This window comes from Nocardioides sp. 616 (assembly GCF_002930065.1).
In the GTDB taxonomy this organism is placed as follows: Bacteria; Actinomycetota; Actinomycetes; order Propionibacteriales; family Nocardioidaceae; genus Nocardioides; species Nocardioides houyundeii.
On the sequence record NZ_POAG01000017.1, the window covers coordinates 90,189 to 147,505 of the forward strand.

The window sequence follows — 57,317 nt, forward strand, 5'->3', positions numbered from 1 at the left end:
TCACCTACAGTCCCACTCGCAATCGTGGTCAGTCCCCGGTGTGGGGGACCGGGCGCATGATGACGCCGAGACTGGGCTTGGGCTGGAAGGACGTCGCCTTCTCCGGAAGCAGCCGTCCTCCCTGCACGGTGCGGTTCACCAGCTCGAAGTCGGGGGCCGGCAGCAGCACGGCCACGTGCTGGCCGTGGAGCCCCTCGAGCGCGCTGTCCACGGAGTGGTGGTAGCTCAGGCGGGGTGATGAGGCGTCGCCCGAGGCACCGTGAGCGGCGGCCCGGGACCGAAGCCTCGGCAGCACGTCCCCGTGCAGGTGCTCCAGCGGGGAGAGCTGCTCGGAGTCCAGGCTCCACTCGATGCTCAACCACGACTCTCCGTCCGTGGCGACCGCCGAGCGGGGACCCAGCTTGGCCAAGGCCGACATCCGGTCCCCGTTCCAAGTGACGCGTCCCGTGGCGGCGGCGGCCTGAGCCACCGCGTCCAGTCGGACCTGATGCAGGACCCGGTGGATCGCTCCCAGGAACAGGGGGGTGTCCTCCTGGTCCACGACCATCGCGAGCCCGCGGTCCCACCCTGGGCGACGGGCCTCCTGCAGCTCCAGGTAGGCGGCGTACCGGTGATGGCCGTCGGCGATGAGCAGCGTGCTGTCCGCAAGACTGTGGGCGATGGTCTGGAGCTGGCGGGTGTCTCTGAGCGCCCAGATCCGGTGCTCCTGTCCGGCGCCGTCGCGGAACTCGTGGTCCGGCAGGCTGTCAGCGGTGTCCCGGATCAAGCTCCTGATCTCGGTCGGTCCTCGATGGACCAACAGGATCGGGGCCGGATCGAGTCCCATCTCATACATCCGGGAGGCCAGGTCGCCGGCCTGGGCGAAGTGGATGTCCTCGTGGGGCAGGACGGCACTCTCCTCCAGCGTCGTTGCCCGGGTGCTGAGGTCGAGAGCCCCCACGAGCCCGCGGATCGTGATGCCGTGCACCGTGTACTCGTGCAGGTAGAGGGCAGGGGCGTCGTCGAGCTCCATGAGGCCCTCGGACTGCCAGCTGGCCAGTCGCCGGGCCACCTCGCGATAGGGTCGCGCCAGGGCACGTGCCGCGGACGGGTCGGCCACCTTGGCCGGCGCGAGACGTAGCCCCCGGAACGGGTGCAGCCGCGCTGGCCGGGCGGGCGAGGGTGGGACGCTCTCCAGTTCCTGGGAGAGCTCCGTGTCCCCGTCGCGGGTGTGCATCGGAGCATCGTAGGCGGGCCCTCCCCGCTGGGACCAAAGGACGTGGACACATGCTGCAGCAGTCGACCGGCCCGCTGGCCGCACAGCACGACCTGTTCATGCTGGACCTCGACGGTGTGGTCTACATCGAGGGAGCCGCGGTGCCCGGCGTACCGGAGGAGATCCTCCGGTTGCGCGAGGCAGGGTGCCACGTCGCCTTCGTCACCAACAACGCTGCCAGACCTGCTGCCCAGGTGGCCGAACGCCTCACCGCGCTGGGTGTGGCCGCGAGCGCGGAGGACGTGGTCACCTCGGCGCAGGCCGCGGCCTCGCTCCTGCGCACGCGCTTCGGTCCCCGGGCCCGGGTGCTGATGCTGGGGGGACCCGGCCTGGAGGTGGCCCTGAGGGCTGCCGACCTCGAGCCGGTCCAGGACGTCGAGGACGGTGAGGTGGTGGCCCTGGTGACCGGCTACGGCCCGGACGTCCTGTGGCGGCACATCATGCGTTCGGCAGTCCGCATCCGTGACGGACTTCCCTGGATCGCCAGCAACACCGATGCCACCATCCCCACGGCGTACGGTCTGGCGCCGGGGCACGGCACCCTGGTGCGGACCCTGGCGGAGTTCGCCGGGGTGCAGCCGGTGGTCGCAGGCAAACCCGCCCGTCCGTTGCTGGACGAGACTGTGGCGAGGGTCGGCGGCGACCGGCCGATCATGGTCGGTGACCGGTTGGACACCGACATCGAGGGTGCGCGGGTCGCGGGATATCCCTCGCTCCTCGTGCTGACCGGTGTCACCGGGCTCAGCGAGCTCGTCTCGGCGCCCGAGTCGTCCCGGCCGACGTACATCTACCCGACTCTGCAGGGAGTCTTCGCGCCTCACCCGGTCCCGCGACACGTCTCGGACCGCGTGGAGCTCGGAGGCTGGCACGGGCACGTCGACGATGCCGGGGCGCTGGTCGTGGCGGGCTCCGGCAGCGAGGCGGACTGGTGGCGGGTGGCGGCGGTAGCGGCCTGGGACCACCTCGACGCGACAGGTGTGCCGGCCGGGATCGAGCAGCTCACTCCACCGGCCTGCGACGGCCGGACCGACAGGTAGCCTTGTCTGCCATGAGCGAGTACGCCGGAGAGCCCTTGTCGGACCGGGACGGTGAGCAGCAGCACCGGGCCGCCTCCGAGCGGACGGGCGTACCCGAGGTGGACGCCGTGCTCGACCAGGTGGAGGCGGTGGGTTCCCTGCCCGTTGCCGAGCAGGTGGCGGTGTTCGAGCGGGCGCACGAGGCGCTGCGGCGCGCCCTGGACTCCGAGACCAGCACTCCCCGGGGACTCTGAGTCCGTGCCGCCGCGCCGACTCAGGCTCGACCAGGAGCTGGTGCGCCGTGGGCTGGCGCGCTCCCGGGAGCACGCGAGCACGCTCATCGCTCAGGGACGCGTCAAGGTCTCCGGCGCTGTTGCCACCAAGGCCGCCACCGGAGTCACCACCGATGTCGCCCTGGTGGTCACCGAGGACCCCGACCAGCCGGAGTTCGCCTCCCGGGGCGGGCACAAGCTGGCAGGGGCGCTGGAGGCCTTCGCCCCGCACGGCGTCGACGCCGCGGGCAAGCGCTGCCTCGACGCCGGCGCGTCCACGGGCGGCTTCACCGACGTCCTGCTCCAGGCCGGTGCGCGCGAGGTGGTTGCGGTCGACGTCGGCTACGGGCAGCTCGTCTGGCGCCTGCGCCAGGACCCGCGGGTGATCGTGCACGACCGCACCAACGTGCGAGATCTCAGCCTGGACGTCGTCGGCGACCCGGTCGACCTGGTGGTCGGAGACCTGTCCTTCATCTCGCTGCGACTGGTGCTCGACGCGTTGATCTCCGTCACGGCGCCCGACGGCGAGCTGGTGCTGATGGTCAAGCCCCAGTTCGAGGTGGGCAAGGACCGTGTGGGCAAGGGTGGGGTGGTACGCGACCTCGCGCTGCGGACCGAGGCGGTCTCAGCGGTCGCGGCGGCAGCCCAGGCCCGCGGGTGGGGCACCGGCGCCGTCGTCACCAGCCCGCTGCCCGGCCCCTCGGGGAACGTGGAGTTCTTCCTCCTGCTCCGAGCGGGGGAGCCGGTGATCGGCGAGGACAGCATCCGCGCCGAAGTCGAACGCAGCGCAGGACTGGGGGTGGCGGGTGAGAGGCTTGCGCCGTGACTGAAGCCCCCGCTGCCGTGCGTCGCGTGCTCCTGCTGGCCCACACCGGGCGACAGGAGGCGCGAGACGTCGCCCTGTCGTTCGTCAAGGCGCTCACCGAGCAGGGTCTGGTCGTCCGCCTGCTGGCGGACGAGGCGGCCGACCTCGGCCTGGAGCCCCACCTCTTCGAGCCCGCCATCGAGGTCCTCGCCGACGCCCGCGGCGCGGGCGAGGGCTGCGAGGTCGCGGTGGTCCTCGGTGGGGACGGCACCATCCTGCGGGCCGCTGAGATCACCCACGGCAGCGGCACCCCGCTCCTCGGGGTCAACCTGGGGCACGTCGGCTTCCTCGCCGAGGCCGAGGTGGACGACGTCGACTCGACCATCGAAGCGGTGGTGCAGCGGCGCTACACCCTCGAGGACCGGCTCACCATCGACGTGCGGGTCTACCAGGACAAGGAGCTGGTGGCCAGCACCTTCGCCCTCAACGAGGCGAGCGTGGAGAAGGCCGCCCGCAAGCGCATGCTCGAGGTGGTGATCGAGGTCGACGGGCGTCCGCTGTCCCGCTGGGGCTGCGACGGCGTGGTCTGCTCCACCCCCACCGGATCGACCGCCTACAACTTCAGCGCCGGAGGCCCCATCGTGTGGCCGGGCGTCGAGGCGTTGCTGATGGTCCCGATCAGCGCCCACGCGCTGTTCGCGCGGCCCATGGTGGTGGCGCCCACCTCGGTGCTGGCGGTGGAGGTGCTGGCCGGGACCGAGGGAGCCGGGGTGCTCTGGTGCGACGGGCGCAGGACCGTCGACCTCGCACCGGGAGCCCGCATCGAGGTGCGTCGTGGCGCCCACCCGGTCCGCCTCGTGAGACTCCACCAGGCCCCCTTCACCGACCGACTCGTGGCCAAGTTCGACCTGCCCGTCGAAGGCTGGCGCGGAGCGGCGGAGAGGCGGCGCCGGGAGAACGGCGACGCCTCGATCGAGAACGGGTCGAGCTCCGCGGCGCAGGGCCAAGCCGATGTTTGAGGAGATCAGGATCAGCTCGCTGGGGGTCATCGAGGACTCCACCCTGGAGCTCGGGCCCGGCTTCACCGTGATCACCGGTGAGACCGGTGCCGGCAAGACCATGGTCGTGACCGCGCTGGGGCTGCTGCTGGGCGGTCGCTCCGACAGCGGCGCCGTGCGGCGGGGCGCCAACGCGGCACGGGTCGAGGGGGTGGTGGCGACCTCGGACCTGCCCGACTTCGCCGACCTGGTGATCGAGGCCGGTGGCGAGGTCGAGGACGGGCGGGTGGTGCTGGCGCGCAACATCTCCGCGGAGGGGCGCTCTCGCGCCTGGGTGGGCGGTGCCGGCGTGCCGGCGGCCCGTCTGGCGTCCCTGACCGAGCCGCTGGTCGCGGTGCACGGACAGTCGGACCAGCATCGGCTGCTTCGGCCCTCGGCCCAGAGGGAGGCGCTGGACCGTTTCGGCGGTCCCGTCCTCGCCGAGCTGCTGGAGGCCTACACGGCGCGGTACGCCGCCCTGACCGCGGTGGAGCGCGAGCTCGACGAGGTGGTCAACTCCGCTCGTGAGCGGGCCCGGGAGGCCGACCAGCTGCGCTTCGCCCTGGCGGAGATCGAGGCGGCCGATCCCTACCCCGGCGAGGATGTCGAGCTGGCTGCCGAGGAGTCTCGGCTGGGGTACGCCGACACCCTGCGGACCGCCGCCGAACGGGCCCGCGAGGCGCTGTCCAGTGACCAGGACGCCCCCGACGCCCTGGGCGCGGCGTCACAGGCACGTGCCTCCCTGGACGCCGTGCGCGAGCACGACCCGGAGGCGGGCGGGCTCGCCGACCGGCTGGGTGAGCTCAGCTACCTGCTCTCCGACCTTGCCGCCGACGTGGCGTCGTACGCCTCGAAGCTGGACATCGACCCACTGAGGCTGGCCGCGGTCAGCGAGCGGAGGGCAGCCCTGACGGGGCTGACCCGCAAGTACGGCGACACCATCGAGCAGGTGCTGGCCTGGTCGGGGGATTCGGCCCGGCGGCTGCTGGAGCTGGAGGACACCGACGATCGCGTGGTGGAGCTGCGCGAGCAGCGAGCGACGCTGCGGGCCGAGCTCGCCAGCACCGGCTCGGCGCTCTCCGCGGCTCGAGCCGAAGCCGCGGCCCGCCTGGCGGAGGAGGTGACCGCAGAGCTCACCCTGCTGGCGATGCCGCACGCGACGCTGGACGTCGTGGTGAGCCAGCACGAGGCCGCCCGGACCGGGGAGGACAGCGGCCCCCTGCCGGTCGACGGACGTTGGCTGCGCTACTCCGCCACCGGGCTGGACGAGGTGGAGCTGCTGCTGGCGGCCAACGCGGGGATGAGCCCCCGCCCGCTCGACAAGGGCGCCTCCGGAGGTGAGCTCTCCCGCGTGATGCTGGCCGTGGAGGTCGCCCTGGCGGGCACCAACTCGGTGCCGACGTTCGTCTTCGACGAGGTCGACTCCGGGGTGGGCGGCAAAGCGGCGATCGAGATCGGTCGACGGCTGGCAGAGCTGGCGCGCTCGGCCCAGGTGCTGGTGGTCACCCACCTGCCACAGGTGGCGGCCTTCGCGGACCGCCACATCGTCGTCGCCAAGGCCAGCGACGGGTCGGTCACCACCTCCGGTCTCACCACGCTGAGCGAGGACGAGCGGGAGCGCGAGCTGTCCCGGATGCTCGCCGGCCTCGACGACTCCGACACTGCGCTCGCGCACGCCCGTGAGCTCATGGAGAACGCCCGCCAGGCGACTCGCTGAAGGCAGGCATGTCCCGAAATTGGCCGGTCCCGGCTGACACCATGGACGAGCCATGAAGTTCGCCACGAAGTCACGTCCAGCCCCCGTTCTGCCCGGCGTCATCGGGACCGTCAGGGTGGATCGCCGTACCCGGGCGCTGCTGTCCCGGCTCCGCGAAGGCGACCTGGCGCTCATCGACCACGTCGACCTCGACCGGGGGACCGCCCAGACGCTGGTGGACTCGGGGGTGACAGCGGTGCTCAACGCCACCGCGATGATCTCCGGGCGCTATCCGAACCTCGGCCCGCAGGTGCTGGCCGACGCCGGAGTGCAGATGATCGACCAGCTCGGGCCCGAGGCCTTCTCGCTGATCCGGGACGGAGCCGCGGTCCGGGTGCTCGACGGACAGGTGCACCTGGCCGACGACGTCGTGGTCACCGGCCGAGAGGTCGGTGCGGAGCAGATCGCGGAGCAGCTCGAGGACGCTCGCGCCGGGCTGGGACACCAGCTGGCCAGCTTCACCCACAACAGCAGTGAGTTCCTCCGGCGCGAGCAGGACCTGCTGCTGCACGGCGAGGGGGTGCCTCGGCCCGCCACGGTGCTGGCGGACCGGCCCGTCGTCGTGGTGGTGCCCGGGTACGAGCACGCCGCCGAGCTGAAGAGCGTCCGCGCCTTCATCGCCGAGCAGCGTCCTGTGCTGATCGGTGTCGACCGCGGCGCCGACGCGCTCGCGGAAGCCGGGTTCACCGCCGACGTCGTGGTGCTCTCCGCCTCCTCCAGCGAGGACGAGATCCCCTCCCCGGCGGTCCTGCGGGCGGCCAAGGACGTGATCGTGCGGGTGGACCGCGGCGCCCCGCGCGTGGTCACCGAGCGGTTCGAGCGGCTCGGCATCCAGCCGCTGCGCCTGGAGACGTCCGCGACCACGGAGGACGCGGCCCTCATCGTGGCCGACGCCGGCCATGCGTCGGTGATCATCGGGGTGGGGATGCACGCCACCCTCGCCGAGTTCCTGGACCGTCAGCGTGCCGGGCTGGCCAGCACCTACCTGACCAGGCTCAAGGTGGGACCTCGGCTGGTCGACGCCACCGCGGTGCCCACGCTCTACTCGGGCCGGGTGCGACCGCGCCACCTGGCCGTCGTGCTCGTGGCCGGGCTGCTGGCCCTGGTCGCGGCGATCGGCACCACACCGGTGGGCCAGGAGTGGGGCGACAGCCTCCTCCACGGCTCCGGTGACCTCATCGACTACCTGCAGGGGAAGCTCTCGTGATCTCGTTCCGGACCCATGTCGTGACCCTCGTGTCGGTCTTCCTAGCCCTCGCCGTCGGCGTGGTGCTCGGTGGGGGACCGCTCGCGGAGGTGGGCCGCGACGGTGACACGGACGCGGAGGTGACGCAGCTGCGAGCCGCCGCCCAGCGCAGCGAGCAGAAGTCGGACTTCGGCGACAGGTTCGCCGAGACCGCCGCCACCAGCCTGTACGCCGGTCGGCTCGCGGAGCGGGAGGTGGCGGTCGTGACCCTGCCCGGGGCCGACGAGCAGGTCGTCTCCGCCCTCGTGGAGCAGGTGGCGGCCGCCGGCGGCTCGGTCGTCACCACCCAGGCCCTGGGGGACCCGATGGTCAGCTCGCAGCAGAAGTCGCTGGTCGACACCCTGGGCAGCCAGCTCGCGGCGCAGCTGCCGAAGGGGACCGTGGCCGCCGAGGCGACGACGTACGAGCGGATGGGACAGCTGCTGGGCTTCTCGCTGTCCACCAAGGCGCCCGAGGGTGCCGGCACGAGCTCCGAGACCCTCGCGGTGCTCGAGGGCATGCGCGGTGCCGACCTGCTCCCGGAGGTACCCGCCACGGAGCGCCGGGCCCCCCTCGTCCTGGTCGTGCTGGGCGACGAGGTCGACGGTGACGGGGGCGACGACATCCTCGCCGGCCTGGTCCGTGGCCTCGGTCAGGCGGCGCTCGGCGTCGTGGTCGCCGGGGAGAGCTCCGACGGCAAGGACCAGCTCGCTGTGCTCCGCGCCGACGCAGCGCTGGGGACCGCGGCCTCCGTGGACGGCGTCGAGACGCCCGCCGGCCAGGTGGCGACCGTGGTCGGTCTGGCCCGGTCCCTGACCACCCAGGGCGGAGCCTTCGGAGCGTCGGGTGCGGACGGAGCGCTTCCCCTCGGGTAGCATGGAACCCCGTGAGGAACCCGACGCCGACCAAGCATGTATTCGTAACCGGAGGCGTAGTCTCCTCCCTCGGCAAGGGGCTGACCGCCTCCAGCCTGGGCAGCCTGTTGAAGGCACGCGGGCTCCGCGTGACGATGCAGAAGCTCGACCCCTACCTCAATGTGGACCCGGGGACGATGAACCCGTTCCAGCACGGGGAGGTCTTCGTCACCAACGACGGCGCAGAGACCGACCTCGACATCGGTCACTACGAGCGCTTCCTGGACACCGACCTCTCCGCGATCGCCAACGTGACCACGGGTCAGGTCTACTCCAGCGTGATCGCCAAGGAGCGCCGTGGCGACTACCTGGGCGACACCGTGCAGGTCATCCCGCACATCACCAACGAGATCAAGGACCGGATCCTCGCCATGGGCGGGCCGGACATCGACCTGGTCATCACCGAGGTGGGCGGCACCGTCGGCGACATCGAGTCGCTGCCGTTCCTGGAGGCCGCACGTCAGGTGCGGCACGAGATCGGCCGGGAGAACGTCTTCTTCATCCACGTCTCACTGGTGCCCTACATCGGACCGTCGGGGGAGCTGAAGACGAAGCCGACCCAGCACTCGGTCGCCGCGCTGCGCTCCATCGGCATCCAGCCGGACGCCATCGTGTGTCGGGCGGACCGAGACCTCCCCAACGGCATCAAGCGCAAGATCGCGCTGATGTGCGACGTGGAGGACGAGGCCGTCATCACCTGCGCCGACGCGGCCTCGATCTACGACATCCCCAAGGTGCTGCACCGCGAGGGCCTCGACGCCTACGTGGTGCGCCGTCTCGACCTGCCCTTCCGGGACGTGGACTGGAGCCGCTGGGACGACCTGCTGCGCCGCGTGCACCACCCCAAGGAGGAGGTCACCGTCGCCCTGGTCGGCAAGTACATCGACCTGCCCGACGCCTACCTCTCCGTCGCCGAGGCGCTGCGCGCGGGCGGCTTCGCCCACGAGGCCAAGGTGCGGCTGCGCTGGATCGCCAGTGACGAGTGCGCCACCCCGGCGGGCGCCGCCAAGAACCTGCACGACGTCGACGCCATCTGCGTCCCCGGCGGCTTCGGGATCCGCGGTCTCGAGGGCAAGCTCGGCGCCCTCACCTACGCCCGTACCCAGGGCATCCCCACGCTGGGACTGTGCCTGGGCCTGCAGTGCATGGTGATCGAGTACGCGCGCAACGTCGCGGGGCTGGAGAAGGCGGGCTCCACCGAGTTCGACCCCCAGGTCCCCGAGCCCGTGATCGCCACCATGGAGGAGCAGAAGTCGTTCGTCGAGGGCGCCGGTGACCTGGGCGGCACCATGCGCCTGGGTTCCTACCCGGCCGTGCTGGCTCCCGGCTCGGTGGTGCGTGAGGTCTACGGCAGCGAACGCGTCGAGGAGCGGCACCGCCACCGCTACGAGGTGAACAACGCCTACGTCGAGCAGCTCACCGCCGCGGGTCTGGTCTTCTCCGGCACCAACCCCGACCTCGGCCTCGTCGAGTTCGTGGAGCTGCCCCGGGAGGTCCACCCCTACTACGTGGCCACCCAGGCCCACCCGGAGCTGAAGTCCCGGCCCACCCGGCCGCACCCGCTCTTCGCCGGACTGGTCAAGGCGGCCATCGCACGTCAGAAGGAGCTCGAGATCCCGATCGACGACGACGCAGCCGAGGACCGATGACAGATCAGCATGAGGAGGTCACGGACCTCCCCATGCGCTGGCCGGTCGTGGAGTCCCGTGAGGTCCACCGCGACGCCTGGGTGGTGGTGGTCCGCGAGGACGTCATCACCCGGCCGGACCACCCCGACGAGCGTTTCGCCCGGCTCTCGGTGGAGCACCCGGGTGCGGTGATCGTGATGGCGCTGGACGACGACGAGCGCGTATTCTGCCTGCGCCAGTACCGGCACACCTCCGGCTTCGAGTTCGTCGAGCTCCCGGCCGGCCTGCGTGACGCCGGTGACGAGCCGCCGCTGGAGACCGCCAAGCGCGAGCTGCGCGAGGAGGCGGAGCTCGCTGCGCAGTCCTGGGTGCAGCTGCTCAGCACCTTCCCGTCCGCCGGGATCACCGACGAGGTGCACGAGATCTTCCTGGCCCGTGACCTGAGCCCCTCGCCCCGGGGTGACTTCGAGCTGAAGCACGAGGAGGCGGAGATGCACCCGTTCTGGGTGCCCTTCGAGGATCTGCTGGACGCCGTGCTCGCCGGACGCGTGCGGCAGGGCCCCCTGGTCCAGGCTGTCCTGGCCTATGACGCGCTCAAGCGCCGGGATAGGTTGTGAGCGGCGACGCAACCAGCTCCGCTGCTCGCGAAGGGTGGGTCAGATGAGGATCGGCGTTCCCAAGGAAGTCAAGGACCACGAGTACCGGGTGGCTCTCACTCCTCTCGGTACGCACGAGCTCGTCCGACACGGCCACGAGGTCTTCGTCGAGTCCGGGGCAGGTCTGGGGTCCCTGGTCAGCGACGAGGACTACCTCGGCGCCGGGGCGCGCATCCTGGACACCGCCGAGGACGTCTGGGGCACCGCCGACCTGATACTGAAGGTCAAGGAGCCCGTGTCCAGCGAGTACCCGCTGCTGCGTGAGGGACAGGTGCTCTTCACCTACCTCCACCTGGCGGCCGATCCCGCGCTCACCCGCGAGCTGATCGAGCGTCGCGTCACGGCGGTCGCCTACGAGACCGTGCAGCTGGCCTCCGGCGCGCTCCCGCTGCTCTACCCGATGTCGGAGGTCGCGGGCTGTCTCGCGCCCCAGGTCGGTGCCCACGCCCTGATGCGTGGCGAGGGGGGACGCGGCGTGCTGATGGGCGGAGTGGGCGGCGTGGCGAACGCCAAGGTGGTCGTCCTGGGCGCCGGGGTCGCGGGACAGAACGCCGCCAACATCGCGCTGGGCATGGGCGCGGACGTGACCCTGCTCGACACCGACCTGGACAAGCTGCGGCTCTCGTTCTGGCGCTACGACAACCGGGTGCACGGACTCGCCTCGTCCGAGCTGTCCATCCAGCAGCAGGTGCTGGCGGCGGACCTGGTGATCGGCGCCGTGCTGGTCGCCGGAGCCGCAGCCCCCAAGCTGGTGAGCAACGAGCTGGTCGCCGCGATGAAGCCCGGGTCCGTGCTCGTGGACATCGCGGTGGACCAGGGCGGGTGCTTCGCCGACACCCACCCGACCACGCACAGCGACCCGACGTACCAGGTGCACGCCTCGACGTTCTACTGCGTGGCGAACATGCCCGGCGCGGTGCCGAACACCTCGACGTACGCGCTGACCAACGCGACCCTGCCCTACGCGGTGCGGCTGGCCGACCAGGGCTGGCAGCAGGCGTCCCGGGAGGACCCAGCGCTCGCGCTCGGCCTGAACACCCATGCCGGGCTCCTCACCAATGCCGCGGTCGGCCGGGCCCTGGGCCTGGACGCCGTGGCCCCCGAATCCGTGCTGGACTGAGCGAGCACAGGTGAGCACCTCCGAGCTGACGCGCGCCATCCGGACCTACCTCGACCACCTCTCGGTGGAGCGCGGACTGGCCGCCAACACGCTGTCGTCGTACCGCCGCGACCTGCGCCGGTACGCCGGACACCTCGACCAGGAGGGCATCGACCGGCTGGACGGCATCTCGGAGTCGACGGTCTCGGACTTCCTGGTCAGGCTGCGCGAGGGGGACGCCGAGCACCCCCCGCTGGGGGCTGCCTCCGCCGCGAGGACCGTGGTGGCCGTGAGGGGCTTCCACAAGTTCGCGGTGCGCGACGGGCTGACCACCATTGACCCCGCCGCCTCGGTGCGGCCCCCGACCCCGGCCAAGCGCCTGCCCAAGGCCCTGCCCCTCTCCGACGTGGAGGCGATCCTGGAGGCTTCCGGCGCCGCGGGCACGCCGCTGGCCGCCCGGGACCGGGCCCTGCTGGAGGTCCTCTACGGCACCGGGGCCCGCATCTCCGAGGCCGTCGGGCTGGACGTGGACGACCTCGACCTGCAGGACGGGACCGTGCTGCTGCGCGGCAAGGGCTCCAAGGAGCGACTGGTGCCGGTGGGGTCCTACGCCGTCGAGGCGGTCCAGACCTACCTCACCCGCGCGCGCCCGGGCCTGGTCGCCCAGGGCCGCGGCACCCCCGCGGTATTCCTCAACTCCCGGGGCGGGCGACTGTCGCGGCAGAGCGCCTGGGCGGTGCTCGCCAAGGCCGCCGACCGGGCCGGGGTGACCCGCGACGTCTCCCCGCACACGCTGCGTCACTCGTTCGCCACCCACCTGATCGACGGAGGCGCCGACGTGCGCGTGGTTCAGGAGCTGCTCGGTCACGCCTCGGTGACCACCACCCAGGTCTACACCCTGGTCACGGTGGACAACCTGCGCGAGGTCTTCGCCACCGCACACCCCAGGGCGCGAGCCTGATGGCCGGCGCATGGTGGGACGGCGTCACCGGTCCCGACGCCCTGTACGACGCCTTCACCGCCTGGGCGGCCGACAACGGCCTGGAGCTCTACCCGCACCAGGACGAGGCGGTGATGGAGCTGCTGGCGGGCAACAACGTGGTGCTGGCGACCCCGACGGGCTCGGGCAAGTCGCTGGTCGCCTTCGCCGCCCACGTGGCAGCGCTGGCGAGCGACCAGGTGTCGTTCTACACCGCCCCGATCAAGGCCCTGGTGAGCGAGAAGTTCTTCGCCCTGTGCGAGACCCTCGGCGCTGACAACGTGGGCATGCTGACCGGTGACGCCAGCGTCAACCCGGACGCGCCGGTGATCTGCTGCACCGCGGAGGTGCTGGCCAACATCGCCCTGCGCGAGGGGCGGCAGGCCGACGTGGGCCTGGTGGTGATGGACGAGTTCCACTACTACGGCGATCCCGAGCGGGGCTGGGCCTGGCAGGTGCCGCTGCTGGAGCTTCCCCAGGCGCAGTTCCTGCTGATGTCGGCGACGCTGGGCGACGTCACGCCGATCGCGAAGGACCTCACCGGCCGCAACGGTCGGGACACCGTGGTCATCGACGACGCCGAGCGTCCGGTGCCGCTGGACTTCAGCTGGGCGCTGACGCCGCTGGACGAGACGCTGGAGGAGCTGGTGAGCACCCACCAGTCCCCGGTCTACGTCGTGCACTTCACCCAGGCGGCGGCCGTCGAGCACGCCACGTCGCTGCTCAAGGGCGGCCTGGCCAAGCTCAAGGATGCCGAGCAGGTCGACGCGCTGCGCGAGCGGCTGGCGAGCTTCCGCTTCTCCGCGGGCTTCGGCAAGACCCTGGCCCAGCTGCTGCGGCAGGGCATCGGGGTGCACCACGCCGGGATGCTCCCGAAGTACCGCCGCCTGGTGGAGCAGCTGGCCCAGGCCGGTCTGCTCCGGGTGATCTGCGGGACCGACACCCTGGGCGTGGGGATCAACGTGCCGATCCGCACGGTGCTCTTCACCGGGCTGGCCAAGTTCGACGGCCAGCGGCAGCGGATCCTGCGCAGCCGGGAGTTCCTGCAGATCGCCGGGCGCGCGGGCCGGGCCGGCTACGACACCGCAGGGTTCGTCGTGGTGCAGGCTCCTGAGCACGTCATCGAGAACGAGCGCGCGAAGGCCAAGTCGGAGGCGAAGAACGCCGCGATGAGCGCCGAGAAGCAGGCGAAGCGCAAGAGCAAGCCGCAGCTGAAGAAGCCGCCCGAGGGCACCGTGGTCTGGACCGAGCAGACTTTTGACAAGCTCGTCGAGTCCCGTCCCGAGCCGCTGGTCTCGCGGATGAAGGTCGACAACGCGATGCTGCTCAACGTGGTGGCTCGCGAGGAGGACGCGTTCCCGGTGCTGCGGCGCCTGCTCACCGACAACCACGAGGACCGCCGGGCCCAGCTGCGCCTCTCGCGTCGTGCGCTCCGGCTGGCCCGCAGCCTGGTCAGGACCGGGGTGCTCACCCGGCTGGACGAGCCGGACGAGTTCGGTCGCCGCTACGTGATCACCGTCGACCTGCCGCTGGACTTCGCACTGAACCAGCCGCTGTCGCACTTCGCGCTGGCCGCACTCGACGTGCTGGACCCCGAGTCGCCGACGTACACCCTGGACATCGTCTCGGTGATCGAGGCCGTGCTGGAGGCGCCTCGCCAGGTGCTGTTCGCCCAGCAGCACGCCGCCCGGGGGGTGGCGATCAACGAGATGAAGGCCGACGGCATCGAGTACGACGAACGGATGCAGCTGCTGGAGCAGGTCACCTGGCCCCAGCCGCTCGCCGAGCTGCTCGAGGTGACCTTCGAGATGTACCGCCAGACCCACCCCTGGTTGCCCGAGGAGGCACTCTCGCCCAAGTCGGTGGTGCGGGAGATGTACGAGCAGGGGATGGGCTTCACCGACTTCGTGGGCCGCTACCAGCTCGCGCGGTCCGAGGGACTCGTGCTGCGCTACCTCACCGACGCCTACCGGACCTTGCGCCAGACCGTGCCCGAGGCGCACCGCACCCCCGAGCTGGACGACCTGCTGGAGTGGCTGGGGGAGACGGTGCGCCAGACCGACTCCTCCCTGCTCGACGAGTGGGAGGCCCTGGGCCACCCCGACCACGTGCCCACCGAGGTCTCGCACCACGAGCCGCCGCACCACCCGCGCCCGCTGTCCAAGCAGGAGCGTGCGCTGACGGTGATGGTGCGCAACGCCATGTTCGCCCGGGTGGTCGCGGTGGCCCGGGACGACCTGGACGCCTTGATGCGGCTGGAGCGCGACGCCGCGGACCGGGTGGACCCGCCACGACAGGTCGTGATGACCCGCTCGCGGTGGGACGAGGCGCTCGAGGAGTACTACGCCGAGCACGACACGGTGGGCATCGACGCCGACGCCCGCGGGCCGTCGTACCTGCAGGTGGGGCCGGAGCAGCAGGGCGAGCCGGTGGGCGCGGGCGAGGACGAGCGCGCCCGGGTACGCCGGGTGGTCCAGGTGCTGGCCGACCCCGAGGGACACCGGGACTGGGTCATCGAGGGCGTGGTGGACTGTGACGCCACCGACGAGGCCGGGGAACTGGTCCTGGCGGTCGCGTCGATGCGCCGGTTCGACGGATGACGCGGCTGCCGCAACCTCGTCCACACCGCGTCGTGTCCTGTGCGCGGTGACCGTGACCTCGTGCACAGGTCGCGGGGCACGGCTGGGGGTTTCGCCGAGTCGCCTTGTGGCTGGGGAAGACCGGGGCCTAGAGTCGCGCGGAGAAGGCGAGAAGTCGTCGAGTCGACAAACAGTGGGAGCTGCGCATGAATGGTGACGGATCCGTCGCTGGAACCTCCGGCAGCACCGCAGGACAGGTGCCACCCTTGGTCCACCGCCCGGCCCCCTCCCACAGCACCGCCAGCCAGAAGACCCTCCCGCACACGTCCCCCGGAGACGAGACCCGAGTGAGCGACCCCATCCCGTTCCCCATGCCGACCAGCGCCGCGCTGGTCCCGGAGGTGGCCAACGGTCCCACCGGCCGTCCGATGCCGACGTTCCCCGAGCCCGACCCGGTCACCGGGCCGCGGCGGGCGCGCGTGGTCTCGATGTGCAACCAGAAGGGTGGCGTCGGCAAGACCACCACCACGATCAACCTGGGAGCCTCCCTCGCCGAGTACGGCCGCAAGGTGCTGCTGGTGGACTTCGACCCCCAGGGCTCGCTCTCGGTCGGCCTGGGGCTCAACCCGCACGAGATGGAGTTCACCGTCTACAACCTGCTCATGGAGCGGGACGTCGAGCTGGACGACGTGGTGGTGCCCTCCGGAGTGCCGGGCATGGACCTGCTGCCCTCCAACATCGACCTCTCGGCCGCCGAGGTGCAGCTGGTGCACGAGGTCGCCCGCGAGCAGACCCTGCAGCGGGTGCTGGCGCCGGCGCTGGACCAGTACGACGTGATCCTCATCGACTGCCAGCCTTCGCTCGGCCTGCTCACCGTGAACGCCCTGACCGCCTCCGACGGCGTCATCGTGCCGCTGGAGTGCGAGTACTTCGCGCTGCGCGGCGTGGCGCTGCTCAAGACGACCATCGACAAGGTCCGTGAGCGGCTCAACCCCAAGCTGCACATCGACGGGGTGCTGGGCACCATGTTCGACGGTCGCACCCTGCACAGCCGCGAGGTGATGGACCGGCTGGTCTCGGCCTGGGGGGACACCGTCTTCCACACCGTGATCCGCCGCACGGTGAAGTTCTCCGACTCCACCGTGGCCGGTGAGCCGATCACCACCTACGCCTCGAGCTCCACCGGAGCCGACCACTACCGATCGCTCGCCCGGGAGGTGCTCGCCCGGTGGCGCGACGGGTGAGCCTGCCCGCTGCAGACGACCTCTTCCGTCCCACGGGTGAGGGCGACGAGGAGTCGACCGTCCGGGCCGTTGCGCCGCCCGAGGACAAGGGCGGCAAGCGTCGTACCAGCGGCCGGGTCCGGCACGACGAGAAGATGACGGTCTACGTCACCTCGGACGAGCTGATCGAGCTCGAGCACGCCCGCCTGTCGCTGCGCAGCAAGCACGGTCTGGCGGTGGACCGGGGTCGCATCGTGCGTGAGGCGGTCGCGCTGATCCTGGCCGACCTCGAGGCCCACGGCGAGGACAGCGCCCTGGTGCGACGGCTGAGCGAGGGATGACCCAGAGCGCCGCGGTCGATCCCGGAGCCGTTGCGGCTGCGGGGTTCGCGGTCAGGCTCGACAACTTCGAGGGGCCCTTCGACCTCCTGCTGTCGCTGATCGCCAAGCACAAGCTGGACATCACCGAGGTCTCCCTGTCCACGGTCACCGACGAGTTCATCGCCTTCGTCAAGGCCGGCGGACCGGTCTGGGACCTGGAGCAGACCACCTCGTTCCTGCTCGTCGCCTCGACCCTGCTGGACCTCAAGGCCGCGCGGCTGCTGCCCTCGGGCGACGTGGAGGACGAGGAGGACCTGGCGCTGCTGGAGGCTCGCGACCTGCTCTTCGCCCGGCTGCTCCAGTACCGCGCGTTCAAGCTGGTCGCCGGGGTGTTCGAGCGGCGGTTGGCCGACGAGTCCCGGCGCCACCCCCGGGCGGTGGGGTTGGAGGAGCGCTTCGCCACGCTGCTGCCGGAGGTGCTGATCGGGATCGGGCTGGACCAGTTCGCCCGGCTCGCCGCCAAGGCGATGGAGCCCCGGCCGGTCCTCGAGGTCTCCCTCGACCACATCCACACCACCACCGTCAGCGTGCGGGAGCAGGGCAACCTGGTCGTGGAGCGGCTGCGGCGTTCGGGCACGATGACCTTCCGGGCACTTTGCGGCGACTCCCCGGACACGTTGACCACCGTCGCCCGGTTCCTGTCGCTGCTCGAGCTGTTCCGCGAGGGGGTGGTCTCCTTCGACCAGGTCACACCGCTGGGGGAGCTGACCGTGCGCTGGACCGGCGCCGAGGACGGCACCGTCGAGATCCACGACGAGTTCGACGGGGCCCCACCTGAGGCCCCACCTGAGGCCTCGACCGAGGCTTCGACCACCGAGATGCCGCCGGAGGCAGATCCCTCCGCCGGAGAGCAGGAAGAGGACCGATGAGCCAGGAGCAGGTCACCGCGGGGCAGGAGCCCCCGGACCACGCTGCCCAGGACCCCACTCCCCAGGACCAGCCGGAGACGCTCGACGTCGCCGTGGCCGAGCTGCGGCCCGCGCTGGAGGCCATCTTGATGGTCTCCGACCAGCCCCTGGACCGCGTCTCGCTGGCCTCGGCCGTCGGGCACCCCGTCGAGGCCGTCTCCCAGGCTCTGGCGTCACTGGCCCAGGAGTACACCGACCAGGGGCGCGGCTTCGAGCTGCGCAACGTCGCCGGTGGCTGGCGGTTCTACACCCGCGAGGAGTACGCGGGAGTGGTCGAGGCGTTCGTGCTCGAGGGGCAGCAGGCGCGCCTGACCCAGGCGGCGCTGGAGACCCTCGCGGTGGTGGCCTACAAGCAGCCCGTCTCCCGGGCTCGGGTCTCGGCCATCCGGGGCGTCAGCGTGGACGGCGTCATGCGCACCCTGCTCGCGCGCGGCCTCGTGGAGGAGGCCGGCTCGGACGAGACCTCCGGGGCCCACCTGTACCGCACGACCAGCTACTTCCTGGAGCGCATCGGCATCACCAGCCTCCACGACCTCCCCGAGCTCGCGCCGTACCTGCCGGACATGGACGACATGGAGGAAGAGCTGGCGGCCGCCTCGGCGGGATCGCCCGGGTCCCCCAGCGGACCTGGGGCCACCAACCCGGCCCCGGAGCACCAGGCACCGGAGCACCAAGCGCCGGAGCACCACGCGCCGCACAGCGGTGACGGCACCGAGCCCGACGGGGGGACTGAGGTCTCGTGAGCGACCAGGAGAGGGGCGATGCCGGCCGCGAGGTCGAGACGGACGCGGACGGCCTGGTCCGGCTGCAGAAGCTGCTGGCACAGTCCGGAGTGGCGTCCCGCCGCAAGTGCGAGGAGCTGATGCTCGACGGCCAGGTCGAGGTCGACGGCGAGGTCGTCACCCGGCTCGGCACCAAGGTGGACCCGCGGACCGCGGTCATCCGCGTCGAGGGTCGTCGGCTGCCGCCGGTCTCGGCACACGTCTACCTGGTGCTCAACAAGCCGCGCGGGGTGGTGTCCACCATGTCGGACCCGGAAGGGCGCCGCAGCCTCGGCGACGTGGTCGCGCACCGCTCCGAGCGGCTCTTCCACGTCGGCCGGCTCGACACCGACACCTCCGGCCTGCTGCTGCTCACCAACGACGGCGACTTCGCCCACCGCATGGCCCACCCGTCGTACGAGGTGGACAAGACCTACGTCGCCGAGGTCCAGGGCGACGTCTCCCGCGCCACCCTCCAGCGCCTGCGCGACGGGGTGACGCTGGAGGACGGCCCGGTGACGGTCTCCCAGGTGAAGGTCGTGGAGGCCGGCCGTGGCGGAGCCAAGGGCCGCACCATCGTCGAGCTGGTGATCCACGAGGGTCGGAACCGGATCGTGCGACGGCTGCTCGACGAGGTCGGTCACCCGGTGCTGCGGCTGACCAGGACGAAGTTCGGCCCCGTGGAGCTCGGCCGGCTGCCGATGGGCCAGCTGCGGCCGCTCAGCCGCGAGGAGCTGGGTGCGTTGCTGGACAGCGTGCAGCTGTGACCGGAGCGCGCCAACTATGGTTGCCCGGACCGTTCGGCGACCCCTCGCCGGACGACGAGTGAGCGAGGAGAGTGCTGTGAGGGTGCGGGCGGTGCGCGGAGCCACCCAGTTGGACCAGGACACCAAGGAGCACATGCATGAGCGGGTCTCCGAGATGGTGCGCGAGGTGATGGGGGCCAACGGGCTCACCGTCGACGACTTCATCTCCATCCTGTTCACCTCCACCAGCGACCTCGTGGCGGAGTTCCCGGCGTACGCGGCGCGCCAGCTGGGCTTCGACGACGTCCCCCTGATGTGCGCCCGCGAGCTCGAGATCGCCGGCTCCATGCCTCGGGTGGTCCGGATGATGGCGCACGTCGAGACCGACCTGCCGCGCGCCGACGTCACCCACATCTACCTGCACGGCGCGGCTGGCCTGCGCCGTGACCTGGCGCGGGTGCGCGAGGTCGCGGGCGGCGAACCTTCGTGACCGTGGCTTCGACGGCCCCCACCGGGCCCGTGGAGATCATCGGCACCGGACTGGTCGGCACCTCGATCGCGCTGGCCTGTCGCCGGGCCGGTGTCGAGGTGCTCCTGACCGACGTCTCCTCCGAGCACGTGCGCACCGCGTCGGGACTCGGCGCCGGACGCCCCAGGGTCCCTGCCGATCGCCCCCAGCTCGTGGTCGTGGCGGTTCCGCCGGACCGGCTGGGGGAGGAGATCGTGTCCGCCCTGACCGCGAGCGACGCCGTGGTCACCGACGTCGGCAGCATCAAGTCGCAGCCCCTGGCCCACGTGCTCGCCGCCGTGGCCGAGCACGAGGCCGCCCGCTACGTCGGCAGTCACCCGATGGCCGGGAGCGAGCGCTCCGGCCCGCTGGCCGCCTCGGCGTCGCTGTTCGACGGCCGTCCTTGGGCCGTGGTCCCGCACGCCGCTGCCGCGCCCTCAGCCACGGCACTGGTGCGAGGCCTCGCCGAGCTCTGCGGGGCAGTGCCGCTGGAGCTGGAGGCGGCCGAGCACGACCGGGCGGTGGCCCGGACCTCACACCTGCCCCACCTCGCCGCCGTGCTGGTCGCCGGACGGCTCGCCGGCGTACCCCCACGGGACCTGGCGCTGTCCGGCCAGGGAGTGCGGGACGTGACGCGGATCGCGGGCAGCGACCCGTCCCTGTGGGAGCAGATCGTCACCGCCAACGCGCCTGCCGTGCTCGAGGTGCTGGGCGAGGTCCGGGAGCAGCTGGACGTGCTGATCGCTGCCGTCGACGCGGGGGAGCGCACCGCCCTGCACGACGTCCTGGCGCGCGGGGTGCGGGGCACCCAGGCCATCCCCGGCAAGCACGGGGCGCCCACCCGCGCGATGGTCGCCGTCTTCGTCGCGGTCCCCGACCATCCCGGCGAGCTGGCACGCCTGTTCGCCGACGCCGGGGCCAGCGAGGTCAACATCGAGGACGTCCGCATCGACCACGATCCCGGGCGTGAGGTGGGGCAGGTGGAGCTGCTGGTCGACGAGGGGCGTTCCCAGCACCTGCTGGACACTCTGGAATCCCGTGGCTGGGTGACCCACAGGTAGGCTGCGGGCGCCGAGCAACGTTCAGCAAGGAGCCCTTCCGGTGAGCACCACCCCCGCAGTTCCCCCCGGCCTCGTGGTCGCCATCGACGGACCCTCGGGGTCGGGCAAGTCGAGCACCTCCCGGGGTGTCGCGGCGCGCCTGGGCCTGCGCTACCTCGACACCGGCGCCATGTTCCGGGGGATCGCCTGGTGGATGCTCCGCGAAGGCGTGGCGATCGACGACCCGGCTGCCGTCGCAGCTCGCGCCCAGGAGCCCGTCATCGTCTCGGGCACCGACCCAGCCGCCCCCGGGATCACCGTGGACGGCGTCGACGTGGCCCAGGCGATCCGCGGGGCGGACGTCACCGGCGCGGTGAGCCCGGTCAGCGCGGTCCCGCAGGTGCGTGCCCGGCTGCTCGAGCTGCAGCGCGAGATCATCGGCGCCGGTGGGATCGTGGTGGAGGGCCGCGACATCGGCTCCGTCGTCGCCCCGGACGCCCAGGTCAAGGTCTACCTCACCGCCGACCCCGCCGCGCGCGCGTCCCGGCGGGTGCTCGAGGAGGGTGGCTCCGACGTGGGTGCGACTCAGGCCTCGCTGCTGGCACGTGATGCCATCGACTCCACCCGGGCCACGGCGCCGCTGGTGATGCCGGAGGGCGCCGTCCACATCGACACCACCTCGTACACCCTGGACGAGGTCATCGACCAGGTCGTCGCCCTGGTCCAGGTGGTGGAGGACCCGGCATGATCCATGCCGAGCTGCCCCGGAGCAGCGAGCGGCACCCGCCCCGGCAGATGCTCCACCGGCTGCGCCCGCTGGTGCGTGCGGTGGTCCGCCAGCGGTACGACGTACGGGTGGCGGGCGAGTCGCACCTGCCGACGCACGGCCCGGCCCTGCTGGCGGCCAACCACATCGGGGCGTTGGACGGCCCACTCCTCGCCGCGTTCTCCCCGCGTCCCGTGCACGCCCTGACCAAGCACGAGATGTTCACCGGGCGTGCCGGGCGGCTGCTGCTCCGCTCGGGCCAGATCCCGCTCAACCGCTTCGACCCCGATCCTCGCGCCATCCGCACCTGTCTGCGGGTGCTGCGCGAGGACGGCGTGGTCGGCATCTTCCCCGAGGGCAAGCGCGGCGCGGGCGACCTGAGTCGGTTCCATCACGGCGCCGCCTACCTGGCGCTGGTGACGGGAGCACCCGTGGTGCCGGTGACGTTCCTCGGCACCCGCCCGGCCGGCGCCGCCAGCAGCGCTCTGCCCCCGCGGGGCGACCGCGTCGACATCGTCTTCGGCTCCAGCTGGCAGGTCCAGCAGCAGCCCTGGCCCCGGAGACGGGAACAAGTCCTGCACGCCTCGGCGTTGCTCCTTGAGCACATGCGCGGCGAGCTGGACCGTGCCTGCGCCCTCACCGGGCGTGCCCTGCCGGGACCCCTCCCGGCCGGCAAGACAGACAGCGAATCAGACAGAGCCACAGATAATGACCCCGATACCGGGTTCGTGAAGCGAGGAACACCATGAGCGAGCCTCAGGACGTCGACACGACGTCCGGTCCCGTGCCCATCCTGGCCGTCGTCGGCCGCCCCAACGTGGGCAAGTCCACGCTGGTCAACCGGATCATCGGCCGCCGTGAGGCAGTCGTCGAGGACCGGCCCGGCGTGACCCGCGACCGCGTCTCCTACGACGCGAACTGGAACGGCCGCGCTTTCACCGTGGTCGACACCGGTGGCTGGGACCCCGACGCTCGTGGGCTCGCGGAGCGGATCGCCGGACAGGCCGAGGTGGCGGTGAGCCTGGCCGACGCCGTGCTCTTCGTCGTCGACGCCACGGTCGGCATCACCGATGCCGACGAGGGCGTGGTGAAGGTGCTGCGCAAGTCGGGCAAGCCCGTCGTGCTGGCCGCCAACAAGGTCGACGACCAGCGCACCGAGGCCGAGGCCTACGGTCTTTGGAACCTGGGCCTGGGCGAGCCGGTGCCGGTCTCGGCTCTGCACGGACGTGGCAGCGGCGACATGCTCGACGCCATCCTGGAGGCACTGCCCGAGGCGCCGCCGGAGCGGCTCAACGAGGTCGGCGGACCGCGCCGCATCGCCATCGTCGGCAAGCCGAACGTCGGCAAGTCCTCGCTGCTCAACAAGCTCGCGGGGGAGGAGCGTGTGGTCGTCGACAACGTCGCCGGGACCACCGTGGACCCCGTCGACGAGCTGATCGAGCTCGGTGGCAAGCAGTGGCGCTTCATCGACACCGCCGGCATCCGCAAGCGGGTCAAGGAGGCGTCAGGGCACGAGTACTACGCGTCCCTGCGCACCACGACCGCCATCGACCGCGCTGAGGTCGCCGTGCTCGTGCTCGACGGCGGGCAGAGCGTGTCCGAGCAGGACATGCGGATCATCCAGACGGTCCGCGACGCTGGCCGGGCCATGGTCATCGCCTTCAACAAGTGGGACCTGGTCGACGCCGAGCGGCGCTACTACCTCGAGCGCGAGATCGAGCGTGACCTCGTGCAGGTGCAGTGGGCTCCGCGGATCAACATCACCGCGCGGACCGGTTGGCACATCGACCGCCTGGTGCCGGCGCTGGAGAAGGCTCTCGCCGGCTGGGAGACCCGCATCGGCACCGGGGCCCTCAACAACTTCCTGGGTCGCTTGGTCGCAGAGCACCCGCACCCGGTGCGCAGCGGCAAGCAGGCCAAGATCCTCTTCGGCACCCAGGCGGGCACCGCTCCGCCGGTCTTCGTCCTGTTCACCAGCGGCAAGCTGGACGCCTCGTACGAGCGGTTCATCGAGCGCCGGCTGCGCGAGGAGTTCGGCTTCGTGGGCACCCCCATCGTGATCCAGCAGCGGGTCCGGGAGAAGCGCAAGCGCTGACCCGGCGGGCTCAGGGCTCGATGCCGTAGGACTGGAGCCACTCCATCGGGTCGATCGGGCCCTCCCCGGCGGGCCGGATCTCCAGGTGCAGGTGGGGCCCGGTGGAGTTGCCGGTGGAACCGACCAGGCCCAGCGGCTCGGCCATGTCGATCGTCTCGCCTGCGGTGACCAGCGAGGTCTCCTGGTGGCAGTACCAGACCTCGGTGCCGTCAGCCAGCGTCAGGACGGTGCGCAGTCCGTACGGCCCGGCGTCACCCACCTCGGTCACCACGGCATCCGCCAGGGCGACCAGTGGGGTTCCGCTGGATGCTCCGAAGTCCTGGCCGGTGTGGTCCTTCTCCCACAGGGGGCCAGCCTTCCCGAAGGCTGCCGAGAGGTGGTACGCCGCCAGCGGCAGGACGTGGGTCGCCTCCTCGGGCTCCCCGGTGTAGCCGTAGTCGGACAGACGCGCGGCACGTGACTCCAGGACCCGCGACCACGAGGCGGCCTTGCGGTCCAGCGCCGCCAGGGCACGTTCTCGCGCTTGCACGGTCTTGGCCAGGAGGATCTGTTCCTCGGTCTCGCGAGTGGGGGGCAGCTCGTCTGCCAGAGGTGCTGCGTGCGCGTGGCCCGAGCCGCTGAGCAGGACAGTGACCATGGCGGTCAGCGACCAGGCTGCGAAGGCGCCGTACGGCGCCCAGGAGCGGGTCCTGCGGTGGGTGGGGTGTCGCATGCTGGGAGTCCTTCGTCGGTGACTCCACTCATGGTTCGGCCCCCGGAGCGCGCGCGCAGGCGAACGCCTCCAAGATGGTCACAGTGGGCCATGGACGCCTGACCCGTGCGGCGGTACACGGGGACCATGGGGACCATCGGGCGTGCCTGGGCCAGTCCGCGCGAGGGGCCGGAGCAGCGGGAGACGACCCGATGCGCGCGAGCAGACGAGGCTGCGGTAATGTTCGGCTCGTTCTTCCTCGGAAGACGATGCGGGCTGTAGCGCAGCTTGGTAGCGCACTTGACTGGGGGTCAAGGGGTCGCAGGTTCAAATCCTGTCAGCCCGACAAAAACCGCCCCTGACCTGCGGAAACGCTGGGTCAGGGGCGGTTCGCATTTGACGTGGAACGGCATATTGACCACTTATTCGGCGGCTGCAGTCACAGGTCACGAGGGCTCAGGGCCCTGGCACGAGTCCGAAGGGCTGATTTATGGCGATCACAATCGAACTCTGGACTCGCAATGGGCTCGTCGGCGGTGCTGAGCACTGGTGGGATGACGTCGAAGTGACCCTGCGCGCGTTGGACCCGGCACAAGAGGCGTTCCCGCTGCTTTCGCGGGTCGATCGGTACGGAGATGCCACTTTCACTGAAGCCGAACTACGGCCCCTTCGCGAGGAGCTTTGGCGCCTTGCCGCGACGACGCCACCTCGAGCGGTCGCTGCGATCGCCGACAAGGTCATCGAGCTGTGCGACGCGGGGCTGGCAGCTACTGCCTCCGAACTCCGGTTCGTGGGGGACTGAGGGACTGCTGCACGGATAGGTGACAACCGAGCGGCCTAACCAGATGGGTTGGGCTGGAAGGATGGTCAGATCTCCGAGCCTGAAAGCGTCTGATATTTGGTACACCCTCCAGAAACTCCTTCCCGGAGGCTACGGCGTTGGGGGCTGCCCCTCCAGGTGCTGAAGCACGCGCTCCTTGGTCCGGGACGCCTCGACTGTGCCGACCAGACCGCGGACGACGTACGCCCCGTGGATCAGCAGGAGCGTGCGCCATCCGCGTTGCTACTCCGTGGGAGCAGCCGGCGTACACAGGTGCGTGCGACCCCTCTTCACCGACGCTCGTGCTCGACCACGCGCAGTGCGCCGCTGGGGCAACGCGCGATCACGTCCCGCAGGGTCTGGGCGGCGACATCGGTGTCGGCCTGGGTGGGGTCGATCCACGGTCGCCTGCTGGGCATGAACACCTCGGGCATGCCCCGCACGCACTCCGCCGCGTGCCGGCACAACGCTGCGTCGAAGGAGACGTCCACCAGGGGTCCGGTGTAGGTCTTGCGCGCCACGGTCAGTCCCTGACCTTGGACGGTGGCGCGTTGAAGAGCAGCTCCCGGTACTCGGGGTGCTTGCGCATCCAACCGAGGATGTAGGGGCAGATCACCAGTGCCTTCAGGTGTCGTTCGCGGATGTCGTCGAGCGCAGCGCGGGCTAGGGCACTGCCGACTCCTCGACCCTCGAAGGCCGGGTCGACCTCGGTGTGGGTCAGGACGACGAGCGCGCTGGCCTCCTGGAAGTCGACGAACCCGGCGACCGTCGTCTCGTCGAGGGCGGCTTCGTACCGCCGCCGGTCCGGGTTCCTGATCACGCTGACGCCGTGGGACATGGTCGTGGGCCTCCTGGCCAAAGGGGTGGACGAGGTCGTGTGCCTCGATGGTGCGCATCTCTGCGATGTCTCAGAGTTGCGCAGTAGACGGCCTGCTCGCGTCCGGGAGTCCTACCTAGTCCTGCCGAGCCCGGTTCGAACCTGGTTCGAACCTTGGGCAGCGCCTGACCGGTCAGGGAAGCGGGATCTCCTTGAGCTGTCGGCGAGAGGTGATGCCCAGCTTGGGGAAGATGTTGCGGAGGTGGGCCTCGATCGTGCGAGGGCTGAGGAACAGCTGCGCAGCGACCTCCCGAGAGGTCGCCCCGGTGGCCACCAGGCGCGCGATGTGCAGTTCCTGGGCGGTGAGGGAGTCGGTCGGCTGGGCGGTCCGGCTGCGGGGGTGCTCACCGGTGGCGCGCAGCTCGCGGGCGGCCCGCTCGGCGAACGCCTCGACCCCCATGTCCGACAGCAGCCGGTGGGCGGTACGGAGCTGCTCGCGGGCGTCCTGGCGGCGCCCGTCGCGGCGCAGCCATTCGCCGTACACGAGGTGGGCGCGGGCCAGGTGGGTGGCCATCCGGCAGTTGCCGAGCCGTTCGATCGCTTCGCGGTAGTGGACCTCCGCAGCCGGACCCGTGGTGGTCAGCGCACGTGAGCGTGCGGCCAGCCCCAGTGCGAACTCGGTCCCACTGGCGCGGGCTCGGGAGGTGAGTTGCTCGAGCGCGGCAGCCGCGCGCTCCGGCTCACCGGTACGAGACGCGGCTTCCACGAGCTCGGGCAACGCGCTGCTGCTGTGCGGGAACTCATCGTGCTCCCACGGTGGCGTGGCGGCGGCGAGGGCTGCGTCGTACTCGCCCAGGCCGTTGTGCAGGTACGCCATCGAGACCTGGCTCGAGCCGAGCGTCGTCCCCTCGCCCCGTTGGGTCGCGTCCGCCACCACCTTCGCATTGAGGGCCAAGGCCTCGGGCTGCCGGCCGCGCCAGGCGGCCAAGATGAACCTGGCATTCGGAAGGGGAGGGGCACCGGTCGACCGCGAGATCGCATCATCCTCCGAGAGGAGCTCAGCGGCGCGTGAGAGCTCGCCAGTGAGGACAAGAACAACCGCCATGGCATTGAGCGCGGCGGGAAGTGTGGACAGCGCGCCTGTCTCGCGGCTGAGCCGGACGGCGCTGCTGGCCAGTGTGAAGAACGACTCGTCGTCCCACAGCATCACCGAGACATGACAGGCCAACCACAACCAGCGGCCGTTGTGGTCAAGCCGGGAGTCGTCACGGCACAGCGCCTCGAGTGCCCGTTGCAGGGTCGGGACGCTCGCCTCGTACCCGAGGGTGAATCTCGTGGTCAGTCCGTCCAGCAGCAGATCGACCGGCCGCGGCGGCATCGGCGGGGGAGGCGCTTCCTGGGCTGCTTCGGCCACCTCCCGCAATCCGCGGCCACGCGCCAGACGCCCGGCGTGGAACGACGCCTCGAACGCCTGCACGTAAGCTTCTCGGGCAAGCGCGCCGTCCAGCGGACCGAGGGTCTTGGCGGCGTTGAGGAGCAGCGTGGATTGGTCGCTCCCGCGCGTGGTGTGGAACGCGATCTGGGCGCGGAGCAGTTCGAGCCGGGCGCATTGCAGGGCGTCCAGTGGCCCGGTCGCGGCGACGGCCAGCAGATCCAAGGCGGCGGCGGAGGCACCGGAGCTCTGCTTGACGTGTGCGGCTTCCAGCGCCCGCGTCGCACGGGCGGCGGAGTCGGGGGTCAGCTCGACCGCGTGGGTCAGGAAGGCGGCAGCGGCGGCCAGCCCGCCCCGGGCACGGGCCCGGCCAGCGGAGCGCTCCAGTTCCGCGGCGGCCTGCTCGTCGGTGCCCAGCACTGCACGAGCGCGGTGCCAGGCACGCCGGTCGGGGTCGGACACCGGGTCGGTGACGGCGGCCAGCGCGCCGTGCACGCGGCGCCTGTCCGGAGGCGTGGCATCGCGGTAGACCGCCGAGCGCACCAGTGGATGAGGAAACCGCACCCGGGTGTCGATCTCCAGCAAACGGGCATTCTCGGCCGGCGCTGCCGCCTCGGGTTCGATCCCCAGGTGTGCGGCCGCACGCCACAGCAACGCCACGTCCCCTGTCGGCTCGGTTGCGGCGACCAGCAGCAGCAGCTGGGTTTCCACCGGCAGGGTCGCCGAACGGCGTTGGAAGCTGTCCTCGATGCGTCGCGGGATGCTCGACACGTCTGGCAGCTCGAACCCACCCGCCAGCCGCGTGTTACGGGGCAGCTCCAGCAGGGCCAGGGGGTTGCCGCGCGCTTCGGCGAGGATCCGTTCGCACACGGCATCGTCCAGCGTCGTGTGGAACGCAGAGGCCAGCAACGCTCGCGCGTCACGTTCGCCCAGCGCCTTGAGGCGGAGCTCAGGCAAGCTCGAGAACGGGTGCGTGCCGCCTGCGCCGGAGTCGCGCACCGCGAACACCAACGCCAGCCGCTCGGCTGCCACCCTCCGCGCCACGAACGCCAGGACCTGCGCGGATGCCTCGTCCAGCCAATGCGCGTCGTCGATGAGGCACAGCAACGGCGCCTCCTCGGCCACCTCGGCCAACAGGTTGAGGGTCGCCAGCCCGACCAGGAACTGGTCAGGTGCGGCACCGGCTTGTTGCCCGAACACCACGCCCAGGGCGGCCTGCTGCGGTTCCGGCAGCGCATCGGCGCGGTCCAGCATCGGTCCGCACAGCTGGTGCAGACCTGCGAAGGCGAACTGCGTCTCGGCCTCCACCCCCATCGAGGACTCCACCCGGTACCCCGACGAGACCGCTGCCTCGCGGACTTGCCCCATCAGAGCCGTTTTCCCGATACCCGCTTCCCCGCGCACCACGAGAGCCCCGCTGCGCCCGGCCTGTGCCTGCGTGAGCAGTTGTTCGACCGCCCAGCGCTCCGCGCGTCGGCCCAGAAGGTCCGTCAGCTTCGCTCTCCTCCGGGTTCGCTTCGCTGGACTAGGTGGCTGTCACCGATGCGAAGGTGCCGCCATGAGCGCGAACTTTAGGACACCGAAATGACCGGCAGCAACCGCTCAGCCGGACCGCATCCGCCCGGAACGCCTCGAACCTGCGAGACCACCACTCGCTCCGGGTCCCAACACGAAGGATCCCCATGTCCGCCAGCCCTGTCATCGACGTCGCTCACCTGAACGTCACGTACGCCGACTTCTCCGCCGTCAAGGACCTCTCGTTCCAGGTCGAGCGGGGCGAGCTCTACGCCCTCCTCGGCACCAACGGGGCCGGCAAGACCTCCACCCTGGAGGTCATTGAAGGGCACCGCAGGGCCGCCTCCGGCACGGTGCGGATCTTCGGTGAGAGCCCGCAGGACCGGGGAGCGGTGCGGCCCCGAATGGGCATCATGCTGCAGGAGAGTGGCTTCTCCCCGGACCTGACGGTGCGCGAGTCGGTGGGTCTCATCGGCGCGCTGAGCGGGCGCAGCGACGACGTCGACCGGGTGCTCGACCTCTCCGGCCTCACCCGCAAGAAGGACACCAAGGTCTCCCAGCTCTCGGGTGGTGAGAAACGTCGCCTGGACTTCGCCACTGCGGTCTACGGCGGGCCCGCGCTGGTCATCCTGGATGAGCCCACGACGGGCCTGGACATCCAGTCCCGTGATGCGCTCTGGGCCGCCGTGGACAAGCTGCGGGACGAGGGCTCCACGATCGTGCTGACCACCCACTACCTGGAGGAGGCGCAGCAGCGCGCCGACCGGATCGGGCTGATGCACGAGGGCACCTTGCGTCAGGAGGGCACGGTCGCCGACCTGACGCAGACCTTGCCGGCGGTGATCAGCTTCGCGTTGCCACCTGGCGCGCCCGAGCCGCCGATCGTGGGCGCACTCAACGGCGCCTTCCACGTCGAGACCTTCAACCTGCAAGCGGACCTCTACCGGCTCCTGGGCTGGGCGCACGACAGCGGCGTGGAGCTGCAGGAGCTGACGGCCGGTCCGACCCGCCTCGATGACGTCTTCCGCGCCATCGACGCCAGCTGAACCCACTGACCGACCCAAACCAAGACGCTTGATCCTGAAGGGACCGATCCCATGCTCGAGATCGCTCGCAGTGAGCTGATACAGATCTTCCGAAACCGGCTGGTCATGGTGAGCGGACTGCTCATCCCGGTCGCCGTAGGCGCGTACCTCGTCTACAACCACGAGACCTTCGCCGACCTCGCCAGCCTCGGCTACGTCGCTGCGATCGTGATCGTCACCGTGATTGCCTTCGGGCTCTACACCACCGCGGTGACCACGCTGGCCGCACGCCGGCAGAACCTCTTCCTCAAGCGGTTGCGCTCCACGGCCGCGAGCGACCAGAGCATCCTCATCGGGCTGGTCCTGCCGATCACCGTCATCGCGCTCATCCAGGTGGTCGCGATCCTGGTCGTGCTGGGTGTGGTCACCAGCAGGCCGGCCCAGATCCCGCTGCTGGCGGTTGCGATCGTGGCGACGATGGCCATGATGCTGGCCCTGGCACTGGCCACTGCGGGGCTGACGAATTCTCCCGAGCACGCCCAGGTGACCACCCTGCCGGTCAGTCTGGCGGTGATCGCCGTGGCCAGCTGGGTAGGAATCTCCGGCACCGAGGAGCTCACGTACCTGAAGCGTGTCCTCCCCGGCGGCTCGGCCACCGAGCTGGTGATCAACGCCTGGAACGGCGGGGTCCCCCTCGCCGACTCCCTTCCCTTGCTGGCCCCCTCCGTGGCCTGGGTCTTCGTCGCTGTCGCACTGGCCGGCAGGCTCTTCCGGTGGGAGCCGCGGCGATGAACCTCGACGTTGTCATCGACGGCCGGTACGAAGTCGGTGACGTCCTCGGGTGGGGCGCCACGGCCGACGTCCACCGCGGTCACGACGTCGTCTCGGGCCGTGCGGTTGCCATCAAGGTGCTGCGTGCCGACCTCGCGCGCGACCCCGTGTCCCGGTCCCGCTTCCGGCGCGAAGGGCTGACGATGGCCCGGCTCAGCCATCCTGCCATCGTCGCCGTCTACGACACCGGGCACGAGGAGCTCGACACAGGCTCCGCAGGCATGCTCCGGGTCCCGGTCATCGTCATGGAGTACGTCCCGGGGCACTCCCTGCGGGACCTCATCAGGATGCGCCTGCCAACGGTCAACGAGACCATCCAGTACCAGCTGGGAATACTCTCGGCGCTCGAGTTCAGCCATCGGGTCGGCGTCGTCCATCGCGACATCAAGCCCGCCAACGTCATGGTCACGCCCGAGGGTGCCGTCAAGGTCGTGGACTTCGGCCTGTCGCGTGCCAGTGGACATCCGGCTGCCACCTTGAGTCAGGCCTCCGGGCTCTTCGGGACCCCGTCGTACGTCTCCCCGGAGCAGGCCCGCGGAGAGACCGTGGACGCTCGCACGGATCTCTACTCCGCAGGCTGCGTGCTCTACGAGCTCCTGACCGGAAAGCCACCGTTCATCGGAGACGATCCCGTCTGCGTGGTGTACCAGCACATCCACGAGCAGCCCGTGCTGGTCCGAACCGATCTTCCGGGACTCAATGCCGTGCTCGCGAAGGCTCTCGCCAAGGAGCGGGACGACCGGTTCCAGGACGCGACCTCGTTCATCCAGGCCCTCCTGTTCGCAGTGAAGGACACACAGCCCGCACCCGACGGGGCACTTGCCAGCACCTTCGGCAACGAGGCGCGCGTCGCACTCGCCGTGGGCAACCACGGCGGCCCGGCCCAGGTCGCCTGCTGACCGCACCACCGGACACCCAACGAGACAAGGAACCACACCATGGGATTCATCAATGTCGGCAACGAGAACAGCACCTCCATCGAGCTCTACTACGAGGACCAGGGCGCTGGACAGCCCGTCGTCCTCATCCACGGGTATCCGCTCGATGGGCACAGCTGGGAGCGCCAGACGCGCGAGCTGCTCGCCGCCGGATACCGCGTGATCACCTACGACCGCCGCGGCTTCGGCCGGTCCTCGAAGGTCGGCACCGGCTACGACTACGACACGTTCGCCGCCGACCTGTGCGCCGTGATCGAGACGCTCGACCTCCACGACGTCGTCCTGGTCGGCTTCTCGATGGGCACCGGTGAACTCGCCCGTTACGTCTCGGCGTACGGCACAGAACGCATCGCCAAGCTCGCGTTCCTCGCCTCCCTCGAGCCGTTCCTCGTGCAGCGCGACGACAACCCCGTCGGCGTGCCGCAGCAGGTCTTCGACGACATCGTGGCCGCGGCCAAGGGGGATCGCTACGGCTGGTTCACCCAGTTCTACCGGGACTTCTACAACCTCGACGACACCCTCGGGTCGCGGATCAGCGAGGAGGTCGTCCGGGCGAACTGGAACACCGCCACCCTCAGCGCCCCTGTCGCCGCCTACGCGGTCGTCCCGAGCTGGATCGAGGACTTCCGCGACGACGTCGAGGCCGTCCGCGCAGCCGGCCTGCCGACGCTGATCCTCCACGGCACCGCGGACAACATCCTGCCGATCGACGCCACCGCCCGGCGCTTCCGGGACCTCGTCCCGGACGCCGACTACGTCGAGGTCGAGGGGGCCCCTCACGGCCTGCTCTGGACCCACGCCGACGAGGTCAACCTCGCCCTGCGCACCTTCCTCGGCTGAGCAGTCCCAGGGACAGGAGGCACACGTGACCGCCTCGGATCACGACCCCGAGTCCGCCCGGCGGCGATGGCGCCTGATCGTCCCGGCCGCCGGGCTGGTGGTCGTGTCGTTGCTCGCCCTGGCTGCTGTCGTCTTCCAGTTCGGCCCGCCCTGGTCGATGGAGGAAGGAGATCGCAACCACGTCTACGAGAGCGACGCCGGCTCCCAGCGCTACCAGGTCCACCTTCCCCCGCAGCACGACGGGAGGACACGGCTCCCGGTGGTGATGGCCATCCACGGTTGTGCGATGACCGGCTACGGGTGGAACTCGATGAAGGCGACCACGCAGCTCAACGACCTGGCCGACCGTGAGGGCTTCATCGTCGTCTACCCGACGCAGCGGATGTTCCGCAGTGCAGTCAACTGCTGGAACTCCGGTGACCCGCGAGAACAACATCGTCACGCCGGAGAGCCTGCGCTGCTGGCGGGCGTGGCCCGGCAGGTGATCGAGGAGTACGACGCGGACCCGGATCGTGTGCACGTCGCCGGTGCGTCGTCCGGCGCAGGGACCGCGGTCATCCTCGCGGTGACCCATCCCGACGTGTTCGCGACGGTGACGTCGGTGGCGGGAGGGGAGTACGGGCTGAACCAGGTGGACCCCGACGATCCCGGCTCGACCCCGCCGGCGTACACGGCGCGTCAGGCGTGGTCCCAGATGGGCGACCGGGCACGCCGGGTGCCGATGCTCGTGATCCAGGGCGAGGAGGACGACGTCGTCCCGCCCCTCGTCGCCACTCGGCTCGTCGAGCACTGGACGGCCGTGCACGATCTCGTCGACGACGGCCTGCTCAACACGAGCCTGGGCCTGGCCGAGGAGACGACCAGGGTGGATCCGGGACCCGGCAGGCGCACGTACAGGCACACCGCAGTCTCGACGCCCGACGGCAGGTCTGTGGTCGAGCTGTACCTCGTCCACGGCATGGGCCATGCCTGGCCGGGCGCCGCGGGCGAGGGTCTCTTCACCGATCGCTCGGGTCCGGACGCCAGTGCCCTCCTCTGGGACTTCGCCCGACGTCACCCGCAGAGCGCAGCACCACGATGAGGGCGATGGCGCTCATCACGAAGAAGGAGATCAGATGACGCAGCAGATCAAGGACGACACCGGTGCAGCTGTGACGATCAGGCTCGAGGACGATCGCCCCATCGGCACCTACACGATGAACCTCGATGACGGACCCACCGTCGGCCGGGCGGAGTTCGTACGTCCTTCCGCGGTGGATGATGAGCGGATCTTCTTCCACACCGAGGTGGACCAGAAGTTCGGTGGACGGGGACTGGCGCGGCTACTGGTCCGCGAGGTGCTCGAGGACAGCATTCGGACGAACATCACCGTCGTCCCCGTGTGCCCGCTGTTCGCGGCCCACCTGAGAGAGCATGGCGACGAGTTCGTCGCAATGGGCGGCAAGTTCCGTCGGCCGAGACCTGCCGACCTCCAGCTCGTCACACGCACTGCTCGGAGGGATGAGGGTCATGCGATCGCTGATACCTGACTACCTGACCGAGGTGCTCGGGGACGTCGCCCCGGACACGTCCGGTGCGCGGGCGCGATACATCCCCGAGCTCGCAGCCGCGGATCCCGAGCGCCTCGCCGGGCGAGAAGAACCGATCCACCACGGCCGTACGGACAGCAGGACCGCGCAGCAAGCACGGCAACCCGCTGATCGGCACCTGCTACCTGCACACCGTCATCGACGACCACTCCCGCGTCGCCTACGTCGAAGCTCGCGACGACGAGACCAAGGAGACCGCGACCCAGGTGCTGAAGAACGCCGTGGCCTGGTTCGCCGACCGTGGCGTCATCGTCCAGCGGGTACTCAGCGACAACGGCAGCTGCTACAAGTCCCACCTGTGGCGCGAGACCTGCCTCGAGTTGGGCATCGCGCCGCAGAAGACCCGGCCCTACCGGCCCAGACCAACGGCAAGATCGAACACTTCCACAGGACACTCGCCGAGGGCTGGGCGTTCAAGAAGTTCTACAACTCCAAAGCCGCCCGGCTCGCGGCTCTCTGCCAGCATGGGTCCACGAGTACAACCACCACCGGCCCCACTCAGCAATCGGGAAGCACTCACCCATCACCAGGTTGAACAACCTGGCTGGGCATCACAGCTAGCTCGACGAAGCAAGGCGTGCGTCGGCGCCGTACTGGCGGGGGACTCCCAGGTGTTCGCGGAGTGTGGTGCCGTCGTAGTCAGTGGGATAGATCCCGCGTTCCTGGAGGATGGGGACGACCTCGTCGACGAAGGTGTCAATGTCGGTCTCGTTGACGTCGGGGGAGACCCAGAAGCCGTCGACGGCCTCGGCGTCGAACCACTCCTGGAGGTGGTCGGCGATCGCAGTGGGCGGCCCGACAGGTGTGGGGTGGTAGTCGATGACGCCGTGCGCAAGGACCTCGCGGAGGGTCCAACCCGCCCGGGCCACGTCAAGTGCCCTGGCGGCCCTTGGGTCGCCTGGGCTGGCGTGCGCCTCACTAAGCTGCGCGGCGCTGAGGGGCTGGTCGAGCAGGCTGGCGTCGAGGGAGAGGCCGAGCATGGCGCCGAGGTACCGGACCCGGTTCGGGAAGAGGTCCTCGTTGAGGGCGATTCGGCGCTCGAGCGCGTCCTGGACGGAGGTGCCCAGGGCTGGCATGACACCGGCGAAGTACTTGATCTCGTCAGGATCGCGGCCGGCCTGGCGTACCGCTTCGCGCGCAGCGTCACGCTGAGCGCGGGCGTCCTCGATGGTGAATGCGGCTCCGATCACGCCGTTGGCGTAACGGCCGGCGAGCGTCAGACCGTAGGCGCCGCCGCCGGCGGAGAAGATGACTGGCTGGCCTTGCTCGGACGGCGGGATCGGCAGCGGTCCGCGGGACGCCACGTAGGTGCCGTGCAGGTTGACGGGGGTGAGTTTGCTGTTGTCCACGAACGTTCCTGTCGCGGCGTTCTTGACCCAGGCGTCTTCCTGCCAGCTGCCCCAGAGCGCTTGGACGACCTGGATGACCTCGTGGGCGCGTCCGTAGCGCTCGGGCCGGTCCGCGATGGTCTGGCCGAAGTTCGCGGCGGCGGTCGGGTCGCTGGTCGTGACGGCGTTCCAGCCGGCCCGGCCGTGGCTCATGACGTCGAGCGCCTTGAACTGGCGGGCGAGGTTGTAGGGCTCGTTGAAGGTCGTGGAGCCGGTGGCGACCAGCCCGATGCGTTCGGTAGCGCGAGCGATCGCTGCGAGGGTGAGCATCGGCTCGAGCGTGGCTTGGGGGACCTCGTGCTCGATGCCCTGGGTCACTGCCAGCGAGTCAGGGAGGAACAGGAACGCGAACTTGCCGCGTTCGGCGGCCTGGGCGTAGCGCACCTGGGCGTCGAAATCTGTGTAGCTCGCCGGGTTGACGCCGGGGGCGCGCCAAGACAGCGCCTGGGAGCCGTAGCCGGTTCCGAGGTGCATCCCGAGGATCATCGTTCGTGTGGTCATGGTGGTGGTCCTTGTCGGAGGAGTCGGGAGGGGTCAGTTCGTGACGCGCCGGGGGGTGCGGTCGTAGAGGACCAGTGATGGCGCATCCATGTCTCGGTGCAGGTCGAGAACGCGGAGCAGGGTCAGCACGTGGTCGCCGGCGTCGATCTCGGAGTACCGGGTGACCGTGAGGGTCAGTGACGCGTCGGGGAGGACGAGGCCACCGTGTCGCTCGATCGTCGGGATGCCGTCGAAGCGGACGTCGGCAGCCCTCGTCAGCAGCGGAAGACAGTCGGCTTGGTGCTGGCTCAGCACGCTGATGCCCCAGCGCTCGACGCGCTGCAGTAGGGGCCAGGTGGTCGAGGTTCGTGCGAAGGCCAGCGACACCAGTGGCGGGTCGAGTGAGACCGAGGTGAAGGAATTGGCGAGCAGGCCGACGGCCTTGCCGGCGTGGGTGGCCGCGACGAGCACGACGCCGGTGGGGTAGCCGGCAAGACCGTCCTTCATCTCCCGTGCGGTGAACGTGCTCAGAATTCGCGGCCTGCTACGTCGGGGCGGTGCGACGCCGTCAGGAAGTCGCGGAGGCGTGGCGCGGGCAGCGGGGCGCCCGCGTCGGCCAACCAGTTGGCAGCGAACACGTCGAGGTCGGCGGCGTAGATGGTCGTGTACGCGCCGGACTCGGGCTCGAATCGCCACGACTCAGCCAGGGTGCCGGCGTCCACCGGGTCGAACCCGAGGGTGTCCACCAGTGCGGAGACCGCGGCCTTGGTCTCGGCGTCGTCTGCAGCGACAGCGAGACCGGAGCGGTCAGTCGCACCGGCCGGTAGCGCCAGCGACGGGATGTGGTGGGCCACGATGTTGTTGAACGCCTTGGCGAGTGTGGCTCCGGGCAGGAGCCTCTGCTCGTACTCGGCCGTGTTCAGGGCGCCGGAGTCGAGGTCGGAGATCCGGCCGTCTCTCGAGGGGTAGTAATTGCCGGTCGAGAGCACCGTCTTGCCGGCAAGGAATCGTGTGGGAAGGCCGTTGTACGCCGCCAGCGGAACGGCCAGGACGACGATGTCGCCGGCCTCCGCCGCCTGGGCGGCCGTCGCTGCCTGGGCGTGGGGCCCGAGCTCCCGGACCAGCGTGGTCAGGGATTCGGGGCCGCGCGAGTTCGACAGCAGGACGTCGTGTCCTGCTTCGACCGCGAGGCGCGCGACCGCGGCCCCGATCGCGCCGCTGCCGATCATGCCTAGCTTCGTCATGTTGTGCTCCTTGCTGGTTGGTGTGGACGACGGTTCGTGGGCAGTGCGCGTCCGATCCCGCTAGGGCGTGCCGACCTCGACGGGGGCGACCTGTTCGGTGGAGTTGGGGGCCGGAGCGCGACGGACGAACAGGCTCACCACGACCGAGGCGCAGGCGATGATGGCCGCGGCCGCAAAGGCCGCCTGTGCGGCGCCGACGGCCTGGGCCATGTCGAGCGCCCCGGAGGTGTCGGCGTTGGCTCCGAAGGTGTACGCGGAGACAAGGATGGCGGTCCCCGCAGCGCCGCCGAGCTGCTGAATGGCGCTGAACGCGGCGCTGCCGTGCGGATAGAGGGTGCTCGGTAAGGCGGAGAGCGCCGCGGTCGTCAGGGGGCTCCACATGAGGGCCTGGCCGATGATCATCGCGATGTAGGCGCTCAGCAGCGTCCACACCGAGGTCGTCGCGCTGACCTGGCTGAGGAAAAAGAGGGTGGCTGCCACGATCAGGGCCCCGGGGACGACCAGGGGGCGGGGGCCGACGCGGTCGTAGATTCGGCCTCCGATGGCCGAGACGACCGAGATCGCCACTCCGCCAGGGACGAGGAAGAGCCCGACCTGGAGCGAGCTCAGCCCATTCACGTTGGTGAGCACGAGCGGGAGGACGATCCCTGAGCCGAATGCGGTCATCGTCAGCATCAGCATGACCAGGAGTGGGACGGAGAAGGAGCGGACGGCGAAGATGCGCACGTCCAGCAGGAGCGTCTCGCGTTGCTGCAACGACACCTGCCGCCTCACGAACGCGCCGATGCCCGCCACGCCGAGAATCAGAGGAAGGTACGGCGGTACTGGAGTGTGGCCGGACAGCGACTCACCGATGCTGGCGAAGCCGTAGACCAACGCACCGAAACCGACAGCGGACAACAGCAGGGACAGCGGGTCGAGGCGGACCGGCTCGGGGGTGGTGATGTTGCGCAGCTTGGCGGCACCGAGCGCCAGTGAGATCAGTGCGATGGGCAACATCAGGATGAACAGCCAACGCCAGCTCAGCTGGGACAGCACCAGTCCGGAGACCGCCGGCCCCAAGGCCGGCGCTGCGGCTGTCACCACGACGACGAACGCCATCACCTGGCCGCGACGGCCCTCCGGCACCAGCCGCATGACGGTAGTCATCAGCAGGGGAAGGAACACCGCGGTCCCGGCAGCCTGCACGAGACGACCAGCGAACAGCACACCGAAACCCGGAGCCAGGGCCGCGAGAGCAGTGCCCATGGTGAACAGGCTCATCGAGGTCAGAAAGGTCGTGCGCATTTGGAACCTGCGCATCACGAACCCAGTGGCGGGGATGAGCACGGCCAAGGTGAGCAGGTAGCCGGTGGTCAACCACTGCCCCGTGGCCGCCGTGATCCGCAGGTCCTCGATGAGCGTCGGCAGCGCCACCCCGAGCAACATCTCGTTGAGCAGGACCACGAAGGTCGAGCCCATCAGCAGGCCGATCATCAGCCCGTCGCCCGGCGCCAGCCGATCGCGTCGGGACTGATGCCCGGACCTCATGCCGCTCACTCCTCCCAGGTCCTGGTGGGTGTTGCTCACCAGATCGTCCTGGGCGGTAGAACGTGGTTGAACGGTAGACACGACGCTGCCTCTCGGAGAATGCGAAAACGGGGGCTCCCCCCGGTTCTATTAAACAGGGGGACCCCCCGTTCCTCAAAGACGAGGCCTCGGACGCGTCCGGGACCCGTCGACTCAGGTTGAGAGCTCAGGCAGCCGAGGTCAGCAAAATTGAGGCACCGAGTGTCAGCTGCGGTATCCGTTGCGCATCAAGAGACGGAGTCGTTCCGCGGACCCCTCGTCCGCCAGGGACGATCCGCGCACCCAGCTCGTTGCCAGCGCGGCCAGGAACAGGTCTCGGCCCCGGACGTCCTGCCGGGCGGTGCCGCGTCGTTGCGCTGCCTCGAGGAAGTGGTCGGTGCCGTCGATGAACCCCACGCACGTCATAGCCAGGGGGTTGTGCTCTTGGGCCAACGCACTGCGCAGCGGTCCGGGCAGGCCGTCGAACGCGCTGAAGAACTCCTCAAGCGCAGCCAACCACGCCTCGAGCGCGGCGTCCGGGTCATCGAGCTGTTCGATGCGCGTCCTGGCAGCCTCGAACTTCTCGACGCGGCGCTGTAGCACCTCAGCGAGCAGCGCTTCCCGGGTCGGGAAGTGTCGATACAGCGTCGCCGAGCCGACTCCGGCGTCGCGCGCGACGGCCTCGAGGGAGGCACCCACGCCAACCTCGGTGAAGTGCCGCTCCGCCTGTGCCACGATCTGCGAGCGATTGCGTTCGGAGTCGGCGCGGGTGCGGCGCTCACGTCCACCGTGTGCGGTCAAGGCAGAAGCTCCATCTCGAAGGGGCGGTCAAGCGGTCAACGCCACGTGTGCTGAATATGGAGACCACAGCCGGCGCCTACCGGGGCGGCCCTCCGGTTTGAACAATAGCGCTCAGTTGCGCACCGACCGCCATGCCGACGCTCGAGATCGACGGACTCACCCTCGACGTGAGTAATCCCGGTCGCTCGGCCAGCAAGACCGGTGAGGGGCCGCGGTGCTCAGGTCCGGATCGTCTGGAAGGTTGCACCGCGCGTTACCGATGGGGCTCGGTACAGGATCGGTCCTGCCCCGCCCTCGGCTTTGGGCTGATGTCCTGCAGTACTCGGGAGCACGATGCGATTTCACGGCTTGACAGCCTTAGGCGGGGAAGTGTCGCAAGTAGGTCGTGTGCCGCCTACGTGCCGTCTTCGAGGTCGTCCTGAAACCATGCAAGCACGGACTGCGCCGCGAGAGACTCACTTCGTTTGGCCGCACAAGTGCGGGTGACCCGCGCCCGGTCGTCCCAACCGGCCGCTTCAAGCATCTCGTCAATCTGTCCGTTGTCCTGAGCTTCGAGCGTTCGGATCATTCGCGACTCGAGGAGCGCGAACCAAGTGTCCCGGGCTCACCAGCAGGGGGAGGAGTGAAGCAATTGCTGCCGTGTCTCCAAGCCTGAGGGCCCCTGCCGACCCGTGGGTCTTGGTTGCCCCATACGAGTTCACCACAGAGCTCGCAGCGCTTAGGTCCGGACGTGAACTTGCCTGTTCCGTCCTTGGGACGGCTCAGGCTTGAGGGGCTGCCCTTCAATTGATGACTGTCGCGTGCCGGGTTCAGTGGAGGCTCTGGGCTGCCCCGGGAACGGTGGAGCCCGGAGGACACGCGGACCCCGAAACGCTGCCCGAGGTGCTCGTCGTACTCCTCGGCGCTCTCCTCCTCGAGGGGGTCCCCCAGGTATCGGCATCCCCAGCCCTGGAAGAGGGTGACCTCGAGCTCCCCCGGGGGGAGCGATCCGAATTGAGGGAGGGCCACGGCGTCTGGCGCGGTGCGGCGAACAGCTCCGCGTCGGCCGCCACCGCGGCGTCCGTGGCGGCCGCGGCGATCTCCTCCATCCCGAGGACGTCGCGATAGAACCTCGGCGCCTCGCCCCGCGCATCCCCTAGCCTTCGGCCATGCGGACACGGGGAAAGACGGGACTGGTGATGGCGTCGTGCGCGGCGCTGCTGACGACGCTGCTCGGGGGCCAGGTCGCCTCGGCGACCTCCCACGGGGCGGCACCGCGCGAGGACGCGCCGAAGATCCTGACGCCGTACCCGATGTTCTCGCCGAACGGGGACGGCGTCCACGACCGCCTCGCGGTCGGCTACCAGCTCCGTGTCGCCGCGCCGGTGCGGATCCGCGTCGAGCCGGACACGGACGCGAAGGTCGCGCCGTTCACCGTCGAGCTCGGGCGGCAGCGGGCCGGCCGCCACACCTGGACGTGGGACGGTCGGACGCCGCAGGGCCGGCTCGTGCCGCACTCCTATTACCGGATCCACGTCATCACGCCGCAAGGTAGCGACTACGCCTTCGCAGAGGCGGACCTGGAGTTCGGGGGCGGCCTCTACGTCGAGGATCGGTACGGCGCCAAGAAGAGTGTGGTGCCCAAGGTCTACCCGCGCTCGGAAGAAGTCCGTGACGTCGTGCCCTTGACGGCCCACGCGGAGGACGGCGTCCGACGCGCTGTCGTCTCCTTCCGCAACGCCGACGGACGGCTCGTGCTGCGGCGGACGGTCCGCATCTCCAGGAGGTGGGGCGGCGAGGTGGTCTGGGAGGGGCGTGACGGCCGCGGTCGGCCCCTGCCTCCCGGGCGCTACACCGGCACGGTCTCGGGCATGGACAGGGTCGGCAACCGGGGCGCCAGTGAGCCGATCCCGCTCTACGTCTCCGGCGACCGCCTCGTGTGGCGGGAGGAGACGAGGACGATGGCCGCGGAGGAGGCGATGACCCCGCCGTGCGTCGGGAGTTCGTGGCCGGAGTGCTGGGCCTACCTCCCGCAGGGTGAGGTGACGCCCAGCGTCCAGTTCCCTGGCGGCCTCACCCACCGGGCCGACCCGAACCCCGACGTCTGGGGCCGGGCGGAGTCCACCTACTTCGTCCGCGTCCCTGAGGCGGTGCGCGGGCTCGACGGCATCCGGGTCTCCTTCGTCGGGGCACCGACCAACCCCGGCGAGACCGACGAGGGACACCTCAGCACCGAGGCGTCCCGCGAGGACGGCGTCGTGGTCTCCTCGAGCAGCACCGGGCAGACCCCGTGGGACGAGGACCCGGTCTACGGCGACGGCCAGGAGTGGGACAGCCGCTCCAAGCGGTTGCCCCCCGGCGCGTGGTGGGAGTTCTGGACAGACGGGGACGCCGGGGACGACGCCTTCGACGTCGCGAGCTTCGCCCTCGACCTGCGCTACCTGGTCGTCGCGGAGTAGCACGGCCGGCGCCGGCCCCTGTCGAGGTCGGTGCCGGCCGTGCGACCCATCGGTGCAGATCGTTGATGTCCGCGATGTGGCCCCCGCCCAGAAGGTGCGCTGTGACGTACGAGCTCATCTCGATGCCCAAGCTGAACACCGGAGCGGCCGTCAGCAGCCGCCACCACGTCCACCTGGGCAGGGCCAAGGCCAGGAGCACCCGAGCGGGGCAAAGACGCAGATGTTCATCACTGTGTCCGAGACCTCCCACCAGCGGCGTGACGTCGACGTACGCGTGCCACGGCGCGTTCCTGGGGGGCTTGTCCAGGTAGATCGGGAACAGCGTGTTGGCGAGGACCTCGGCCACGTACACACACAGCGCTAGAGTCACCGCGACGCGTGGCAACGAGAGCAGGCCGCTCCGTTGCAGGTGCCACACGAAGAGCGCCGTCGCCGCCCCAGCGAGCGGGACCGCCACCGGAAGCCCCGGGACTTCGGTAAATACCCTGCGTCCGTCCGCGCCGGACGCTCTCACGGTCGAGGCCGCCGCCACCGCGCGGCTGCGGGGGGCGCAGTGGCGGAAGCAGGCTGGGACTTCGAGGACTTGGTCGTGGACCCGGCCACCCGGAGTTGCGGGAGGGGTCCGTGCCGTCCTTCGAGGGGGTGGCGGTCGAGGACTGGCCCGACCTCAAGCAGCGTCGCTACCTCGTGGGCGTGGGCCGCGGCGACCGGATGCTGGTCACGGCCCACCGAGCGACGATCGGCTCGCGCCCATCCTGCTGCCTGCGGCCGGCCACGCCGAGGTGCTTGCCTCCCGGCTGGAGCTGGTCCAGGGGTAGGCGTCAGCCGCGGGCGGCCCGCAGCGCGGTCCGGATCATCGGCACCTGGAGGGGCAGCCGCGCGACCGTCCCGACCTTGAGCGCGGGCTTGCGGGAGCGCTGCGCGTCCTTGGCCATCTTGACGTTGGCCGGGAAGACGCCGAGAAGGAGGGCGGCGCTGGCCCATCCCGCGGCCCGACGCGTGCGCGGGTGCAGCAGCCCGGCGGCGCAGACCAGTTCCGCGACCCCGGACCAGGTGACGAGCTGGCGCCGTGCCGGCAGGGACTCGGGGACGATCGGGAGGAAGACCTCCGGCTTGACCAGGTGGATGGTGCCGGAGGTGGCGAAGAGGGTCGCGAGGGCGGCGACGTCACGGGCGGGTCGCATGGAGGTCGTGGGCATGCCGGGAAATCTAGCGGGCTCAGCAGATCTGCGGGGTTGTCGATCAGCCCGCCTCACGCGACGTACGACCAGTCCACGCCTATCGCGGGAGATGCGCGCGTTCGGCCTACTCAGCCCGAGCGACGAGATCTCGCGAGGACTTGCCGTCATGGAAGTACTCCACTGAGATGCCTGCATCCCGAAGGCGAGTGGCCAGTAGGGCACCCGTGAGGACCCAGGCCCGGGCCATTGCCTCGTTCGCGAAGCCTGAGAAGGCAGGGTCCTCCCGGCTCAGCGTCGCCGCGTATTCGTCGCCCCAGGTCGCGAGCGAGGCCGCGAGGCTACTTGGGATGTCGAGGCTCCACGGGTCAACGTTCCTCAGGGCGTCCCCTACCTCCCGCTGTCCGTTCGCGACCTCGGTCACACCTCGGCATGGGGCCCCCTGCCGAGGGGTACTCGTCCATGCGTTCGCAACAGCGGGCCAAGTTGTTTTCTTTCCACCCAAGGAGTCCGCACATGTCTTCCAACCAGAACACCACCGATCACACCCACACCTCCGTCGACCGTCGCCGCCTCAGCACCGAGGCCAAGGCCGGGTACAAGACCACGGAGTTCATCGCCTTCCTGGTTGTGGTCGTCGGCGTCCTGATCGCTTCCGCAGTGGCCGACGAGGCCAGCGACTTCGGTGCCCAGGAGGCGTGGTTCTACGTCAGCCTGCTGACGATTGGCTACATGGTCAGCCGGGGCCTGGCCAAGTCCGGCAGCCGCGACTTCTACGACGCCGACGACCGTCGTTGAGCGTGATCCACATTCGGTCATTGGCTGACTTCTTCATCCTCGTCACCGTGACGGCCGGGCAGATCGCAGCCAGCTCGCGGCCGCAGCGCGGCCGCTGATCAGCCAGCACCCGGAACCGCCCTTGGTCCTTTGACCGAGGGCGGTTCTGTTTTCAGGACTGGAGTGCGTACCCAGGGCAGGAACCGTGATCCGCTATCCCTTCCGGAGATCCGGGGTCTGAGCCTGGACGGGTCTGGGAGGCGGTGGCGGGCGGGGAAATGACGCACCTCTGACGACGCGTGGCGGTGGAAACGAGCTGAGGCCTCACAAGGGCCTGCTGCACGTGCAGGTGACAATATGACCCAGTCAGGACCGTGACAGCCGGCCCGCGACGGGGTGGCGATCTGCACATCCCCCATTGGGTGTTTGCCGGCGACCTCTACAGGGGCGGTTAGAGCGGGGGAGTGCACCCTCCCGATGTTGGCGCGCGGTAAACAGACGGCCGCCACTCCGGCGTCTGCCTCGAACTGGCACCAGTTCGTACAGCAGACCCCGGCGACCGCACTACACAGCTTTCGGCGCTCAGCTGTCGCGGAGCGCCGCCGGAGGTCACTCAAAGGTGAGCATCAAGGCTGCCCAGGTGTCCTGGCCCACGACGCCGTCTACCTTCGCGCCGCCGTGCCGTTGGAACGCACGGACCGCATCCTTGGTCGCCGGACCGAAGTAGCCGTCCTCGTCGACGCAGCCGATACCGTCGACGACGGTGCCCTGGAAGTTCAGCAGGTCCTGGACGACCACCACATGCGGGTCGAATTCTTTCCCACCCGTACTCGACAACGGTCGCCCGGGGTACGGCAGGTAGACCGAGTCCAGGACGTCGCACCGGCCGGTGCTCGAGGGCGTCGGTGGTTCGGGGTCGGGGACGTCCGCGACCCGCAACTTGATCGCGTACCTTCCGCCGCCCTCGTCGACCGCCGAGCGCACGAAGAACGTGCCGCCCACCCGCCAGTTGTTTCTCACACCGACGTAGGTCACATCCGGGTGATGCGGATCGTCCAGCTCCAGCTGGACGCTCTGGACGAACGTGCCCGGGCAGATGGGGAAGCACCCCCGTTGGGCCACCAACATGCCGTCCTCACTCCCGGAGAGATACCCGTTCTGCCCAGCCCACCAGTCCATGTCCACGACCACTTGCCGGTGGACGTGGGTGGTGAAGAACTTCCCGACCCGGCTCATGTGGCGGCGGGAACCGGCGTTGAACATGTCCAGCAGGGCAGGCGGCTGATCGAGTTCCTCTTCTTCGAAGTCCGGAGCAGTGGAATCCTGCGGTTCCCCAGCGACGGGCGCGGACGGGGAGACGGCGTGCCCGCGCGCGGGACGCCCCGAACCTGAGTCCGGATCAATTCGCTCCGCAGCGTCGGCGTCTGCGGCCGGCACGGCCGACGCGGTGGTTGGAGTCTGCGGTGCCGGCTGGGACCACCACCATCCAGTCCCGGCTACGGCGGCGACGACCGAAGCTGCGGCCAACGCTGCGGCCAATCCTCGCCACCACCGGCTACCGGCCGATTGCGTCGGCGTCGCCGCCGGGGTCTCGATCCTTGTCATCAGGGACCTGGTGTCGGACGCTTCGGTGGGCGCCTCGACCGGCACCAGGTCTGGGTGGCGGATCAGGTCCAGCAGCTGCGACGACGACGGCCGGTCCTGCGGACGGCCGGCCAGGCACCACGCCAGCAGCGGCTGCCACCGCGGGGGTAGACCGTCCAGGTCCGGGTGGGCATGCACAACCCGGTACAGCAGCGCCTCCCCGGGTCCCGTGCCGTACGGGTTCCGGCCAGCGGCTGCATAAGAGACGGTCAGCGCCCACGAGAATACGTCCGTCCGGCCGGTGACGGGCCGGCCCTCCACCTGTTCCGGCGACATCCACCCAGCCGATCCCAGCCTGTGCCCGGTCGCGGTCATCGACGTTAGGTCAGCGGCGGCGGCGACCCCAAAGTCCAGCAGTACCGGGCCCTCGGGTCCCAGCATCACGTTGGACGGTTTCACGTCCCGGTGGATGACGCCGGCCGCGTGCAGCTGCGCCAAGCCGTGCGCCGTTCCCTCGACTAAGACAGTGAGCTCGTCCCCGGTCAACGGTCCGTGGACGCTCACATGCCGACTCAGCGTGATCCCGTCGACCAGTTCGGTAGCCATCCACGGGGTGGGGTCATCAGGTCCGGCGTCGATGACCGCGGCGACATGGCGGCCGGTGACCCGTGAGGCGATGTCCACCTCACGGCGGAATCGGAGACGGAACTCCTCATCCGCGGCCAGACCCGGGTGGACGACCTTGACTGCTGCAACCCGCCCGTCCCTGCGGGCCCGGAACACCGTGCCCATGCCGCCGGCGCCCAGTTGTTCGCCAAGGACCCACCCGCCCAGCCGAGGGCCGCTACCCATGCTCGTCACTCGGTGATGGGGTCGTACGTCGTCCACGGCGTGTTCTGGTTCCGGTTCAGCGGCCCTTGGTCGTAGTGGAAGTGCTCGTCGTGGGTGGTGAAGAAGGCCCGCGCCTTCCTCCCGCCCTTCTTCAAGCAGTTTCTCGGCGCGCTGAGCTCGATGGTCGCCTTCGTCGCTCGGGTCCGCAGTCCCGGGCATCGGACCCGTTGCGGCCGTCCCTGATCGCTTCGCAGGTAGCCAAGGATGAGGGCGCTCCGGTACCGCCCCGAACGCATCTGCATCGTCGAGACGATGTAACCCTTGGCAGCTTTGTCCACCTCCAAGCTGATGGAGGCTCCCCAAAAGGGGCTGGGCTCGAGGCGCCTGAAGTCGAGTCGCGCCGTGATCGCTTCCGGTGCATTCCGGAGGGTGACCTTCTTGACGTCGACGTGTCGGCTCTGCCTCTCGCGCGGGTCGAGGACGGAGACTTCCTCGGTGCTGTAGCGCACGTCGATCGGCCGGAAGAACTCGGACAATCCGTACCCGTCGTCACCCCGTCCGTACACGAACAGGATGTGCTTGCCCGCGCGGGCGAGCCGACCGTCGTCGGTGCGCCCGTTCCACGTCCACGTGTAGGGCTCCGCGCGCGGGAGGAGCCGGCCGAACTCATGGCTGGCCATCTCGGCTCCCTGGTCCTGCACGCTCACGCTGTAGGTGCCGGGGGTGTCGACCTGGAACGAGACTGTCGTCGTGTCCCCCCGGTCTCGCGGGTCGGGCCAGATCGTGTCGCGGGTCAGCGAGACGAACGTCGGACTGTCCGACTTCGTCGACTGTGCGTGAGACGCCGGCATCAGCAGCCCGCTCACGAGGACCAGGACGACGGCAGAGAGCCACTTCTCGAGCGACGACGGAACACCCATGACGGCAACGTTAGGCCCACGCGGCCGCCGGGGTCGCAGAACAACCCGGTTGCGCCCGTCGGTCATCCCCTCACCCCGAGGCAAGCAGGATGTCCCGGACCACCGGGTCCCTGGTGACAGGTGAGGGCCGACGCGCGTAGCCGGTGGGACGGCCCCGGAGAGCGGCGCATCGTCGCGCCCCTGCACACTCCCTATCGTGTGTTGGCGGGCGACCTCTACAGGAGCGCTTCGAGCGGGGGATTATCGCGCGGGGGACTCGTAGCCGGGTACGGGCTCGGCGCGTACTGAAGTTCCACCGTGCTGCACGACCAGGGGCGGCGGACGGTCCGTTCAGCCGGTGTACGGCCCCCATGCATCCAACTGGCCCTCAACGTCATCCATGGCGAGCCAGGTCTGGTTCCGGAGGTCCATGCACTTACCGTCACCGGTCAGCGCGCACCTATCGTCATTCGCCGCCTTCGCGGCCTCGGCCAGTGTGGTCGAGGACTCGATCGTGTCCGCGACGAGCAACTCGATCTCGCTGGGCACAGCACCGACGTAACCGGGTGCATCTGGCTTCTGCGCCCCTTCGAGCGAGACGCTCATGGCCTGCGCCCCGTAGGAGAGGGTGAGTAGTCCCATGGCACACACGATGCCGTTGGGCTCGGGATCCAGAGACCCCGCGCTCGACCAGTCGCACTCACCCATGGTCGTCAGTTGTTCTCGGAGGTCTGCCTCGTTCTTGGCCACGATCGAGGCGTACTGGTTGACCGTGGCCGCGACCTCGTCCGGTTCTTCAACGGCCGTCTCGGACGGCTCGGCGCTGGGCGTGGTGTCGGTCTTCTCGGCGGTGTCGTCGGATCCGCACGCGGCTCGGGTCTGCTGACACCAATCTGTGCGGCAGACCCGGGATGCCTTCGTCCATCTACAGGTCAGACCGTGTCGGCACACGATCTCGACCAACGTGCCTGGACATCACACCTAGCCCAGCCCGTGAGGCGGCGAGGTCGCTTCCCGGGGTAGGGCAGCGATCCTGCTGCCTGCACAAGTGATTTGCGCGGCTGTGCTCGCGACCTGGATAGAGTCCAGTCCGAGCTCATGGGCCTCGGTCCGGGTGAGGCGAGTTCTCCCGACGACCGCATGCACTGGAACGGCCCCGGCACACATTGCGAGGACGCCGGCGATGACCTTTCCCTGGGCAGTCTGCTGATCCAGCTGACCTTCACCTGTGACGACGAGGTCTACTTCGCTGAGTTTGTCCCGGAGGGCGAGCAGCTTGATGATCTCCTCGATGCCGCTGGAGAGCGTCGCGCCGAACTGTTCCCAGAGGCCGCCTGCGAGACCGCCAGCGGCTCCTGATCCGGGGATCCCACGGGGGTCGCGGGGAAGTGAGCTCGCGTAGTCGTCGAGGCGTCGTTCGAGTGCCGCCACCACGGCAGGATCAGCACCTTTCTGGGGGCCGAACGTGCGGGGGGCGTCCTCGTAGACGGTGCGGACGTCGCACAGGACCTTGAGTGTGGCGTTGCCCAGACCTCCGCCGTCCAGGATGGCCTCGACAGCGCCTCTGCCGCCGTCGGTGCACCCGCTGCCTCCCACGCCGAGCCAGACCTCACGGACGCCTTGCCGGACCGCCTCCACGACGAGTTCGCCCGTGCCCCGGCTCGTGGCTGCCCAGGGGTCACGTGGATCAGGCGCCAGGGGGAGCCCCGAGGCGGAGGCGGTGTCGATGATGGCCCGGCCTCGGTCGGGCAGGAACAGGACGCTGCCGAGCACACGCGTGTTGGGCATGAGGCCGGTCACCGCGAATCTCTCGAAGCTTCCCCCGAGCGCTGCTGGACAGCTGCTGCTGTGCCCTCCCCGCCATCGCCCAGGGGGGCGCTGATGGTCTCGACGCCTGCCTGGGCCAACCCACGAACGAGGAGCTCACTGACCTCGGCCGCGCTGAAGGTGCCCTTGAAGGAGTCCGGGACCACCAGCGCCCTGGGGGCCGTCCGCTGCGGCTGAGTGGGCCGGGTGGGCAGGTGGAGCCGGCCATGGGGTGGCATCCCGTCCTCAGACCTGGCGTCTGGCGCCGGAGAGCTCACCGATGAGGGTGAACAGTGCCGTGTGATCGAGGGCGCCGTCACCGCGCGCTACGAGGGCCGCCAGCAACTGTCCGGTCAGCGTGCCGAGAGGTGTGGCGCAGCCGGATGAGCGCGCCGCATCCAGGACGATCCCCATGTCCTTGTGGTGGAGCTCGACGCGGAACCCGGGGTCGAAGGAGCGCTGGAGCATCTGACCGGACTTGCGGTCGAGCACGGCGCTCCCCGCCAGGCCACCCCGCAGGACCTGTACGGCGGCCGCGGTGTTCACGTGGTGTGCTTCGAGGAAGGTCAGCGCCTCGGCGACCAGTGCGAGTGTGCCGCCCACGATGAGCTGGTTGGCAGCCTTGACGGTCTGCCCCGAGCCGGCGGATCCCACGTGGACGACGGTGGTGCCAATTGCGTCGAGCACGGACTGGGCCAACTCGAAGTCGACGCTGGAGCCGCCCACCATGATCGAGAGCGTGCCGTCGATGGCGCCCTGCTCACCGCCGGACACCGGAGCGTCCAGGAAGCGGAGAGACTTGGCGGCGCCGAGCTCTGCGAGCTGGGCAGCCGCGTCGGGGCGGATCGTGGAGAAGTCCAGCACCATCGTGCCCGGTCGGGCATGTGCGAAGACGCCGTCGGGGCCTGTGAGCACCGACATGACGTCGGGCGTGTCGGGCAGCATCGTGGCGACGACGTCGGCCCCCGCGACCGCTTCCGCGAGGGACGGTGCCGTGCGGCCCCCCGCCGAGATGTGGCGGTCGACGGCAGGTTGGCTCCGGTTGAGGCCGATCACGTCGAACCGGGCGGTGACCAGGTTGGCCGCCATGGGAGCTCCCATGATGCCGAGGCCGACGAACGCGATGGTGGTCATGATGTTCTCCTGGTGGAACGTGGGACGAGAGGGACACCGAGCTCGGCCACGTGGCCGAGGCCGTCCTCGGTGGTGGTGCTTGGCAGGTACTCGAGGCCGATCCAGCCGTCGAACCCGACTCGGTCCAGCGCGCTGAGACACCCGTTGAGATCGATCGACCCCGTGCCCGGCTCGTGTCGACCCGGGTGGTCTGCCACCTGCACATGGGTGATGAGCTGCCCGTGTCGCTCGATGGCGGCAACGGGATCGTCTCCGTTGGCTGCCAGGTGGTAGACGTCGCACAGGAGCCCCACGTTGATCGAGGCGGAGGTTCGCAGTTGGTCGACGACCGACGCCGCGTGGTCGCTGGTCCGAAGTGGGTACGGCTTCGGGCCGCTGATTGGCTCGACCAGGATCGATGCTCCGATGCCGGCGGCGGCCTCGGCGGCGGCACCGAGGGCCAGCATGGCCGTGCGGTCCTGGTCTTGCGAAGTCCAGGCGGGATCCCGGTTTCCGTACAGGGCGTTGAACGCGGTCACGCCCAGTGCGTCGCCGATCCGGGTGGCGACGTCGAGGCTCGAGACCAGCTCCTCCGAGCGGTCGGGGAGGGAGGCGACGCCGCAGTCCGCTCCGGCGAGGTCGCCGGCCCACAGGTTCAGGGCGACGAGCCGTACCCCTGACCGCTCGACCGCGCCGACGAATGCGTCGACCTCGGGCCGCGAAGGCACGGGGACCGAGAAGGGCCACCAGAACTCGATGGCGTCGAAGCCGGCTGCGAAGGCTGCCTCCGGCCGCTCGAGCAGGGGTCGCTCACGAAACAGCATCGAGCAGTTGGCCGCCCAGGCGGCACCCTCACTCATCGGTCGTGTCGTGTCGGAAGCGATCGTTCAGCATCTCCCCGCGGAAGTCGTCGTTGTGGAACTCGCCGTCCGCGAACACGACCGCGCCCCCACAGACGGTGGCGTGGGCCCATCCGCGGAGGGTCATCCCGGCGTAGGGGGAGTAGTCGACGGCCGTGTGGAGGTCGCCGACCCTGATTTCCCGCTCGCCCTCCGCGAGCACCACGAGATCCGCGTCCATGCCGAGCGCCACCAGTCCTTTGGTGCCTAGGCCGAAGCGCAGGGCGGCGTTCCGGGACGTCAGTTCGATGAGACGTTCCATGCTCATCCCGCGCTCGTGGACCAGGTGGGTGAGGAGGAGCGGCAGCATGAGCCCGATGCCCGGGAGCCCGGGCTTCGACGTCTCCCAGTCCTGCTTGGTGGCGGCCGGCCACACGTTGTGGTCCGAGCCGAAGAAGTCGATGCGCCCGTCCAGCACGGCCTGGGTGATCTGCTCGGCCAGGTCAGGGTCGCGGAGTGGGGGAGCGACCTTGCCCTCCGGCCCGATGTCGGACTCCGTGTTGAGCACCATGTAGTGGACGCACGACTCAAGGGTCGCGCCGTCGTAGTTGACCGCGTCGCGGGCGCGCATGGCCTCCAGGCTCGAGACGTGGACGATTGTCACGTCGCAGTCGGCCTCCTCGGCGAGGTACATCGCGGTCCACGCGGCGTCGCCCTCTGCGATCGTGGGGCGTGACCGCTCCCAACCGGCCAGCGAGTCCAGGCCCCGGGCACTCTCGTGATGCATGCAGGCATCCACGATGTCCCCGTCCTCCGCGTGCACGAGCGCCTGGGCGCCGCTGCGCTTGATGGCGGCGAATGCATCGCGCATCTGGGCGTGGTTGAGGCTCCCGATGCCGCCTAGGTTTCGAGCCTCCTCGCCCCGATAGGGCATGAACATCTTGAACGTGATGACCCCCTCATCGACTGCCGTCGGGATCTCCTCCACGTGCTTCATGTCCATCAGGTAGCCGTGGAACAAGACGTTCATCCGGGACTGCTCGCGCGCCGCGGCCAACCCGTCGCGGTACGCAGTGAGCAAGGAGGGGGAGCCGAACTGTGCGTAGTTCAGGGCCGTGGTGCAGCCGCCGGCGAGAGCACTGCGGCTCTCGGCGGCGAAGTTGTCGTCCGGACCCAGTCCGGGGATGTGGTCGTACTCGAACGCGCGCTGGTTGATGTGGGCGTGCGTGTCGATCGCCCCGGGAATGACCCATCGCCCTTCGGCGTCCAGCACGGTGTCGGCGGGTGCGTGGGGCTCCGTGCTGTCGGTCATGGAGACGATCACCCCGTCGCGGACCCCGATGTTGTAGAGCAGCGAGTCGTCGGTCGCGATCTTCGCGTTGGTCACGAGGAGTTGCAGGTGGCCAGTGGAACCCTCGAGACCGGGGGCGGTGTCAGTGGTGTGGTTCATGAGAGATCCGTCCAGGTGTCGTTGAGGTAGTCAAGGTGTACGTAGAGCTCGGAGAGTTGCCGGCGGTACCACTGCTCTCGCTCGTTCTCGGGCACGGAGCGGAACTCCCGCCAGAGCAGCCCGATGGCGGCTGCGGCGTACAGTTGGTAGTCGAGAATCCGGGCGAGGGCCGCGTCGTCGTCGAGCAGGGAGTCGGCCGTCGTGGGGTCGAGGGTCTGTGAAGCCAGCGCGGTGAAGTCGGCGAAGGCACCAGCCTCGCACTCGGCGAGGGCCGTGAGATCGGGACGTCCCCCGGGGCGTTCGTCCACGTAGGAGACCAGCTCGTCGTAGAGGTCGAGCCAACCCGTGCGCTGGGGCTCGTCCAGCCAGAGCGCAGCGATGAACAGCATCAGCGCGTGGTTGCGGATCATGCTGTAGGCAGGCCCCGGCTCGGCGCTGCGCAGCTGGATCTGCAGCGCATCGTTGGTGAGCGACATCTCGGGACGGCTCTCGTCGAGCAGGAGCTCGGCCAGCTCCGGGCGACGTTCGAGCACGGGGGCGTAGGCCTTGCCGAGCAGCCGGAGGAAGAATGAGGCGTCCGGCAGGTGCCGGACGCGCCTCACCTCCTCGCTCGGGTCCAGCCAGGCAAGCATGAAGTTGCCGTATGCCCAGTCGCCCGGGTCGTGGGTGCACAGCGGAGCCACGGCCGCCGGGTCCCCGACGGGGCCGGCCAGCTCGACGAGCGGGGCGGCGAGGGACGTGGCTTTCTCGATCCACCCGTGCGACTGCTGGGTGGTGACCAGGACCGGACCCAAGGGGCCGAACCTGGTGGCGGTTTCTGGAATGGTCACCGGAGTTCCCCTATATCTACTCGTGTAGATAGGGACCGTAGTTCGCCCGCAACGGAAGGGTCAAGGAAAGTCAGGCCGGTGCTCCCGCTCGTGACGCAGAGTTTCCCGGGGCGTAACAATCACCGGGCGCAGGAGGGTCAGCGGTCAAGAAAAGCGCCGGCCTGCACGAGGTTGCGCGGTCGCTGTCCGGTGGAGAGTGCTACGAGCTGGCGCCTGAGCAACGACCGGATCCGCGGCTCGAACGCCGAGGTGTTGCCGCCGACGTGCGGGGTGATGAGCGCGTTGGGTGCCTGCCACAGGGGATGTCCGGACGGGATGGGCTCAGGGTCGAACACGTCGATCGCGCAGTGGAGGCGACCGCTCACCACCTCGGCCGTCAGGGCATCAGAGTCGACCACGGGTCCTCGGGCGACGTTCACCACCAGGGCTCCGTCCGGAAGGCTCGCCAGCACGTCGGCGTCGATGAGGTGCGTCGTCTCCTCGGTCAAGGGCGTGATGACGATGAGGACCTCCGCCTCGGCGGCGAGGCTCGCCAGCTCGGAGGTCCCGTGGACGTGCCCGCGCGCGTCGTCGCGCGGGGTCCTCCCGACGCGGGACAGCTGCACCTCGAAGGGGTCGAGGCGGCGTGCGATCTCCTCGCCGATCCCGCCGACGCCCACCAGGAGAACCTTGCGGTCCGCCAGGGACGGGCGACGCTGCGGTTGCCACAGTTCCTCCCGCTGGTCGCGCGCGGCCTCGTCGATCCCGCGCAACGAGGCGAGCGTGAGTCCGAGCGCGAGCTCGGCCGTCGCCGCTGCGTGGACGCCGCTCGCGGTCGCGACGGCGACGTGGGGAGCGACAGCCTCGACGACGCCGTCGTACCCCGTGGTCTGGGTCTGGACCAGTTCCAGCGCGGGGAGGCTCGCCAGGCTGCCCAGTCGCGAACCCGCGTCGAGGTAGGGGAGGACGACGACCTGGACGTCATCGAGGGAGACGCCCACGGGAACGGTACGTAGGTCCCACACCCCGATCTCGATGCCTGCGGGGGGTTCTCCGAGCTCCTCCAGGAGGCGCTTCTCGGGCAGGGTCACGAAGTACCGGATGGGCGTCATGCGGAGGGAGCCTAGGAGCAGGCGCCGGCGGCAGTGACGGAAGGGCTAGTGATCGCCGCAGCTGTGCCGGACGACGAGGTCGACCGGCAGGACCTCCTGGTGCTGCTCGTCCAGGCCCTCCTGGCCCTCTCCGAGGATCATCTTCACGGCGAGCTCAGCCATCTGGGCCACCGGCTGGCGCGCGGTGGTGAGGCCGGGCGGAAGGATCTCCGACTCCTTGATGCCGTCGAACGAGACGAGTGCGAGGTCCTGCGGGATCCGCAGGCCGAGGTCGGTGGCCGCGTGCACGATGCCGATGGACTGCTCGTCGCTGTGGGAGAAGATGGCCCGGGGCCTGTCGTGGCCGCTCAGGAGGGTACGCGCTGCCTTGAACGCCTCGTACCGGTCCAGGGGGGTCTCGACCTGACGCTGGGCCGTCACCTCGATGCCCGCGGCGGACAGGGCGTCCGACCAGCCGGCTGACCGTTCCTGGATGGCGGAGTGCCCGGGGACGCCGCTGAAGTTCGCGACGAGACGGTGGCCGTGGTTGAGGAGATGCTCGGTCGCCTCTCGAGCCCCACCTCGGTTGTCTACGAGGATCGTCACCCCACCGAACTCCGTCCTGGTCCGGTCAAGGAACACCAACGGGACCCGGGCGCTCCGCAGGATCCGGCTGGTCGCTGCGCGAAACTGCTCGTCGCCGAACGTGGAGCCGATGAAGACGATGCCCCTGGCCTGTTGGGCGAGGAAGGTCTCGACGTGCTTGGCCTGGCGGTCGTCGTCGTGCACCGAGTTGCCCAGCAGCAGGGTGTGGCCGTGGGCGAGCGCGGAGTTCTCGAGCTGGAGCGCCAGCTCTCCGCAGTAGGCGTTGGAGACGTCGGTCGCGATCACGCCGATGATGCTGCTGGACGAGGACCGCAATGAGCGCGCGACGGCGTTGGGGCGGTAGCCGAGCTTGTCGATGGCGGCAAGCACCCGCGCCCGGGTGGCCTCCGAGACGTTGCGTGGCCCGTTGTTGATGACGTAGCTGACGACCGCCGACGACGTCCCGGCCTCTCGTGCCACCTCGTCCCTCGTGACCACGTGATCTCCTTCTTGAGCGTCCCGCGAGGGTCTCGTGTTTCGTCGGAATTAACTTCAGGTCATAACTGGCAGCACGGGTCGCATTTCGCTTGACCCTTGCTTTCGGCCAATCCTACGGTGAAGCCATCTACACGCGTAGATGAATTGTCTGAGCAACTCGGCCCTCAGCACCCCCGCGGGATCCAACGGTTCGTGTTTCGCGGCCCCTGTCCGTCTCCTCGACCTTGATCGGCTTCCCGCGACCCTTGAACGGTCGCGGTGTCCAGCATCCCGAAAGGACTCATCGTGAACCACGACCTCGACCCCGTCACACCTGGCCCGAGTGGCCCGACCGACAGCGGAGCGCGGCGGCCCCGTCGTACTCCGCTGAAGGTCGTCGCCGCCGTCGCGGCGCTGCTCTCCCTCGTCCTGAGCGCCTGCGGCTCGGACGGGGAGGCCGCCGAGGCGAGCGGAAAGGTCGGCCTGCAGTTCGTCTTCATCAAGAACGTGCAGTTCGCCGGCAGCTACTTCGCTGACCAGAACGGTTACTGGAAGGACGAGGGGCTCGACGTCGAGCTCATGTCCGGTGGCCCCAATCTGACCGTGGAGCCCGTGGTCACGTCGGGCAAGGCGCTCGTGGGCATCGCCCACACGGCGCAGGCGGTCCAGGCCATCAACAACGGAGCCGACCTCCAGATCATCGGCGCCGGGTTCCAGCGGAACCCGTTCGTGCTCATCTCCCAGGCGGCGAACCCGATCAAGACGCCTGAGGACCTGCCCGGCAAGAAGATCGGCGTGCAGGCGCTCGACCTGCCGGTCTTCGAGGCCTTCCTGACGGCCAACGACATCGACAAGTCCACGTTCACTATCGTCCCGCTCCAGTCCGACCCGACCCCCCTAGTGACGGGCGAGCTGGACGGAATCATGGGCTTCTACACCAACGAGCCGAACTTCCTACGGATCAAGGGCGTGGAGCCCTACAACCTCCTCTTCGATGACTTCAACTACCCGCTGCTCGAGGAGGTCTACATCGTCAAGAAGTCCAACCTCGAGAACGCGGAGATGCGGAAGAAGATCGTCTCGCTGATGCGTGGCGAGTCGAAGGGCTGGTCCGACGCGGTCGCCGACCCGGAGAAGGCCGCGGACCTCGCGGTCAACGTCTATGGCAAGGAGCTCAAGCTCGACATGGAGCAGCAGATCATGGCCATGGAGTCGGAGGTCGACCTCGTCCTCACCGACAACACCAAGGAGAACGGCCTCTTCTGGATGAGCGACGAGGCAGTCTCCGGCACGGTCAACTCGCTCAAGGTCGGTGGGGTCGACGCCGACACCGCCATGTTCACCAACGAGATCCTCGAAGAGGTCTACGCCGACGAGGAGGCGAGCTGAGTCATGACCACGTGGACCAGTGACGGTGTCAGTGTCCGGGGCCTCTCCAAGACCTACGGCACCAAGAACAAGGAGGTGGTGGCTCTCTCGTCGGTGGACCTCGACGTCCCGCTCGGCGGCTTCCTCTCCCTGCTCGGACCGAGCGGCTGTGGCAAGTCGACGATGCTGCGCATCCTCGCCGACCTGGAGGAGCCCAGCACCGGCACCGTCCTGGTCCACAACGAGGCCCCCGAGGTGGCCCGGAAGAACCACCACCTCGGGATCGCCTTCCAGGACTCTGCGCTCCTGCCCTGGCGCTCGGTGGCCAACAACATCAAGCTTCCGTTGCAGGCTGCCGGGCGCCGGGTGCAGAACTCGGAGATCCGCGAGATCATCGAGTTGGTGGGCCTGGCCGGCTTCGAGGACGCCAAGCCGGCCCAGCTCTCGGGAGGCATGCGTCAAAGG

At 69.8% G+C, this 57,317-nt stretch carries 52 protein-coding genes, 1 tRNA gene and 3 pseudogenes (1 of these 56 only partly in view); 35 read left to right on the forward strand and 21 right to left on the reverse strand.

Annotation, left to right across the window (positions count from 1 at the left end):
* Window positions 1–28: 28 nt before the first annotated feature.
* A complete protein-coding gene (locus C5H89_RS06890) occupies window positions 29–1,216 on the reverse strand; it encodes a DUF1015 family protein (RefSeq protein WP_104106304.1) in 1,188 nt (395 codons plus the stop codon).
* A 50-nt stretch (window positions 1,217–1,266) separates the two neighbouring features.
* Between C5H89_RS06890 and C5H89_RS06895 the strand changes: the two genes are divergently transcribed.
* The 22 genes from C5H89_RS06895 (at window position 1,267) to der (ending at window position 23,648) form a co-directional block, all read left to right on the forward strand.
* On the forward strand, window positions 1,267–2,292 hold the full coding sequence (locus C5H89_RS06895) for an HAD-IIA family hydrolase (RefSeq protein ID WP_240181746.1): 1,026 nt from the start codon (window positions 1,267–1,269) through the stop codon (window positions 2,290–2,292).
* An 11-nt stretch (window positions 2,293–2,303) separates the two neighbouring features.
* Window positions 2,304–2,525, forward strand: a complete 222-nt coding sequence (locus C5H89_RS06900; RefSeq protein WP_104106305.1) for a hypothetical protein — start codon at window positions 2,304–2,306, stop codon at window positions 2,523–2,525.
* A gap of 4 nt (window positions 2,526–2,529) precedes the next feature.
* The gene (locus C5H89_RS06905) at window positions 2,530–3,369 is read left to right on the forward strand and encodes a TlyA family RNA methyltransferase (RefSeq protein ID WP_104106306.1); all 840 of its coding nucleotides are present in this window, start codon (window positions 2,530–2,532) and stop codon (window positions 3,367–3,369) included.
* Window positions 3,366–4,367, forward strand: coding sequence for an NAD kinase (locus tag C5H89_RS06910; protein ID WP_104106307.1), 1,002 nt, complete (start codon window positions 3,366–3,368; stop codon window positions 4,365–4,367). The genes C5H89_RS06905 and C5H89_RS06910 overlap by 4 nt, the downstream gene beginning before the upstream one ends.
* Entirely contained in the window at window positions 4,360–6,102 is a 1,743-nt protein-coding gene (gene recN / locus C5H89_RS06915; protein ID WP_104106308.1) for a DNA repair protein RecN, read from the forward strand. The genes C5H89_RS06910 and recN overlap by 8 nt, the downstream gene beginning before the upstream one ends.
* A gap of 52 nt (window positions 6,103–6,154) precedes the next feature.
* Window positions 6,155–7,348: a putative cytokinetic ring protein SteA gene (steA, locus tag C5H89_RS06920; protein ID WP_104106309.1), complete on the forward strand. Its 1,194-nt coding sequence runs from the start codon at window positions 6,155–6,157 to the stop codon at window positions 7,346–7,348.
* Entirely contained in the window at window positions 7,345–8,241 is an 897-nt protein-coding gene (locus C5H89_RS06925; RefSeq protein WP_104106310.1) for a copper transporter, read from the forward strand. The genes steA and C5H89_RS06925 overlap by 4 nt, the downstream gene beginning before the upstream one ends.
* An 11-nt stretch (window positions 8,242–8,252) precedes the next feature.
* A complete protein-coding gene (locus tag C5H89_RS06930; RefSeq protein WP_104106311.1) occupies window positions 8,253–9,929 on the forward strand; it encodes a CTP synthase in 1,677 nt (558 codons plus the stop codon).
* A complete protein-coding gene (locus C5H89_RS06935) occupies window positions 9,926–10,525 on the forward strand; it encodes an NUDIX hydrolase (RefSeq protein ID WP_104106312.1) in 600 nt (199 codons plus the stop codon). The genes C5H89_RS06930 and C5H89_RS06935 overlap by 4 nt, the downstream gene beginning before the upstream one ends.
* A gap of 43 nt (window positions 10,526–10,568) precedes the next feature.
* Window positions 10,569–11,684: an alanine dehydrogenase gene (gene ald / locus C5H89_RS06940; protein ID WP_104106313.1), complete on the forward strand. Its 1,116-nt coding sequence runs from the start codon at window positions 10,569–10,571 to the stop codon at window positions 11,682–11,684.
* Between the two features lie 10 nt (window positions 11,685–11,694).
* The gene (gene xerD, locus C5H89_RS06945) at window positions 11,695–12,624 is read left to right on the forward strand and encodes a site-specific tyrosine recombinase XerD (protein ID WP_240181747.1); all 930 of its coding nucleotides are present in this window, start codon (window positions 11,695–11,697) and stop codon (window positions 12,622–12,624) included.
* On the forward strand, window positions 12,624–15,242 hold the full coding sequence (locus C5H89_RS06950) for a DEAD/DEAH box helicase (protein ID WP_104106315.1): 2,619 nt from the start codon (window positions 12,624–12,626) through the stop codon (window positions 15,240–15,242). Before xerD ends, C5H89_RS06950 begins: the two co-directional genes overlap by 1 nt.
* Window positions 15,243–15,592: 350 nt before the next feature.
* Complete coding sequence (locus C5H89_RS06955) at window positions 15,593–16,465, forward strand: ParA family protein (protein WP_104106816.1); 873 nt, start codon at window positions 15,593–15,595, stop codon at window positions 16,463–16,465.
* The gene (locus C5H89_RS06960; RefSeq protein WP_104106316.1) at window positions 16,450–16,785 is read left to right on the forward strand and encodes a hypothetical protein; all 336 of its coding nucleotides are present in this window, start codon (window positions 16,450–16,452) and stop codon (window positions 16,783–16,785) included. Before C5H89_RS06955 ends, C5H89_RS06960 begins: the two co-directional genes overlap by 16 nt.
* Window positions 16,782–17,693, forward strand: coding sequence for a segregation/condensation protein A (locus C5H89_RS06965; protein WP_104106317.1), 912 nt, complete (start codon window positions 16,782–16,784; stop codon window positions 17,691–17,693). Before C5H89_RS06960 ends, C5H89_RS06965 begins: the two co-directional genes overlap by 4 nt.
* On the forward strand, window positions 17,690–18,475 hold the full coding sequence (gene scpB / locus C5H89_RS06970; protein WP_104106318.1) for an SMC-Scp complex subunit ScpB: 786 nt from the start codon (window positions 17,690–17,692) through the stop codon (window positions 18,473–18,475). The genes C5H89_RS06965 and scpB overlap by 4 nt, the downstream gene beginning before the upstream one ends.
* Window positions 18,472–19,260: a pseudouridine synthase gene (locus C5H89_RS06975; protein WP_104106319.1), complete on the forward strand. Its 789-nt coding sequence runs from the start codon at window positions 18,472–18,474 to the stop codon at window positions 19,258–19,260. Before scpB ends, C5H89_RS06975 begins: the two co-directional genes overlap by 4 nt.
* A gap of 91 nt (window positions 19,261–19,351) precedes the next feature.
* On the forward strand, window positions 19,352–19,729 hold the full coding sequence (aroH, locus tag C5H89_RS06980; RefSeq protein ID WP_240181748.1) for a chorismate mutase: 378 nt from the start codon (window positions 19,352–19,354) through the stop codon (window positions 19,727–19,729).
* 2 nt (window positions 19,730–19,731) lie between these two features.
* Complete coding sequence (locus C5H89_RS06985) at window positions 19,732–20,808, forward strand: prephenate dehydrogenase (RefSeq protein ID WP_240181749.1); 1,077 nt, start codon at window positions 19,732–19,734, stop codon at window positions 20,806–20,808.
* 40 nt (window positions 20,809–20,848) lie between these two features.
* The gene (gene cmk, locus C5H89_RS06990; protein WP_104106321.1) at window positions 20,849–21,535 is read left to right on the forward strand and encodes a (d)CMP kinase; all 687 of its coding nucleotides are present in this window, start codon (window positions 20,849–20,851) and stop codon (window positions 21,533–21,535) included.
* Window positions 21,532–22,302 (forward strand): lysophospholipid acyltransferase family protein, encoded by a 771-nt coding sequence (locus tag C5H89_RS06995; RefSeq protein ID WP_104106322.1) that lies wholly within the window; start codon window positions 21,532–21,534, stop codon window positions 22,300–22,302. Before cmk ends, C5H89_RS06995 begins: the two co-directional genes overlap by 4 nt.
* Window positions 22,299–23,648, forward strand: coding sequence for a ribosome biogenesis GTPase Der (der, locus tag C5H89_RS07000; RefSeq protein ID WP_104106323.1), 1,350 nt, complete (start codon window positions 22,299–22,301; stop codon window positions 23,646–23,648). The genes C5H89_RS06995 and der overlap by 4 nt, the downstream gene beginning before the upstream one ends.
* 10 nt (window positions 23,649–23,658) lie before the next feature.
* Here der and C5H89_RS07005 read toward each other — a convergent pair whose 3' ends face one another.
* Entirely contained in the window at window positions 23,659–24,360 is a 702-nt protein-coding gene (locus C5H89_RS07005) for a M23 family metallopeptidase (protein WP_104106324.1), read from the reverse strand.
* A 251-nt stretch (window positions 24,361–24,611) separates the two neighbouring features.
* Between C5H89_RS07005 and C5H89_RS07010 the strand changes: the two genes are divergently transcribed.
* Window positions 24,612–24,685: transfer RNA gene (locus C5H89_RS07010), tRNA-Pro, on the forward strand.
* 144 nt (window positions 24,686–24,829) lie between these two features.
* Window positions 24,830–25,141: a hypothetical protein gene (locus C5H89_RS07015; protein WP_104106325.1), complete on the forward strand. Its 312-nt coding sequence runs from the start codon at window positions 24,830–24,832 to the stop codon at window positions 25,139–25,141.
* Window positions 25,142–25,449: 308 nt separating this feature from the next.
* On the opposite strand, the gene C5H89_RS07020 is transcribed toward C5H89_RS07015, so the two are convergent.
* The 3 genes from C5H89_RS07020 to C5H89_RS07030 all read right to left on the reverse strand — a co-directional run bounded on the left by C5H89_RS07020 (window position 25,450) and on the right by C5H89_RS07030 (window position 28,902).
* Window positions 25,450–25,680 carry a (4Fe-4S)-binding protein gene (locus C5H89_RS07020; protein ID WP_104106326.1) on the reverse strand — a complete coding sequence of 77 codons (231 nt, stop codon included), beginning with the start codon at window positions 25,678–25,680 and terminating at the stop codon, window positions 25,450–25,452.
* 2 nt (window positions 25,681–25,682) lie between these two features.
* Window positions 25,683–25,997 (reverse strand): GNAT family N-acetyltransferase, encoded by a 315-nt coding sequence (locus C5H89_RS07025; RefSeq protein WP_104106327.1) that lies wholly within the window; start codon window positions 25,995–25,997, stop codon window positions 25,683–25,685.
* Between the two features lie 172 nt (window positions 25,998–26,169).
* Window positions 26,170–28,902 (reverse strand): LuxR family transcriptional regulator, encoded by a 2,733-nt coding sequence (locus C5H89_RS07030; RefSeq protein WP_205304953.1) that lies wholly within the window; start codon window positions 28,900–28,902, stop codon window positions 26,170–26,172.
* A gap of 188 nt (window positions 28,903–29,090) precedes the next feature.
* On the opposite strand from C5H89_RS07030, the gene C5H89_RS07035 reads away from it, so the two are divergent.
* From C5H89_RS07035 to C5H89_RS19340, 7 genes and pseudogenes are all read left to right on the forward strand, one after another.
* Window positions 29,091–29,969, forward strand: coding sequence for an ABC transporter ATP-binding protein (locus tag C5H89_RS07035; protein ID WP_104106329.1), 879 nt, complete (start codon window positions 29,091–29,093; stop codon window positions 29,967–29,969).
* A 51-nt stretch (window positions 29,970–30,020) separates the two neighbouring features.
* Window positions 30,021–30,740, forward strand: a complete 720-nt coding sequence (locus C5H89_RS07040; RefSeq protein WP_104106330.1) for an ABC transporter permease — start codon at window positions 30,021–30,023, stop codon at window positions 30,738–30,740.
* Entirely contained in the window at window positions 30,737–31,678 is a 942-nt protein-coding gene (locus tag C5H89_RS07045) for a protein kinase (protein WP_104106331.1), read from the forward strand. Before C5H89_RS07040 ends, C5H89_RS07045 begins: the two co-directional genes overlap by 4 nt.
* Window positions 31,679–31,717: 39 nt before the next feature.
* Entirely contained in the window at window positions 31,718–32,557 is an 840-nt protein-coding gene (locus C5H89_RS07050) for an alpha/beta hydrolase (protein WP_104106332.1), read from the forward strand.
* Window positions 32,558–32,582: 25 nt separating this feature from the next.
* Complete coding sequence (locus C5H89_RS07055) at window positions 32,583–33,638, forward strand: PHB depolymerase family esterase (RefSeq protein WP_104106333.1); 1,056 nt, start codon at window positions 32,583–32,585, stop codon at window positions 33,636–33,638.
* Between the two features lie 34 nt (window positions 33,639–33,672).
* Window positions 33,673–34,086 carry a GNAT family N-acetyltransferase gene (locus C5H89_RS07060; protein WP_104106334.1) on the forward strand — a complete coding sequence of 138 codons (414 nt, stop codon included), beginning with the start codon at window positions 33,673–33,675 and terminating at the stop codon, window positions 34,084–34,086.
* A 95-nt stretch (window positions 34,087–34,181) separates the two neighbouring features.
* Window positions 34,182–34,707 (forward strand): annotated as a pseudogene (locus C5H89_RS19340) (DDE-type integrase/transposase/recombinase); the annotation flags it as partial.
* On the opposite strand, the gene C5H89_RS07075 reads toward C5H89_RS19340, so the two are convergent.
* From C5H89_RS07075 to C5H89_RS07095, 5 genes and pseudogenes are all read right to left on the reverse strand, one after another.
* Window positions 34,704–36,035, reverse strand: a complete 1,332-nt coding sequence (locus tag C5H89_RS07075; protein ID WP_104106336.1) for an NtaA/DmoA family FMN-dependent monooxygenase — start codon at window positions 36,033–36,035, stop codon at window positions 34,704–34,706. The pseudogene C5H89_RS19340 and the gene C5H89_RS07075 sit on opposite strands and share 4 nt — an antisense overlap.
* Window positions 36,036–36,068: 33 nt before the next feature.
* A complete protein-coding gene (locus tag C5H89_RS07080; RefSeq protein WP_104106337.1) occupies window positions 36,069–36,521 on the reverse strand; it encodes a flavin reductase family protein in 453 nt (150 codons plus the stop codon).
* A 20-nt stretch (window positions 36,522–36,541) separates the two neighbouring features.
* Window positions 36,542–37,273: pseudogene (locus tag C5H89_RS07085) on the reverse strand (NAD(P)-binding domain-containing protein); the annotation flags it as partial.
* Between the two features lie 45 nt (window positions 37,274–37,318).
* Window positions 37,319–38,827: a DHA2 family efflux MFS transporter permease subunit gene (locus tag C5H89_RS07090; RefSeq protein WP_205304908.1), complete on the reverse strand. Its 1,509-nt coding sequence runs from the start codon at window positions 38,825–38,827 to the stop codon at window positions 37,319–37,321.
* Between the two features lie 204 nt (window positions 38,828–39,031).
* A complete protein-coding gene (locus C5H89_RS07095) occupies window positions 39,032–39,541 on the reverse strand; it encodes a TetR/AcrR family transcriptional regulator (RefSeq protein WP_205304909.1) in 510 nt (169 codons plus the stop codon).
* A 1,214-nt stretch (window positions 39,542–40,755) separates the two neighbouring features.
* Between C5H89_RS07095 and C5H89_RS07105 the strand changes: the two genes are divergently transcribed.
* The gene (locus C5H89_RS07105; RefSeq protein ID WP_162799272.1) at window positions 40,756–42,045 is read left to right on the forward strand and encodes a hypothetical protein; all 1,290 of its coding nucleotides are present in this window, start codon (window positions 40,756–40,758) and stop codon (window positions 42,043–42,045) included.
* 821 nt (window positions 42,046–42,866) lie between these two features.
* Here the strand turns inward: C5H89_RS07105 and C5H89_RS07110 are convergent.
* Window positions 42,867–43,244 (reverse strand): DoxX family protein, encoded by a 378-nt coding sequence (locus C5H89_RS07110; protein WP_114149413.1) that lies wholly within the window; start codon window positions 43,242–43,244, stop codon window positions 42,867–42,869.
* Window positions 43,245–43,739: 495 nt separating this feature from the next.
* Here C5H89_RS07110 and C5H89_RS07120 point away from each other — a divergent pair, with 495 nt between their 5' ends.
* Window positions 43,740–44,021, forward strand: coding sequence for a hypothetical protein (locus C5H89_RS07120; RefSeq protein ID WP_104106344.1), 282 nt, complete (start codon window positions 43,740–43,742; stop codon window positions 44,019–44,021).
* 588 nt (window positions 44,022–44,609) lie between these two features.
* On the opposite strand, the gene C5H89_RS07125 is transcribed toward C5H89_RS07120, so the two are convergent.
* From C5H89_RS07125 to C5H89_RS07170, 10 genes and pseudogenes are all read right to left on the reverse strand, one after another.
* A complete protein-coding gene (locus C5H89_RS07125) occupies window positions 44,610–46,436 on the reverse strand; it encodes a serine/threonine-protein kinase (protein WP_275887114.1) in 1,827 nt (608 codons plus the stop codon).
* Window positions 46,437–46,441: 5 nt separating this feature from the next.
* Window positions 46,442–47,335, reverse strand: coding sequence for a hypothetical protein (locus C5H89_RS18900; protein WP_162799274.1), 894 nt, complete (start codon window positions 47,333–47,335; stop codon window positions 46,442–46,444).
* Window positions 47,336–47,665: 330 nt separating this feature from the next.
* Window positions 47,666–48,277 carry a hypothetical protein gene (locus C5H89_RS07130; protein WP_104106346.1) on the reverse strand — a complete coding sequence of 204 codons (612 nt, stop codon included), beginning with the start codon at window positions 48,275–48,277 and terminating at the stop codon, window positions 47,666–47,668.
* An 18-nt stretch (window positions 48,278–48,295) separates the two neighbouring features.
* Window positions 48,296–49,147, reverse strand: a pseudogene (locus C5H89_RS07135) (glycerate kinase); the annotation flags it as partial.
* 219 nt (window positions 49,148–49,366) lie between these two features.
* Window positions 49,367–50,254, reverse strand: a complete 888-nt coding sequence (locus C5H89_RS07145) for an NAD(P)-dependent oxidoreductase (protein ID WP_104106349.1) — start codon at window positions 50,252–50,254, stop codon at window positions 49,367–49,369.
* Window positions 50,251–51,093 (reverse strand): TIM barrel protein, encoded by an 843-nt coding sequence (locus C5H89_RS07150; RefSeq protein ID WP_104106350.1) that lies wholly within the window; start codon window positions 51,091–51,093, stop codon window positions 50,251–50,253. The genes C5H89_RS07145 and C5H89_RS07150 overlap by 4 nt, the downstream gene beginning before the upstream one ends.
* A complete protein-coding gene (locus C5H89_RS07155; protein WP_104106351.1) occupies window positions 51,086–52,522 on the reverse strand; it encodes an amidohydrolase family protein in 1,437 nt (478 codons plus the stop codon). The genes C5H89_RS07150 and C5H89_RS07155 overlap by 8 nt, the downstream gene beginning before the upstream one ends.
* A complete protein-coding gene (locus C5H89_RS07160) occupies window positions 52,519–53,352 on the reverse strand; it encodes a hypothetical protein (RefSeq protein WP_162799275.1) in 834 nt (277 codons plus the stop codon). Before C5H89_RS07160 ends, C5H89_RS07155 begins: the two co-directional genes overlap by 4 nt.
* 137 nt (window positions 53,353–53,489) lie before the next feature.
* Window positions 53,490–54,443: a 2-hydroxyacid dehydrogenase gene (locus tag C5H89_RS07165; protein ID WP_104106353.1), complete on the reverse strand. Its 954-nt coding sequence runs from the start codon at window positions 54,441–54,443 to the stop codon at window positions 53,490–53,492.
* 45 nt (window positions 54,444–54,488) lie between these two features.
* On the reverse strand, window positions 54,489–55,505 hold the full coding sequence (locus C5H89_RS07170) for a LacI family DNA-binding transcriptional regulator (protein ID WP_104106354.1): 1,017 nt from the start codon (window positions 55,503–55,505) through the stop codon (window positions 54,489–54,491).
* A gap of 285 nt (window positions 55,506–55,790) precedes the next feature.
* Between C5H89_RS07170 and C5H89_RS07175 the strand changes: the two genes are divergently transcribed.
* Together C5H89_RS07175 and C5H89_RS07180 are read left to right on the forward strand one after the other, a co-directional pair.
* Entirely contained in the window at window positions 55,791–56,873 is a 1,083-nt protein-coding gene (locus C5H89_RS07175) for an ABC transporter substrate-binding protein (RefSeq protein WP_162799276.1), read from the forward strand.
* 3 nt (window positions 56,874–56,876) lie between these two features.
* A protein-coding gene (locus tag C5H89_RS07180; protein ID WP_104106356.1) for an ABC transporter ATP-binding protein crosses the window boundary here: on the forward strand, window positions 56,877–57,317 show its 5' portion. Its footprint extends 378 nt past the window's final position; only the first 441 of its 819 coding nucleotides appear in the window; it begins with the start codon at window positions 56,877–56,879; the stop codon falls past the right edge of the window.

Coding starts and splice junctions, on each gene's coding strand:
- C5H89_RS07080 (WP_104106337.1), bottom strand. CDS start 36,521: ATGAAGGACGGTCTTGCCGGCTACCCCACCGGCGTCGTGCTCGTCGCG.
- C5H89_RS06895 (WP_240181746.1), top strand. CDS start 1,267: ATGCTGCAGCAGTCGACCGGCCCGCTGGCCGCACAGCACGACCTGTTC.
- C5H89_RS06890 (WP_104106304.1), bottom strand. CDS start 1,216: ATGCACACCCGCGACGGGGACACGGAGCTCTCCCAGGAACTGGAGAGC.
- C5H89_RS06995 (WP_104106322.1), top strand. CDS start 21,532: ATGATCCATGCCGAGCTGCCCCGGAGCAGCGAGCGGCACCCGCCCCGG.
- C5H89_RS06950 (WP_104106315.1), top strand. CDS start 12,624: ATGGCCGGCGCATGGTGGGACGGCGTCACCGGTCCCGACGCCCTGTAC.
- C5H89_RS18900 (WP_162799274.1), bottom strand. CDS start 47,335: ATGGGTGTTCCGTCGTCGCTCGAGAAGTGGCTCTCTGCCGTCGTCCTG.
- steA (WP_104106309.1), top strand. CDS start 6,155: ATGAAGTTCGCCACGAAGTCACGTCCAGCCCCCGTTCTGCCCGGCGTC.
- C5H89_RS07035 (WP_104106329.1), top strand. CDS start 29,091: ATGTCCGCCAGCCCTGTCATCGACGTCGCTCACCTGAACGTCACGTAC.
- C5H89_RS07075 (WP_104106336.1), bottom strand. CDS start 36,035: ATGACCACACGAACGATGATCCTCGGGATGCACCTCGGAACCGGCTAC.
- C5H89_RS07155 (WP_104106351.1), bottom strand. CDS start 52,522: ATGAACCACACCACTGACACCGCCCCCGGTCTCGAGGGTTCCACTGGC.
- scpB (WP_104106318.1), top strand. CDS start 17,690: ATGAGCCAGGAGCAGGTCACCGCGGGGCAGGAGCCCCCGGACCACGCT.
- der (WP_104106323.1), top strand. CDS start 22,299: ATGAGCGAGCCTCAGGACGTCGACACGACGTCCGGTCCCGTGCCCATC.
- ald (WP_104106313.1), top strand. CDS start 10,569: ATGAGGATCGGCGTTCCCAAGGAAGTCAAGGACCACGAGTACCGGGTG.
- C5H89_RS07150 (WP_104106350.1), bottom strand. CDS start 51,093: ATGAGTGAGGGTGCCGCCTGGGCGGCCAACTGCTCGATGCTGTTTCGT.
- C5H89_RS07025 (WP_104106327.1), bottom strand. CDS start 25,997: ATGTCCCACGGCGTCAGCGTGATCAGGAACCCGGACCGGCGGCGGTAC.
- C5H89_RS07120 (WP_104106344.1), top strand. CDS start 43,740: ATGTCTTCCAACCAGAACACCACCGATCACACCCACACCTCCGTCGAC.
- C5H89_RS06965 (WP_104106317.1), top strand. CDS start 16,782: ATGACCCAGAGCGCCGCGGTCGATCCCGGAGCCGTTGCGGCTGCGGGG.
- C5H89_RS07105 (WP_162799272.1), top strand. CDS start 40,756: ATGCGGACACGGGGAAAGACGGGACTGGTGATGGCGTCGTGCGCGGCG.
- C5H89_RS06955 (WP_104106816.1), top strand. CDS start 15,593: ATGCCGACCAGCGCCGCGCTGGTCCCGGAGGTGGCCAACGGTCCCACC.
- C5H89_RS07145 (WP_104106349.1), bottom strand. CDS start 50,254: ATGACCACCATCGCGTTCGTCGGCCTCGGCATCATGGGAGCTCCCATG.
- C5H89_RS06900 (WP_104106305.1), top strand. CDS start 2,304: ATGAGCGAGTACGCCGGAGAGCCCTTGTCGGACCGGGACGGTGAGCAG.
- C5H89_RS07015 (WP_104106325.1), top strand. CDS start 24,830: ATGGCGATCACAATCGAACTCTGGACTCGCAATGGGCTCGTCGGCGGT.
- C5H89_RS07125 (WP_275887114.1), bottom strand. CDS start 46,436: ATGGGTAGCGGCCCTCGGCTGGGCGGGTGGGTCCTTGGCGAACAACTG.
- recN (WP_104106308.1), top strand. CDS start 4,360: ATGTTTGAGGAGATCAGGATCAGCTCGCTGGGGGTCATCGAGGACTCC.
- C5H89_RS07050 (WP_104106332.1), top strand. CDS start 31,718: ATGGGATTCATCAATGTCGGCAACGAGAACAGCACCTCCATCGAGCTC.
- C5H89_RS07110 (WP_114149413.1), bottom strand. CDS start 43,244: ATGCCCACGACCTCCATGCGACCCGCCCGTGACGTCGCCGCCCTCGCG.
- C5H89_RS07040 (WP_104106330.1), top strand. CDS start 30,021: ATGCTCGAGATCGCTCGCAGTGAGCTGATACAGATCTTCCGAAACCGG.
- C5H89_RS07005 (WP_104106324.1), bottom strand. CDS start 24,360: ATGCGACACCCCACCCACCGCAGGACCCGCTCCTGGGCGCCGTACGGC.
- C5H89_RS07060 (WP_104106334.1), top strand. CDS start 33,673: ATGACGCAGCAGATCAAGGACGACACCGGTGCAGCTGTGACGATCAGG.
- C5H89_RS07045 (WP_104106331.1), top strand. CDS start 30,737: ATGAACCTCGACGTTGTCATCGACGGCCGGTACGAAGTCGGTGACGTC.
- C5H89_RS07165 (WP_104106353.1), bottom strand. CDS start 54,443: ATGACGCCCATCCGGTACTTCGTGACCCTGCCCGAGAAGCGCCTCCTG.
- C5H89_RS06935 (WP_104106312.1), top strand. CDS start 9,926: ATGACAGATCAGCATGAGGAGGTCACGGACCTCCCCATGCGCTGGCCG.